Below are 57273 nucleotides of genomic sequence, written 5' to 3' on the forward strand. Positions count from 1 at the left end.
GGGGCGCCCGGTGTTGTCACCGGGCGCCCCACACCTCTTCGTCGCCCCGCCTACTCCTGCGCGCGGTCCGTCGGCTGGCCCGGGTCCTCCGGGGGCTCGATCGTCGGCGGGGTGAAGGGCGGAGGCGTCGGCGTCGTGGTCGTCGGCTCCTCGGTCGGGGGCTCGGTGGTGGGCGCCTCGGTCGTCGGCTCCTCGGTCGGGGGCTCGGTGGTGGGCGCCTCGGTCGTCGGCTCCTCGGTCGGCGTGTCCGACGGCGTCGGGGTGGAGGACGACGGCGACGGGGGCGGCTTGACGGCCGCTCCCTGGCTGGTCTCCAGGTCGAACCTGCTGGTCTTCTCCATCACGCCGAAGGTGTAAGCCGACCAGATCTGCGCCGGGAAGCCACCGCCGTTGACCCGGTCCTCGCCGCCCGCGCCGTACATCTCGACCTGCGGGTGCGGGGGCTTGTCGTCCTCGCCGAACAGGCCGACCGCGGTGACCAGGTCGGGGGTGTAGCCGGCGAACCACGCCGACTTGTTGTTGTCGGAGGTGCCCGTCTTGCCGGCCACCTGCTGGCCGCCGCGCAGCGGATGGTCCCGCACGGCCACGCGGGCCGTGCCGTCGTCGACCACGCCGGTCAGGACCGAGGTCACGGTGTCGGCGGCCTCACGGCTGATGACCTGCTCGCCGACCGCCTCCGGGACGGTGACGGTGCGGTCGAGGTGCTCCGCCGACTTCAGGATCGTCGGGGTGGTCTTCTTGCCGTGGTTGTCGAGGGTGGCGTAGACACCGGCCATGTCCAGCGGGCTCGCACCCATCGAGCCCAGGGTCTGGGCGGGCACCGCCTCCAGCTTCTCGACGTCCATGCCGAGCTCGCCGGCGGTCTCCATCACCTTCTCCATCCCGATGTCGACGCCCATCTGCGCGAAGACGGAGTTGACGGACTTGTTCATGGCCGTCTGGACGGTGACGTCGTCGTAGTCGACGTCGCCCTGGTTCTCCGGGGCGAACCCGACCTTCCTGCCGTTCTCCTCGACGGGACGCTTGCTGGTGCCGTCGTAGACGGTGTTGGCCGTGATCGGCTCGCCGTCCTGGGTCTCGGCCTGCTCCTCGACGGCGGCGGCCAGGATCACCGGCTTGAAGGTGGAGGCGGGCTGGTAGTCGGCGCGGGTGGCGTTGTTCGTGTAGTGCTTGAGGTAGTCCACCCCGCCGTACATCGCCACGACCGCGCCCGTCTTCGGATCCACGGACACCGCGCCGGCCTGGACGTCGGCGTCGACCTCGCGTTCCTTCGGGTCCAGCTTGTCGGTGAGCTGGGTCTTGACCGCCTTCTCCAGCGCCGCCTGCTTCTTCTTGTCGATGTTGAGCGTGATGGTCCAGCCGCCGAGATCCACCAGGGCGTCGGCCTGCTTGGCGTCCTCGACGGCGCCCTCGGCGACCAGCTGCTTCTTCAGGGCGCTGTTGGCCGCCTCCACCAGGTAGCCGGTCTGGCCCGCCATGCCCGGGCTGCCCTTGGGGGCCTCCGGCACCGGGAACTCCATGCCGGACCGCTCGGAGCCGTCCAGCCAGCCCTGCCCGACCATGTTGTCCAGTACGTAGTTCCAGCGGTTCTTGACCAGCTTCTTGCCGGTCTCCGAGGCGACCGCCCAGTCGTACTGGCTCGGTGCCTGGAGGAGCGCGGCGAGGTAGGCGCCCTGCTCGACCGTGAGCTCCTCGCTGTCGACGCCGTAGTAGGCCTGAGCGGCGGCCTGGACACCGTAGGCGCCCCGACCGTAGTAGCTGGTGTTCATGTAGCCGGCGAGGATGTAGTCCTTGGACTTCTCCTGGTCCAGCTTCAGGGAGATGACGAGTTCCTTGAGCTTGCGGGAGACCGTCTGGTCCTGGGTCAGGTAGTAGTTCTTCACGTACTGCTGGGTGATCGTCGAACCGCCCTGCGCGCCCTTGCCGGAGAGGGTGTTCAGCACACCGCGCGCGGTGCCCTTGAGGTCGACGCCGGCGTCCTTGTAGAACGTCTTGTTCTCGGCGGCGACGAAGGCCCGCTGGACCGGCTTGGGAACCTGCGCCAGCTCGACGACCTCACGGTTGACCTTGCCGTCGCGGGCCATGATCGAGCCGTCGCTGTACTTGTAGACGTTGCTCTGCTCCTGGGCGTCGGCGTTCCCCTCGGGGATGTCGATCACCATGTACAGCACGATGAAGGCGCCCATGCCGAGCAGGCAGAGCCCGAAGAACGTGCCGAGGATCTTCTTCCAGGTGAACAGGCGGCGTATCCGGCCCCGGCCCTGCCCGCCCGACGAACGGCCCCCGGATGCCACACGGTGCCCCCCGCGCTGTCGTGCGCGTCGTTCTTCCGCTCGTCCCATGGGTCCGCTCTGCTCCGCTTCGTTCATGTGTGCGCTACTGCCACACGGGTTCGTCCCTCTGGTCAACTCCGCAAGCTAACACCGGGAGGTATGACAAACGGCCGCCGATCCGGTCTTTACGGACGTGACAATCAGCACCCGCCCCACTGGAACCGACGTGCGAGCGGTGGCCAAGGTTGCCGTGACCCGTTAAAGTGATATCACTTGGATAGGCAGGCGCTAGCAGTGCGAAGACCGTGCGGCGGGCGCCCCGAAAGGCGGGGGATCACCCATGTCCACACAGGACGCGCAGGTCACGGCCGTGGTGCCGGAGATGCCGGCACCACGCGTACGGGAGAAGGCGGCGCACAGCATCGGCGGCGGGCTGGCCCTGATACTCGGACTGACCGGACTGCTGCTCGGCGTCGGACTGGCCGTCAGCGCCACGGCGGTCACCGGGGACGGACCGAAGGCCCTGCTGATCGTCAGCGGCATCCTGATCGCCATGGCCGCGTTCCTCGCGATGTGCGGGCTGAACATGGTGGCGCCGGGCGAGGCCCGCGTAGTCCAGCTCTTCGGGCGGTACCGGGGCACGATCCGGCAGGACGGCCTGCGTTGGGTGAACCCCTTCACCTCACGTACCAAGATCTCGACCCGCGTACGCAACCACGAGACCGCGGTCCTCAAGGTGAACGACGCCTACGGCAACCCCATCGAGCTCGCCTCGGTCGTGGTGTGGCGGGTGGAGGACACCGCGCAGGCCACCTTCGAGGTGGACGACTACGTCGAGTTCGTCTCCACCCAGACCGAGGCCGCCGTCCGGCACATCGCCATCGAGTACCCCTACGACGCCCACGAGGAGGGCGGCCTCTCGCTGCGCGGCAACGCCGAGGAGATCACCGAGAAGCTCGCGGTCGAGCTGCGCGCCCGGGTGGAGGCGGCCGGCGTCGAGATCATCGAGTCCCGCTTCACCCACCTCGCCTACGCGCCGGAGATCGCCTCGGCGATGCTCCAGCGGCAGCAGGCGGGCGCGGTCGTGGCGGCCCGGCAGCTGATCGTGGAGGGCGCCGTGGGCATGGTCGAGACGGCGCTGGCCCGGATCACCGAGCACGACATCGTGGAACTGGACCCCGAGCGCAAGGCCGCGATGGTGTCCAACCTGATGGTGGTGCTCTGCGGCGACCGCGCCGCGCAGCCGGTCCTCAACACGGGGTCCCTCTACCAGTGACCACCCCCTCCGACCCTCCCGAGGGCAAGGCCCCTCGGCGCAGGCCGCAGCAGCGCAAGCAGGTGCTGCTGCGGCTGGACCCACTGGTGCACGAGGCGCTGGCGCGGTGGGCGAACGACGAGCTGCGCTCGGCCAACGCGCAGATCGAGTTCCTGCTGCGCCGCGCCCTCGCGGAGGCGGGCCGCCTCCCCGGCGAGGCGGGCCCCCTCCCCCGCCGAGGCCGTCCACCGACCCGGCCCCCCGGCGACCCGCCCAAGTCCGGGTGACACCCCGCCCGGGTCCGGCACCCACGGCACTCCGGTGACAGAACCGTGACAATGGGCCCCCACCTGGGCTTCCGCACCCTCCCCGGCGCTCTGCACGCGCGACGTATACACGGAGCGTATACACCGTGTGTAGAGTCCTCCGCATGTCCATCGGTCACACCCTCCTCGGGCTCCTGGAGTCCGGCCCCCGCCACGGTTACGACCTGAAGCGGGCCTTCGACGCGACGTTCGGTCACGACCGGCCGCTGCACTACGGCCAGGTCTACTCGACGATGTCCCGCCTGCTGAAGAACGGACTCGTCGAAGTCGACGGCATCGAGGCCGGCGACGGCCCCGAGCGCAAGCGGTACGCGATCACCGAGGCCGGCGTCACCGACGTCGCGCGCTGGCTCGCCACACCGGAGAAGCCGGAGCCGTACCTCCAGTCGACGCTCTACACCAAGGTGGTCCTCGCGCTGCTCACCAGCCGCGACGCCGCCGACATCCTCGACACGCAGCGTTCCGCGCATCTGCGCGGCATGCGCGTCCTCACCGAGCGCAAACGCCAGGGCGATCTGGCCGACCAGCTCATCTGCGACCACGCCCTTTTCCATCTCGAGGCCGATCTGCGCTGGCTGGAGCTCACCGCGGCGCGCCTCGACAAGCTCCGTGAGGCGGTCACCCGATGACGATCCCCGCCGGATCCCTGCTCGTCGCCCGGGACCTGCGCAAGGCGTACGGCCCGACCACCGCGCTGGACGGCGCCGCGTTCTCCATCCACCCCGGCGAGGTCGTCGCCGTGATGGGCCCCTCCGGGTCGGGCAAGTCGACCCTGCTGCACTGCCTCGCCGGGATCGTCACCCCCGACTCCGGCTCCATCACGTACGACGGGCGCGAACTGACCGCGATGAACGACTCCGAGCGCAGCAGGCTCAGGCGCTCGGAGTTCGGCTTCGTCTTCCAGTTCGGCCAACTCGTGCCGGAGCTGACCTGCGTGGAGAACGTCGCCCTGCCGATGCGGCTGAACGGCACGCCCCGCAAGGAGGCCGAGCGGGCCTCCCTGTCCTGGCTCGAGCGCCTCGAGGTGGACGACGTGCGCAGGAAGCGGCCCGGTGAGGTCTCCGGCGGGCAGGGCCAGCGGGTCGCCGTGGCCAGGTCGCTGGTCACCGGCCCGCGGGTGCTGTTCGCCGACGAGCCGACCGGCGCGCTGGACTCGCTCAACGGCGAGCGCGTGATGGAACTGCTCACCGACGCCGCGCGCTCCACCAACGCCGCCGTCGTCCTCGTCACCCACGAGGCACGGGTCGCCGCGTACTCCGACCGCGAGATCGTCGTGCGCGACGGGAAGTCCCGGGACATGGAGCACGCCGTATGAGCGGGACGCACTCCGGCGGGACGGAGGGGCGACCGCCCGCTGCCCGCAACGGGTCGAAGGTCCGGGCCGTGGCCCGGGACCTGGGCATGGGCCTGCGGTTCGCCCTGGCCGGCGGACGTGAGGGATGGGTCCGGGCCCTGCTCACCGGCGTCGGCGTCGGCCTCGGGGTGGCACTGCTGCTGCTCACCGCCGCGCTGCCCGGTGTACTGACGGAGCGGGACCGGCGGGAGGAGGCCCGGCTCGACTGGCCGTTCAGCGGGGAGGTCCTGCCCGAGGCCGACGACACGCTGCTCGTCGCGCGCACCGACACCTACTTCCGCGACCAGCACATCCGCGGCCGGCTGATGGAGCCGGAAGGCCCGAAGGCCCCCCTGCCTCCGGGTCTGAGCGACTTCCCCGCGGTCGGCGAGATGATCGTCTCCCCCGCCCTGAAGGACCTGCTCGCGTCGGACGACACGGGCCTGCTGCGTGAGCGGCTGCCGTACGACATCACGGGGACGATCGGCGAGCAGGGGCTCGTCGGTTCGCAGGAACTCGCCTACTACGCGGGCGGCACGGAACTCGCCGGAGAGATCAACTCGTCGGCGGTGCGCCTCGACTTCTTCGGCACCCCTGACGGGCAGGTCTCCGAGGAGGAGAACGACCCGGTGCTCATGCTCCTGGTCCTGGTCGTCTTCGTGGTGCTGCTGACGCCGGTCGCCGTGTTCATCGCGACCGCCGTGCGGTTCGGCGGGGAACGGCGCGACCGCAGGCTGGCGGCGCTGCGGTTGATCGGTTCCGATGCCTCGGCCACCCGGCGGATCGCGGCGGGCGAGGCGCTCGCCGGGTCGCTGCTCGGACTGGCCCTCGGCACGGTCTTCTTCCTGTTCGGACGGGAGGTCGCCGCCTCCTTCGAGGTGTTCGGCGTCAGCGTGTTCCCGAGCTATCTGAACCCCTCGCCGCTGCTGGCACTGCTGGTCGCGGTGGCGGTTCCGGCCGCCGCGGTGCTGGTGACGCTGCTCGCGCTGCGCGGGGTCGTCATCGAACCGCTGGGCGTGGTCCGCACGGCACGACCGGCCCGACGCCGGCTGTGGTGGCGGCTGCTGCTGCCGCTGGCCGGAACCGCGATGCTCTACCCCATGGTCGGACAGGGCCGCGAGAACGGGGAGTTCAACGAGTACCTGGTCGCCGGTGGCGTCCTGCTGCTGCTCATCGGGGTCACCGCGCTGCTGCCGTGGATCGTGGAGACCGTCGTCCTCCGGCTCGGCGGGGGCAGCCTGTCGTGGCAACTGGCGGTACGCCGGCTTCAGCTCAGCAGCGGCATGGCGGCCCGGACGGTCAACGGGATCGCGGTGGCGGTGGCCGGCGCGATCGCGCTCCAGATGCTGTTCGTCGGCGTCGAGGGCGACTACACCGAGGACACCGGGCTCGACGTGGCGCTGGCCCAGGCGCAGGTGAGACTGCCGGACGGCCAGGAAATCGCCCCCGCCGCCGAGAAGTTGTCGGACACCAAGGGGGTGAGCAAGGTCTACGCGGTGTCCTACGGCTACGTCGCCGACCGGCCCTGGGGACAGGAGCCGGGCGAAACCGCCGCCGTGACCGTCGCCGACTGCGTGACCCTGCGCACGGTGGCGGAACTCCCTTCGTGCGGTGACGGCGACGTGTTCGCAGTGGCGGGCCCCGAGTTCGACACCGGCACCGCTGCGCTGAACCGGCCGGGCCGGGAACTCCACTTCGAGGTGTCCGACCCCTCGACCGCCTCCGGCTACAGCGAGGACGTCCGCTGGACGGTCCCCACGGGTGTCAAGCAGGCCCGGTCCGTTCCTGACCCCGCGGGCAATGAGCGCGGTGGCTTCCTGCTGACCCCGGGCGCGGTGACGGCCGGGGTGACGGACGCGCTCTCCGGCGAGCTCTACCTCGCGGTCGACGACTCGGTGCCGTACGCCATGGAGCATGTCCGCAACACGGCCGCCGCGATCGACCCGTTGACGGACATGTTCACGTGGACCGCCACCAAGCGTTCCGATACCTACGAATCCATCCGTACCGGCCTGTTCGTCGGCGCCGTCTGCGTCCTGGTGCTGATCGGGGCGAGCCTGCTGGTCTCCCAGCTGGAGCAGTTGCGCGAACGCCGCAAACTGCTGTCGGCGCTGGTCGCCTTCGGCACCCGGCGGCGCACCCTGAGCCTGTCGGTGCTGTGGCAGACGGCCGTCCCGATCGGCCTGGGGCTGACGCTGGCCGCGACGGTGGGCGTCGCGCTGGGTGCGGTCCTGCTGCGGATGGCCGGGACCTCGGTACGGGTGGACTGGGCGAGCCTGTTCCAGATGACCGGCATCGGTGCGGGCGTCGTCCTGGCGGTGACCCTGCTGAGCCTGCCGCCCCTGCTGCGCATGATGCGCCCGGACGGCCTCCGCACGGAGTGACCCGGTCCGCCCCGCCCCGCACCACGGGGCGGGGCGGGCGCGGTGGTCAGGCGGCATCCGGGACGATCCGTACCGGCAGGTCCGCCATCGCCTCCCGGAGGGCCGCCGCCAGTTCCTCGTACTCCGCGGTGCGGGCCGCGCCCGTGCGCATGGCGAGGGCGATACGGCGGGAGGGGGCCGGGTCGGTGAAGCACGCGGTGCGCAGGCGGCCGGCGCGGCTGGTCTCGACCTCGACGGCGGTACGGGGCAGCAGGGTCACGCCGAGGCCCCCCGCCACCAGTTGCACCAGCGTGGACAGTCCCGCCGCCGTCGTGGTGGCCGCGACCCCGGCGCGGCCCGCCTCGCGGCAGATGTCGAGGGCCTGGTCGCGCAGGCAGTGCCCCTCGTCGAGCAGGAGCAGGTTCAGCTCGCGCAGGACCGCACGGGGAAGCCGCACCCGACCGCCGAGCGGGTGGTCCGGCGGTGTGACGAGCACGAAGTCCTCGTCGAACAGCGGCATCTCGGTCACGCCCGGCGTCCCGTACGAATACCCCCGCCCGGACCCGCTCGCAGCCGGGGAAGCCTCCGCTGCCGGGGCCGACACGGCGAGGAGCAGCAGATCCAGCCGACCGACGGCCAACCCCTCCAGCAGGCTCGCGGTCTGCTCCTCGTACACCTGGAGGTCGAGGTGCGGATAGCGGACGCGGACCTGCCGCAGGACGGTGGGCAGCAGATACGGCGCCACCGTCGGGATCACCCCGAGCCGGAACACCCCGGTGAACGGTGCACGCAGCGCCTCCGCCTCCTCGATCAGCGCCTCGACGTCCTCCAGCACCGCCTTGGCCCGCACCGAGAGGCGCTCACCGGCGGGCGAGAGCAGCACCTTGCGCGTCGTACGCTCCACGAGGGTGACACCCAGCGTCTCCTCCAGTGCCGACACGGCCCCCGACAGCGCGGGCTGACTCATCCCGATGGCCGCGGCGGCGTCCCGGAAATGCAGATGCTCGGCCACCGCGGAGAACGCGCGCAGCTGCGCCAGGCTGGGCTGCCGTCTACGCCGATTACCCACGGTCACTCATAGGTTCCTCCGATCAACCTGACCGATTGTAGCTATTTCACTAATCAATGCACCCTGTGCCAACATCAATCACGTCCAACCCATGGGAAAACCCTGCAATCCGGGTGTTTCCTCGCTGCAAGGAGAGCCTGTGCTCACTGTTGGTGACAAGTTCCCCGAGTTCGAACTGACGGCCTGTGTCTCGCTGGAGAAGGGCAAGGAGTTCGACACGATCAACCACAAGACCTACGAGGGCAAGTGGAAGATCATCTTTGCGTGGCCCAAGGACTTCACCTTCGTGTGCCCGACCGAGATCGCTGCCTTCGGCAAGCTGAACGACGAGTTCGCCGACCGTGACGCCCAGATCCTCGGCTTCTCCGGTGACTCGGAGTTCGTCCACCACGCCTGGCGCAAGGACCACGACGACCTGCGTGACCTGCCGTTCCCGATGATGGCGGACTCCAAGCACGAGCTGATGCGCGACCTCGGCATCGAGGGCGAGGACGGTTTCGCCAAGCGCGCCGTGTTCATCGTGGACCAGAACAACGAGATCCAGTTCACCATGGTGACCGCCGGCTCCGTCGGCCGTAACCCCAAGGAGGTCCTGCGGGTCCTGGACGCCCTGCAGACCGACGAGCTCTGCCCGTGCAACTGGTCCAAGGGCGACGAGACCCTGGACCCGGTCGCACTGCTGGCCGGGGAGTGACCTGACATGTCGCTCGACTCCCTCAAGTCCCGCCTCCCGGACTACGCCAAGGACCTGAAGCTCAACCTGGGCTCGGTCATCGGCAACTCCGACCTTCCCGCCCAGCAACTGTGGGGCACGGTGCTGTCGACCGCGATCGCCTCGCGCTCGGCCATCGTGCTGCGCGAGCTGGAGCCCGAGGCGAAGGCGAACCTGTCGCCCGAGGCGTACACGGCGGCGAAGGCCGCCGCCGCGGTGATGGCGATGAACAACGTCTTCTACCGCACCCGTCACCTGCTGTCGGACGACGAGTACGGCACGCTGCGCGCCGGCCTGCGGATGAACGTCATCGGCAACCCGGGCGTCGACAAGGTCGACTTCGAGTTCTGGTCGTTCGCGGTGTCCGCGATCAACGGCTGCGGACAGTGCCTCGACTCCCACGAGCAGGTCCTGCGCAAGGCCGGCGTCGAACGCGAGGTCATCCAGGAGGCGTTCAAGATCGCCGCGGTGGTCCAGGCCGTCGCCGCCACGCTGGACGCGGAGGCGGTTCTCTCGGAGTAACTCCGTAACTCCGCGGACCCTCCCTCCTCATCCGCAGCGGGCCCGATCACCACGACGGTGACCGGGCCCGCTGTCGTGCACCACCGCCGTGCCCCTCCCGCACTACCCCCGCGTGTCCTCCGGCAGAACCGGCCCCGGCGGGGCCGGCGGCTCCGGCGGGGCCGGGGGCACCTCCGTTACCGGGGGCTCCGGCGGCCCGTGGTGGCTCATGGCCGCCGAAACCGCCGTGGCGCCCCGGGGCTCGGGGGCGAGACGTACGGGCGCCTCCCGCGAGTACGCGCGCAGATAGCCCACGACGGTGTTCGTCACCGCGACCAGCGGTACGGCGACCACCGCACCGCCGATCCCGGCCACCATCCCGCCGGTCGCGACCGCCAGCACCACCGCGAGCGGATGGACGCGCACCGCGCGGCCCAGGATGAACGGCTGGAGGATGTGGCCCTCGATCTGCTGCACCGCCAGGACCACCACCAGCGTCATGACCGCCGTGAACACGCCCTGGGTGACCAGCGCGACGACGACGGCCAGCGCCCCCGACACCACTGCGCCGACGAGCGGGATGAAGGCGAACAGGAAGATGAAGACGGCGAGCGGCACCGCCATCGGCACGTCCAGGAAGTAGATGCCGAGGCCGATGAAGATCGCGTCGATCAGCGCCACTATCACCGTGCCGCGCACATACGCCGTCAGCGTCCGCCACGCGGCCGGCCCCGCACCGGCGACACCCGGGCGGGCGGCGGCGGGCACCAGCTTCAGCGTCCACTCCCAGATGCGCTTGCCGTCGTAGAGCAGGAACAGCGTCGAGAAGACCGCGAGCAGGATGCCGGTGAGCGCCTCGACGACGACGGTCACGCCCTCCAGGCCCGCCGAGGTGATCTGCTCGGTGTTGGCGCCGACCGCCTCACGCAGGTTCTTGGCGATCTCGTTGATCTGCTTGTCGGTGACGTGGAAGGGACTGTTGAGCAGCCAGTTGCGCAGCTCGTCGATGCCGTCCTGGATCTGGTCGGAGAGGTGGTCGATGTTCTCCATGACCTGCCAGGTCACGAACCAGCCGATGAGGCCGATGACGACGAACCCGAACAGCGCGGTCAGCGCCGTGGCCGGGCCGCGCGGCAGCCCGAGCTGCCGCAGCCAGGCCACCGTCGGCTGCAGCAGCGCCGTGATCAGCAGCGCGGAGACGAAGGCCAGCACCACCAGTTGGACGGCGCCGATGACCCGCATGAGCACCCAGACCGTGCCCGCGAGCACCAGCAGGCGCCAGCCGGCCTCGGCGGCGACCCGCACGCCCCACGGCACGGCCTGGGCGGGGTCCGGGCGGGAGGATATGACATGAGCCGGAACAGAGGCGTGCCCGGAATCGGCTGCGGGGACGTGGCCGCCCGGCAGCTCGGGGGCACTGTCGGCGGGTGCGGCGGCCGGTTCGGTCGGCTCGATCGCCTCGGCGTGCTCCGGAGCGTCCCGGCTCTCCCGTTCCATCTCGGCGCGGCGCTCTTCCAAGCGCCTGCTCACTTCGGTCAGTCGGGCTCCGACCCGGCCGAGCCATCCTGGCACTCGTGACATGAACCGTCCCCTGCCCCCGTTCCGCACCACCACTCCCCCTGGAGTCGTCGCTCCGACCGTACATGGCGAAAGCCCCACACCTTGAGGACGGTGTGGGGCTCTGCCGAGGTTGAGCGGGACCGCGGGACGGTGGGTACGGCACGGTCCGGGAAGCCTAGTACCAGTGGTTGGCCTGCCAGAACGACCAGGCGCCGCAGGGGCTGCCGTAGCGCTCGTTCATGTAGCCGAGGCCCCACTTGATCTGGGTGGCCGGGTTGGTCTGCCAGTCGGCGCCGGCCGAGGCCATCTTGGAGCCCGGCAGCGCCTGGACGAGGCCGTAGGCACCGGAGGAGGGGTTCATGGCCTTGTAGTTCCAGGTGGACTCGCGCTGCACGATGTTGCTGAAGCACTGGAACTGGTCGCCCGGAATCATCTGCCGGGCCATCGCCTGGACCTGGGAGACGGTGTACGAGCTCTGGACCGCGAAGTCGGAGGCGGAGGCGGACGCCGTCTTGGCGCGGCTGGCGGCCTTCTCGGCCTCCGCGCGCTCCTTGGCCTCCTTCGCGGCCTGGGCTTCCTTGGCCGCCTGCTCGGCGGCTTCCTTCTTCTTGGCGATCGCGGTCTCGGCGGCGGCCTTGCGGGCTGCCTCCTCCGCGTCCTTCTTGGCACTCGTGTCCGCGGCGATGGCCATGGTTTCGGCCTGCTGCGTCAGGGATGCGGTCTGCACCTGGGCCTGCTGGCCCGCGGGGATGTCCGCGAGCAGCGTGGTGCCGGCTGCCGTCGCCTCGAGGTCGTCGTTGGTCTGCGCGGTACTGCCCGACGCAACACCGACGACGCTTCCGACAGCGGTGACCGCCGTGGCCGAGGCCACTGCGAATCCCCGGACCGAAATCCGGCTCACACGGTTTCCTTCCAGCATCGACCGCTTCGGTGACCCTCGCGGACGCAATCGTGCCCCTGGCACTGGCCTCCCCAACTCGGGTCACGGAAGGCACGGGCCCGGTGGGCAACTCCCGAACGGGAGCGCCACGTGGTGCTCGGGCGGCATACGACGACGCTATGCAGTTGGCGCTGGTGCCTGTGTGGCGCCTCACCGCTGGGGGTGAGGCTGTGTCGCATGCGGGGCCTGACAGGAGTGAGACTCTGCCGTAATCCGGAGGCGCGAGGCAATTCCATCACGCGTGTGAAAGCTCACATCTCGTTTGTCCCTGGAGATTCCCGGAAAGCCGCACGCACGCCGACGCCGCCCGGCTAGGCTCTTCGCCTTTCCGGACGGCGCCAACTGCCGTGCTGTCGAACCCCGTTCGGAGACAGGACCAAAAAGGACCCACCTGACCCACAGGGCCCTTCGAAGGACTCTCCCGGCCTATCGCCCCAATGGGCCGGATAGGCCTCGACATGCCCGATAGAACCCGGACGGCCCATCAGGGTCGGATCAGGTTCATATCAGGAGTGGACGTGTCAGAGCTGCCCGTCCTCCAGCATTTCGGTCACGAGGGCGGCGATCTGGGACCTCTCGGACCGGTTCAGGGTCACGTGCGCGAAGAGCGGATGCCCCTTCAGCTTCTCGACGACGGCGACCACACCGTCGTACCGGCCCACCCGGAGGTTGTCCCGCTGGGCGACGTCGTGGGTCAGGACGACCCGCGAGTTGGCGCCGATTCGGGACAGAACGGTCAGCAGTACGTTCCGTTCCAGTGACTGCGCCTCGTCGACGATCACGAACGCGTCGTGCAGCGAGCGGCCCCGGATGTGGGTGAGCGGCAGGACCTCCAGCATGCCGCGCGCGGTGACCTCCTCGATGACCTCACGACTGGTGACCGCCGACAGCGTGTCGAAGACGGCCTGCGCCCAGGGGCTCATCTTCTCGGCCTCGCTGCCGGGCAGATAGCCGAGCTCCTGCCCGCCCACCGCGTACAGCGGACGGAAGACCATCACCTTCTGGTGCTGTCGGCGCTCCAGCACCGCCTCCAGGCCCGCGCACAGCGCCAGCGCCGACTTGCCGGTGCCGGCCCGGCCGCCCAGGGACAGGATCCCCACGTCCGGGTCGAGCAGCAGGTCGAGCGCGATCCGCTGCTCGGCGCTCCGGCCCTTGATGCCGAACGCCTCCCGGTCGCCGCGCACCAGACGGACATCGCCCTCGGGCGTGACCCGGCCGAGCGCCTTGCCGCGCTCGGACTGGATGGTCAGCCCCGTGTGCACGGGCAGGTCGGCCGCTTCGGGCACGTGGATGTGCCCCTCCTCGAAGAGGACGTCCACCTGCTCGGCGGGCAGGTTCAGTTCGGACATCCCGGTCCAGCCGGAGGCGTCCGTGACGGCGAGCTCCGCACGGTACTCCTCGGCGAGGAGGCCCACGGAGGACGCCTTGATCCTGAGCGGGAGGTCCTTCGACACCACGGTGACGTCGAACCCCTCGGCCTGCAGGTTGCGGGCGACCGCGAGGATGCGGGAGTCGTTGTCCCCCAGGCGGTAGCCACTGGGCAGCACGCCGGGGTCCGAGTGGTTGAGCTCGACACGCAGGGTTCCGCCGAGGTCCCCGATCGGAAGGGGGGCGTCGAGGCGGCCGTACCTCACCCGGTAGTCGTCGAGCAGGCGCAGCGCCTGCCGGGCGAAGTATCCGAGTTCGGGATGGTTCCGCTTGGCCTCCAACTCCGTCACCACGACGACGGGAAGCACGACCTCGTGCTCGTCGAAGCGGCTCAGGGCGTTGGGGTCGGCCAGCAGAACGCTGGTGTCGATGACGTAGGTGCGCCGGTCGGGCTTGTGGCGCTGTGTGCTGGTCACCACGGAAGGACGTACCCCCTCGGAAGAGGTCGGGGAGCGACGGAGCGGAGCTGGACCGGTTGACGGCGCCGATGCACGGGCCGAGAACCGGCCCTCCGCTGCTTCGTCCGTGCCGTGACCGCACGGTCGGGCTGGTGCAAAGGGCCTCCCGGGCGGACGACCCCGGGCCGCCCGCTGAGATCCGACACCCGTGGTTCGGGCGTCGACCTGTCTGAGTTATGCCCTCGAACAATCGCCGTCATGCCAGACCGTACGACGGCGCCCCGATGAACTCCCCGTTACGCGGGGACGGCCTCAGCCGCCGAAACGCCGGTGACGAGCGGCGTAGTCACGCAGGGCCCGCAGGAAGTCGACCTTGCGGAAGGCCGGCCAGAAGACCTCGCAGAAGTAGTACTCCGCGTGAGCGGTCTGCCAGAGCATGAATCCGGACAGCCGCTGTTCGCCACTCGTACGGATGACGAGGTCCGGGTCGGGCTGGGCCTTGGTGTAGAGGTGACGCCCGATCATGTCGATGTCGACGGCCTCGGCGAGCTCCTCCATCGAGGTGCCCTTCTCGTGGGCCTCGAGCATCATGGAGCGCACCGCGTCGGCGATCTCCTGGCGACCGCCGTACCCGATGGCGACGTTGACCACTATGCCGTCGACCTGCGCGGTGGCCTCCTCGGCCTCCTTGAGCGTGGTCTGCATCCCGGACGGCAGCAGGTCGGGCGTGCCGACATGGTGCACCTGCCAGCGGCCGTCGGTGCCGAGAGCGCGTACGACGTCCTCGATGATGCCGAGGAGCGGGACGAGTTCTTCCTCCGGCCGGTCGAAGTTGTCCGTCGACAGCAGCCAGAGCGTGACGACCTTGACGTCGGTCTCGGTGCACCAGCCGAGGAACTCCCCGATCTTGTCCGCGCCGGCCCGGTGGCCGTGGACGGTGCTGGAACCGGAAGCCTTCGCCCAACGGCGGTTGCCATCCATGATGACGCCGATGTGCTTGGGCACCTGAGCGGGGTCCAGATGGCCTTCCACCCGGCGCGCGTACAGCCTGACCAGCAGGCCGCGCAGCTTGTCGCGCAGGTTCACGTGATCGTCAGCCCCTCCGTACGGATCGGACAGGAGCGGCACCCGCCGCGATCCACGGCATGCGGCACGCTCTCGGCCGCGGGCGAATCCTGTCCCTCTGGCGGCCCCCGGACGCGAAGCCTACCCCCGCGGGGGGAGGGCCCAGAAAAACGGGCCGGTCCGTGGGGGGGATACGGACCGGCCCGAGGGGGGGTTTCCACCATAACCCTTCGTAAGTGATGCTGCGCGCATCGGCGGGCCACAACTACTCTCCGGAACCACCCGACGACGCCCCGACGCCTACGGAATCCCACATTCCAGGCACTTCGATGACCGAAACAAGGCCGTTCCCTCCAGGAGAAAACAGGCAATACACGGACATCGCACCCGGCGTGGCGCGACCCACCCGCGACCGGCCCCCACCACACCAACCCTTCCAGCCGTCCCCCCGACGGGTGACCCCAGCAGGAAAGCCCACTTGACCCCGTCCTGCCGCCGGGACGACGAGACGACGGGACGACAGGGCGACGGACTGAAGAGAACGGACTGAAGAACGGCCCCCGATCGAAGCGACGGAGGCGATGAAAGTGATGGAGGGACAGCGCAGCCCCCTCCACCGCGCACCCCTCCCACGCAGCTTTGCTCACGCGAATCGCAGCGACATGAACACAACCCGACCAACGGCCTAGAACCGAACCACACGGCGATCGAGGAGAAACCGCCTACGACACCGTCGCCCCCACCCGCGGCGCCACTTCCTGTGCCGCGAACCGCACGAACCCCTCCGGGTCCGGCTCGTCCCCCGTCGGCTGGAGGACCACGGAGTCGGCCCCCGCCTCGGCCAGCCGCTGGACCGCCTCGGCGACGGCGCCGGCCTCCCCGGCCACACCGAGACCGGGTTCGGAGCCGACGCCTTCGGCGATCAGCTCGGCCCGGAGCCGCTCGTGGGCGCCGGGCCCGGTGGCGGTGAGAAGGTGGACGACGACTTTGTGCCGCCCGGCCCCCCGCCCTGCCGCCACCCGCCCCTCCTCTATGAGCCGCCGGGCACGCCGCACACCCTCGGGTGAGGTGGACGCGGTAAGGACAGTGCCCTCGGCGACCTCACCGGTGAGCCGCAGGGTACGCGGCCCGGTGGCCCCGGCCAGCACGTCGACGGCCCCCTCGGGCGGCCAGTCGAGGGCGACGTCGTCGAGCCTGACGTACCGCCCCTCCATGGTGAGCCGCTCCCCGCGCAACAGGGCCCGCAGCGCCACGAGATGCTCCCGCAGGAGCGTCACCGGCGACTCGACCCGCGCCCCGACCTGCCCCATCCAGTCCTGCACCCCGTGCCCGACACCGAGCACGGCTCGCCCGGGGAACATCCGGTGCAGGGTGGCGGCCTCCATGGCGGTGACGGCGACGTTCCGCAACGGCACGGGGAGCAGCCCGACCCCGATCCGCACCCGCTCCGTCCAGGCCAGCGCGGCAGCAGCCGTGGAGATCCCGCCCTCCCGGAAACAGTCCTCCCACAACCACAACTCACCCAGCCCGGAATCCTCCGCACGACGAACAACGGCCCGAAGCCGCTCAGGAGCCAACTGCGGCCGGAACACAGCACCAAGTGTGGTCATGGGGCTGTACCTACCCGGCGGGCCCCAGCCGCCCACACCCGGCCGGCCCCCTCTCCCCTCTACGGCCTTTCAAAGCTGACGCTCTCGGCGATCACCCGCAGAATCGCCCGGTACTCCGCGCGCCGGGCCGGAGCCGTGGTGGTGAGCGTGAGCACGGCGAGCCGTCGGCAGTCCGGGTGCGGCAGATGGGCATGCATCTGAAGCAGCGGACGCCGCGGCAGACCACTCCCGCTTGCCGGTGTGGAACCCACCTCGCTGAACGAAGCAGGTCCGGCGGCCAACTCGACGAACTCGACCTGCACATGCCCACCATCGGACGCCACGGCACGCGCCGCCGTGACACCCCTGGGCGCGGGGGCGGTCTCCCGCCAGGAAACCGTGAAGAGCGAAAACAACAACTCGCCCGCCCCACCGACATCATCCCGATGCAACCCCACAGAACAGTGCACCGTACCGACTTCCCGAAGGGCAGCCAGAAGCTGCTGACCAGCAGCAAAGGCCGCAATGAACTGCTGGCGAGCAGCCTCGTCAGGAGCAGCGTCGACCAACGGGGCGGCCGCGGCCCGCAAACTGTCCCCCGCCGGGGAATCCGGCTCGGGGAGCAGCGCGTCCAAGGACAGCGGGAGGAAACCCGCTGGTTCGACGAACCACAACTCGGCGAGAGGGTCCGCGGTCGAGGCATCGAGAATGACTGTGGGTGCGCTCAAGTTTCAGCCCCTTCGCTCCCCTTGACACCTGAGCCGGCAGGAGGGGACGCGTCTACGTACCGCGCTCCGGCACGACGGGCACGTTCAAGGTCAGCCGGGTCCGCACCCTCCCAACTCCTGCGCGGGGCACGCCCGTCATAAGCCGACGGTTGATAGAGAAAATGCAGGCGTTTCGGCGTCTTCCCATCCTTGGAGGACACGGCCACGACACCCAGGAACCGCGGATCGCCCGCAAACCACAGAGGCTCCAGTTGCGCCTTGAGCGCAGGCTTCGTACGCGGCCCACCGATGCGCCGCAACCACCAGAACGCCCGATGATGCTTGACGAACGTCATGGGGATCTCTACCCCTTCGCCACCCACAGGATCGGGAAACCCAATCCAGATCCCAGAATTCTCCGCATCCGGATGATCATCAATTCCTCGCGCCAATTCATGATAGATCCGCCATGGATATTCACGGAGAACCCTCAAGATATTAAGTATGACCAGAAACCCTCGAATCTGAATCACCACTCGATAAAGTCCGTAGGGGAAATAGGGCATGAGAACCCAAAAAATCCAGTCCGAGCCGTGCGCGGAGATTCCCAGAAGGATCACCCAGGCTCCAGCCCAACCGAACAACTCGATGACATTTATGACCAGACTCATCAACCATGATCGGCGGGTGGATGGTGCATCCCAAGCAGGGGAGTGACCGCTCGTTTCCATCTGCGCCCTTTTCACCATAGAAACGTCAGAAAAGATGACGTGCGAGGCCATAGATCGTCCCGGAGTCCAGAAGGAGGCGGGAGCCATCGATACCAGCTACAGCGCCATTCTTTACTCCATCGTGATCTGCGTCCACCAGCTTGCTGTGGAGGCCGAGACCGGCAGTACCGATACCAACAACACCTGCCGTCCCCTCCACAACCTTGGCTGAAGTCTCGGGATTTCTGCTACCTCGCACAGCCCGGGCCACCAGCGAGTTCCCGAGGTCAGCCACAGCCCTTGACTCTTCCATGGTCTTCGCCCCGACCAGCGCTACTTGATCGCCGAGAGTGACCGCTGTCGTGCTGCTCAGGGCAGCTCGGATTCCGGTGTATCCGCCCTTGCCTACTGCCCCGATCCCCGGTAGAGATCCCACAAAATCAGCGCCGACCGACACCGCATTACTCCAGAAGTCGGCATCCAGCTCACCATTCCGGATTCCGTCCCACAGAGACATTCGCACTTCAGGGTCGGCAAGCCGCAGCGTGAAGGCAGTCAGACTGACCGCCGAGGACGTGAGCATGAGAATCGCCACTGTGGCCAGACTCCACCCCAGAGGACCGGAGAGAAGGAGAGCCGCGACAGCAATGAGGCCCGCCGCGAAACTGAGGATGTCCGGCAGGTTGTCCGTCAGCCAGTCGAGTGCCTTGTCGAACATGCCTGGCTCATGAGGGGCCAGCTTCCTCGTCGCATCACGGATCTTCTGCGCACGGTGTCCGGCCTGACACTCATGTTCCTCGGCCAGCCTCTTCGCCTTGCCGATGACCTTGTCGAGTTCAGCCTGCGCCTCTTCGACTTCGGCGTTGGCGCGGGCCAGTGCCCGCTGTGCCGCACCATCCCCGGTCCCCTTCTTCTCAAGGTCGGGGTGGTCCTCCGCCTCGACAGCACGCCCCTTCGCCCGGTCCACCGCGGCCTGCGCCTCTTCGGCATCGCTCTCCAGTCGCTTCGCACGCCGCTGAAAGTCGTCCAACTCCTTTTCCCAGGAACTCAGTTGCTTGGTCGCCTTACGAATGGACCGGGCTGCGTTCCTCAGGTTCAGTGGCAACGGACCGTCGTCGAGCTGTTCGCGGAAGGCGACGGCGGCGTCGCCCTTCCAATAGCTGCCGTCCAGCAACTTGGTGACCAGTCCGTGGGCGTCCTCGAGGACTTTCGCGCAACCACTCAGCTTCTTGTGCAGTCCGCGAATGGTCTCGGTGTCCCCCGGTACGGGGTTGAACCCCAGGTGTGGATAGTCGGGGTACGGGATGCGGGGCGCCGACTTGAGCCCCTGGGGTTTCCCGAGGTCGGCCCTCGACTTCGGATCGAGAGCCGCGCCGGTGTCGTCGATCTGGGTGACGGTCACGGGCGGCCACCCCCGCCCTCGCCGGCTCGGGCCCGTTGAAGCGCGGCTTCCAGGGCCTTGTCGACTTCGAGGTAGCTGTCCTTGCTCTTGCCGATGATCTCGGCGAGGTCCTCGGTCTGTTTGCCGATCTCCTCGGCTCCGTACTTCCAGTCGTCCTGGAAGTGCTCGCAGGCCCGGTCGAGATCGTCCGTACCGAGCCCGGTGACGGTCGCGTCCGCGAGCGCCTGCCGCACACCCCGCAGCGAACTCGACGACTTGCGCAGCGACTTCATGAACCGCCCGAGTTCATCCCCGTCAACGACCAACCGCGGCTCAGCCATGGGCTCGTCCCGTCTCCCGTTCCACCTGCACCAACGGGAGGAACGAGAAGCCCCGACTTTCGTAGCGCTCCCGCAGAACAGGGCCCTCGTTAGGAGGAGCGCGTTTCGGACAACAGAGGCAGAGGAGCGCGTTCAGCGGTTGATGGCTTGGATCTCCTGGACGACGACGTCCTGGGTGGCTCCGAAGCTCCCGTCGGGAAGGTCGCCGCCCGCGCCGCCGGTGCCCGTCCACTCGATCTTCCAGGTGACCGTCGCCTGGAGCGGGAAGGTGCCGTCGCCCGAGGAACGCAGGTACTTCACACCGCAGGGCGGGGTCTGCTCCGCCTTGCCCTTGGCGTAGGGCTCACCGATGCGGCCGCCGTTGATCTCGCAGACGCCGGAAGCCGGGAACGTCTCGGCGTCGGGCGTGCCCGGCTCGATCTCCAGCGAGACCGGTTCCGCCGTGGCCGTTGCCTCGATACCGATCACCGGTACCGACGCGGTGACCGAGACCGGCTTGAACTCCGCTCCGTCCAGCCACGCCCACGTCGGAAGGTTCACCTTGGCCGCCTCGGCCGGAGCCAGCGTCACCTCTGTCCCGGGGACCCGGATCTCGGAGTAGGCAAGTTCCGCCAGGATCTCCGGAGTGACGGCGTTCTCGATGTCAGCCGGCGGCGGGTCGCCCTGGTCCACCCAGAAGTAGTCCTCGTCACAGGAGTCCCAGCCCGGCGGATAGCTCTTGTTGACGTAGGAGCCCCACCAGTAACCCTTGCCGGACTTGTCCTTGTTGAAGTCCTTTTCGGGCTCGTCCGGGTTGAGGTATTTCTTGCGCTGCTCGGCGTCCCACTCATGCCCCGTCGATCCGGCTTCCCAGATCGGCTCCAGGTGGTTCTGCAACTGCTCCGGCGTGTACTTGGGGGCATACCAGCAAGGAGGCGGCGTCCATGACGTGGACGCCCTCAGTGCTCCCGCGGAACCACCGCTCCCGTTCTTCGAACGGTCGAACACGACACCACCGACAGTGACCGAAACAGTTCCGTTGTCGCTGGTGTCAGCGCGTTGTTCCGTCTCACCTCGAGTGCCGTTCCCCCCACGGCCGCCGGCATACGCCGCAGGCGCCACCAGCATGGGAACAGAGATAAGTGCGGCAAGAGTCGCGATCCTTACTGCTTTCCCTACGGCTGGCACTCCTTGCTCCCCCGGTTCGACGCGACGTCGGTGGTCTGCCAGACGCCTTCAGCATTCTTTTCGAGCTTGGTGTTGTAGAGGACGTAACTGTCCGCCGTCGTTGGCGTGTCCTCGACCTTCCCGGTCTTCTTGTGCTTGATGAACGACTTACTCTCGTCGGAGCAGTAGGTGACGTATGCGCTATTTGCTCCAGAGAGGCTCACTTTGTAGTCAAAGTACCGGGTCTCACCGACCCAGGTATCGTTCTTCTTGATGTATCCGAGCACATAGGTGATCGAGCCGCTCAGAGCCTTCTCTGTGTTGTAGAAGCCGAGCGCCTTGGTGTCCGTGCTGCCTGCGAAGATCGCTTCGTCGACAGAGTTGACGCTCAACACACTGTCAGCGAGGACCTCGTCCTTCACTGCGTCCCCAGTCTTCTCATACTCGAAGACATTCTTGGCGTCCGAGGGAAACTCGATCTTTGGACGGCCTGCGGAGTCTGAAGCACTCGAGCTCGGTGAGGCCGACTTCTCATCGCCCGTGTCAGCGCCCGCGATCGCGTCGCTGTCCTTGGTGGGGCTCTCGTCGCTGCCGCACGCGGAGAGCGTCAGGGCCGCGGTGGCGGTCAGCGCGAGCGCTGCGAGCAGGGTAGGGCGGCGGTTCACGGTCGACTCCCGGTGAGGCGAGACTTCTCTCGAGCGAACCAACGCTATCCAGCGAGGCATGACGGCACCAGTGAGAAAGGTGACGACTCGCCGGGCGTATCCGGCCAAATCCCGTGCCGTCCACTTCACTTGGAACGTTTCCGTTGCGCCCGCCGCCACTGCGGCGCCCCGCCTCGCCGCGGACCTGGACGCGACCGTCGAGAGCCCGACCGGGACCGCCCAGACCCTGGCCGCCCTTACGACCCGACTCCGCAGGGGACGAGGAGCCTCTTTTCCGGCGGATCGTGTCGGTCGGAGCCCTGGGTCACAGCCCGCAGGAGCCGCGGTCGAGGTGGAAGTACCGGGCGTTGGCCCAGCGGCACAGCCCGACACCGACGGCGACACCGACGATGGTGACCAGGGCGGGCAGGTATCCGCTGGCGACCTGGATGATCGGGATTGCCGGGCAGCCACCCGAGATCGCCCAGCCCGTACCGAACAGCACCGCGCCGGGAACCACACCGGCGTGGATGCGCCCCGGGGAACGGCGGACCCGCAGCAGAGCGAACACGCACACGATGATTCCGACGGCACCCGCGAAGGAGAAGAACATGCGCAGGTCCTGGAAGGTGAACATGCGGTTCAGCTCGGCGTAGTCCCCGAAGCCGATGTTGGTGACGGTGTAACCGAGGGCCAGTCCGGTGATGATGTTGGCCAGCAGGATCGTTCCCCGGGTACGCATCAGATCACCTTCCACAAGAGGAACGACACCGCGACGGCGGTACCGAAGAAGACAGCGGTCGCCACGATGCTGACCGGGCGCAGGCGGCCGCAGCCGCTGAGTCCGTGACCGGAGCTGCACCCGCCGGCCAGTCGGGTGCCGAAGCCGACCAGCACGCCGCCCAGGAACAACAGGCCGATCATGGCAGCCGAGTTGGCGGTGACCAGGTCCTTGAAACCCGGGCCCATGTCGAAGCGGAGCTGGAACCTCCCGGAGGTGACCGCGGCGATCAGTCCGCCGAGGAAGATCGACACCAGCAGGGCAGCCTGGGTGACCAGCGGGACCGGACGCAGGCTCGCGGCCGACGGGCTCTCACTCGGCGTCGGTTCGTTGTCCGACTCGAACGGCTGCGGTTTCCCGTACGCAACCGGCGGCGAGGTGGTCACGCCGGAGCCGGGGCCGGGACCAGGGCGGGTACCGAAGTGCTCCGCGGTGGCTGCGGCGAGCGCGTCGGCGAGAGCTTGATCGTCGGCGAACTCCTCGTCCATCCGTTCGATGCGGCGTTCGCTGCGCCAGTGCAACACGCGGTCCCACGCCGACGACACCCCGAGAGACCGATCGGTCAGGAGGGTGTAGGTGATGGTGACCAGAGCAAGTCCGACAGCGCCTGCCCACCAGGGCCAGTAGGTACTCATGCGGGGCCTCTCATCCAGTCGGCGAGTCGAGCCCACCAGCCGCGCTTCGAGCGGGAGGCTCTCCGCGTGTGCCGAGCGACGTGCTCTGGTGGGTGGGGCGTCTGTGTGAGTGGGGACGGTTGGTGGTGCAGTACGGGGGCCGGCGGGGGTACCGGTTCGAACGGGGGCACGTTCTCCGGCGCCGGCGGCGGGGTCTGCCGGGGCACCTGGCTCGGGTTGGCCACGTCGGACCCGTTCGCGTCGGCCACGGGTTCGAGATGCCGCGCGCGGGCTCCGTTGGGCAGCAGGCTGATGGGCACGGGCTCGCCGGTGAGTGCCAACTGGTAGCGCGCACAGTCGTGCCACTGGCCGTCGCTGTCACAGTAGTAGTCGCGCCAACCTTGCAAGCTCGCCCTGAGGAGAGGGAAAAGGGGACATCCTGCGGCGTGCGAGCAACTCACGTCGCTCCCTCCTGACCGGCGCACACCGCCCGTTCGGGGTGGGCGGTTGCCGTTCTCGGTCTTTGTCCTGGCTGCGCTTGGTCGACGATCTCAAAGAGTCCAGAATGTAGGCACAGCGCCATACTTCGACTTTCCGTCACCACGTTCAGGCGTGATGCAACCACTGTTCCGGTATCCCGAGCAACTTCAGGAGGCTTTTCCCGCAGACCAGTTGACAGCACGCGGTGAGTTGCGCCAAGCGACGAATATGCCCGTCCGTCTCCCTTGTCCGGACATTCGAGGGGGCACCGGCGAGGCCACTTGGATCACGATTCGACCTGGCAGCCGCACTACCGCCGAATTAATTCCGCCACTCATGGAGAGGCTGCAAACGCTGGAGCCATTTGTGACGCGCGTGTGGATGTCTCAGATCGAAAATGAAGATGTTGTCGAAGGGGAGTCATGTGCCAACGTACTGTCTGTCGGTCGTGCCGGAAGGTGACCTACGAGGGCTGCGGAAGACATGCGGAGCAGGTGCTCGCGGGCGTGCCCACGACCCAGCGGTGCGTGTGTGAGTCTGCGGGGCGCACGAGGACGCGCACGGCCGAGGCGATGTCTCGATCGGGGCCGGCGCCGAGCCGGCCGGGGGGCGGCCGGTGGGCCCGGCTCGTCGACTGGGTGAAGCGCCCGGCGTGAGGCGACAGCCGGAAGACGTCGAGCGGGAGTCGAGTGAGGTCATCGGCCACCGCAATCGTCCGGGCGGCCCTGGCCGCCCTCCCCCGTCCTGCCAACCGCACAGGAGCTGACTTCCGGGGCCTGGCGGGGTTAGGTTCGGCGTGGACGGTCGATCGCTCGGTGGTGGGGTGAAGGGGTGGGTCGCTGATGGCGCGCCGGCATGACGGGCGTGGGGAGTTGGTCATCCCCGGCGACGACGACCGGCCTGCTGTGCGCGTGCCGCTGGAGATCGCCGGCTCCTATCGAGCGCGTACCAAGGGCCTGTTGGGGCGGGACGACCTCGACGGTGCGCTGCTCCTCTCCCCCGCCAACAGCATCCACACCTTCCGTATGCGCATGCCCATCGACGTCGCCTACCTCGACCGGCGTCTCCGCGTCATCGCCGTGCGCACCATGCCGCCGGGGCGACTCGGGCTGCCGAGAGTCCGGGCGCGGTATGTCGTCGAGGCCGAGGCGGGGATGATGGCGGGGTGGGGGTTGCGCGTCGGAGTGCGAGTGACGGTGGTGACGGACGCCGTCGGTGGTGGCGGTGACGGTGACGGCGGGCGCCTCTAGGACTGCCCGGTCACGTACGCCCGCATCCCCTCCCTGGGGAGGACCGCCCACATACGGATCCCTCCGCCCGGCTCCCTCGCGTCCCCGAAACCCCAGTCGCCGGAGCACGCCTTGACCACGCAGGCGAGCACCCGCAGCGCGGCCCGTCTCCGGGCGTCGCAGGCCGCGGCCAGCCGGGGGTGCGTGTGGCGGGGATGGGCGTCGTACTGGAAATCAAGGCGGGCAAGGCGGACCACTTGCTGTGAGCCGCAAGGCACCGAGTCATCGAAGTGGGGCGTCTGGTACCCGTCAGGTCCCCTCTGGGTCGGGGTGCGGTCCCGCCGGAAAGGCCGGCCCTTCGAGTCCGAGCTGCGATGGTGTCCCCGCGGGTGGCATAAGGGGTCTGCAGGTGGCGTCGAAGGTCGGGGCCGGTGGTGCTGCTCGGTGGGCGGTGTTCCGCGACCGCCCGGTGGGACGGTGGCCTCGGTGCGGCGATGCCGGGACACTCGCCCAGGCCTCGGGGGTGACACACCGTTCCAAAGGCGTGAGCACTTTGGCTGCCGCTGTCCTGATGCCGCTCGTTTGAGCGCTTGAGTGACACATGTCCGTCGACTGCTCACGGTTTTCGGCAAGGCAGCCGTCTCCGGCCCCACGGCCTCGGGGCCGCGGAGATTCCCTGCACCACCCGGCGGGGCACCATTTGAGCTGCCCCCGAGCAGGACCCGGGGGTGTGTTCCAGACGGGCCCCAGGTCGTCAGCTCTCCGTGCGGGGAAAGGAGATCTCGACCCTGCGGTTCTTCTTGCGGCCGGCCTCGGTGGAGTTGTCGGCGATCGGGTACTGCTCGCCGTAGCCGCGTACCTCGTAGGTGACGTTGGGGTCGTTCAGCTCCTGGCCCAGGATGGTGTGAACGGCGTTCGCGCGTTCGCGGGACAGGACGTCGCCGTGGGCCGAGGAGCCCAGGTCGTCCGTGAAGCCGAAGACGCGGATCTTCGTGGCGTTCTGCTTCTTGATCTCTTCGGCGATCGTGCCGATACGGGCCTTCGCCTGCGCGCTGAGCTTCGCGCTGTCCTTGCCGAACAGCACCTCGGCCTGCAGCGCGAACGTCACCTCCGTGTTGGTGTCCTCGCGGCGCTCGTCACCGCTCTGTTCCTCGACGACCTGCTTGATGTCGAGGACCTTCGGTTCGGCGAGGGTGGCGCCGTCGGGGAGCTTCAGGTCCGGGTCGTTCGGGTCGAGTTCGACCGGGGCGGAGGCGGTGGCTTCGGTGCCCGGTGGGACGCTGGGACCGTCGGCGGCGGCAGCGCCGGTGGCGTTGTAGAGGCTGGTGGCGATGAGGACGGTGGTAATGGTGATTGCCGAGGAGAACCTTGGCCGCACCGTGCTCAGGTGATTAAGTGTCATGGCCTGCCTCACCCAGAGATCTGGATGGTGTCGCTGGCGAACGTCGGTAGTTGGAAGGTGACTTCGGAAGCGTCTGCGGGCGGTGCGGGGAACTGCATGAAGACGGAGAGGCTCTCGCCGGCCTTGATTGCCGAGAAACCCGTTGTCGTCAGCGGGCGGCCGTCGGTGTCGCGCAGCACGTAGTAGCGCTTCTTGCTCTTCGAGTCGACCAGAGTGGCGCCACCGAGCGACCGGCCGTTTCGCACGATCTCGGTTTCGTTGCCGCTCAACGCAGCGGGCACTGTGATGCTCTTGGCACCGTCGTTCTTCAGCATCGCGTTCACAGTGACGAAGCCGCCCGCGTCACGTTCCGCAGAGGTGACCTGAAGAATCAGACCATTCGACCCCCTCAGCTCGGCAATGGGATCGTTCGCCTTTTCCTCCTGTGCACTCGGAGCGGGCCCGTTGCCCTTGGAAGCGGAAGCCGTGGCCGCCGTCCCCTCGTCATCGCCCTCGCCCCCACCGCAGCCGACCACTCCGAGGGCCAGTCCGGCCGCAACAGTCAGCGCGACCATCCCCCTCTGGGCCTTCGTTGTGAACCAAATGCTCATGCCTCTGCTTCCTTAGTCACTCGTCGTTCGTTGGTCAGTCGGCCAGGTGGACATCGAAAAGGTCCTCGGGCTGCGGGAGGAGTTCCACTGGGCCTTCGGGATCCAGTTCCCACTCGATGCCCTTACAGGTGAGCAGAGGAAGGGTGTCATCGGGAGCATCCTCGGCCAGAGGATCGAAGGTGCAGCGAGGATCGATCACCGCAGTGGCTGTTTCCTTCGACTTCATGTTCTCGGTGCCGGGCACAATGGATTCCCCCACGGTCTCGGTCGTCTCGACCTCGACCGTGTAGCCCAGGAGTCCGTCCAGACCACACCCCAGAACGGTCGCGTCGTTCTGTGCCGCAAGCTGGTGCGCGCGCCAGCAAGACTCGTCGAGCCCTTCCGCACTGCCGTCGAAGATCGCCTGCCACTTGGTCGGATCCAGAAGATCCTCGATCCACGCACCCGCGAGTTGGTCACGTCTGTCCTGAGCCGCCGCGAGTGCGGCCGCGTCCGCGGCTGTCTGAGCACCGTTCCTGTTGGCCGCTGCCTGCCCGATCGCCAAATACGCGAACGCGAGAAAGAGCAGGCCTCCCACCACCGTGATGTAAATAGGGAAAGCCTGCCCTGCGTCGCCGTGTTTGCGGGATTGCATCAGCCTCCAGTGATCTCGGCGATTTTCGTCGTGATCGCGTCGAAGATCGTCTGGCCGATACTCGTCCCCGTGATCGCCAGCACGATTGCCACCACCACCGCGATGATGCCCAGGTACTCCACCGCCGTCTGACCCCTGTCGTTGCGGGTGGTGTGGGAGTGGAGGTAAGTGATCGTGGTGTTGATCCAGCTGCTCATGGTGTTCCCCTCCGGCTGACGCGGTTGCGGCTTGCTTCAGGGTGCCGCAGTCGATGTCAGCAACGTACGGCGAATTTTTCAGTTCGCCAGAGGGCCCCAGGGCCCATTTCCGGGCCCAGTTGCCGGTCCGCCGCTTTGCCTTCTCTGCTGTCACCGCAGGTCACCCCAGTCCTCGCGCCGAGTCCGGGGCCGTGCCGAGCCACTTCGCGGCGGCTTCGGAACGGCTGGTGCTGTGGAGCTTCGCGAAGATGCGGTTGATGTGGTTCTTGACCGTCTTCTCGCTGATGAAACAGGTGGCGGCGATCTGCTGGTTGTTCATCCCGGATGCGATGTGGTCCATGATCTCCGCCTCCCTGGTGCTCAGTTGGAACCTCGACCTGTCGGGAGCGGCCGGACGACCGCTTGTCCACCCGGAAGAAGACTGTCCCACATACGGTTGCAGTTGCGAAAGGTTTTGTGAAGAAATGGCTGAGGGAGACGACTGGATCTGCATCAGTTCGCCTGGCCGTGTGGGGGGTTGGGGTTTCGTATACGGAAGCTCGACTACAGAATCTGCGTATGCAGTCGCATCCATCCCGGCGTCTCCCAGGCCGTCGGGCAACGGTGGGCCCGGGGGCGCCTTGCGGAGCTGGGCCAGCAGCGCCCCGGCCGGTGTCGGGGTGAAGTGGGCTCGGCCCTGCCCGATGTCCCGCACGGCTGTGACCAGTTCGTCCGCCGTGAACTCGCCGTGGACCAGGTATCCGCCCGCTCCTCTGCGCAGCGCTTCCTGGACGACCTCCGATTCTCCGCTGTACGTCAGCATCATGACCGGGGCGATGCGTGCCAGGTAGGGCAGTGCCGTGATGCCGTCCATGCCCGGCATGCGGACGTCGAGGAGGATGACGTCGGGGTGGTGGTCCCGGGCGGCCCGGCATGCCTCGCTGCCGTCTGACGCCTGCGCCACGACCGTCAGTTCCTCGTGGACGGAGAGCAGGGCGGTCAGGCCCGCGCGGACCACCGGGTTGTCGTCGGCGACGAGGATCCGGAGGGCGGTGGGCGAAGGGGTCTTCGGGGAAGGGCCCGGCAGGGTTCTCATGGGGGTGTCGTCCTCGTTGTCGCAGGGGTGACCGGTGGCGTCGTGGCCGGCAGGGGGAGTTCCAGGCGGACTTCCGTGCCCCGGGGGCGGGTGCCGCGACCGATGCGGATGCGGGCGCCGACCGAGGCCGCGCGCTCGACCATGCCGACCAGGCCGAAGTGGCCTTCCCGGCGGAGTTGTTCGAGGTCCGTGCCTGGGGGCAGGCCGCGGCCGTCGTCGTGGACGCTGATGCGGAGCAGGTCGCCGTGGACGCCCGCGCTCACGTCGACGCGGGTCGGCGCCGCGTGACGGTGGGCGTTCTCCATCGCCTCTTCGACGATGGTGAGGAGTTGGCGTGCCACCGCCGGTGGGACGGCGGACGGGTGGTCGCCTGTTCGGCGGAATGCCGTGGGGAGGCCGGTGCGGGTGCTGAAGGTGCGGGTTTGCGTCGCCAGTTCGGCCAGTACGTCCGTGTCCTTCTCCGGCTCCGTGCCGGCGGACGGGTCGGGCTCGCGGCGCAGGTCGGCGAGGAGTTCGCGGGACTCGGCGGCGGCGCGACGGGCCGAGCGGGCGACGAGTTCCGCCTGTCGGCGCACCAGCGCCGCGTTCATGTGTCCGGCGCTCGCGGAGGCGGCGAGGCCGTCGGCGGCCAGGGCGACGCCGTACAGGGTCTTGGCGACGGAGTCGTGCATCTCGCGGGCCAGACGCGCGCGTTCCTCGTTGACCGCCTCCGTGGCGGCCAGGCGGGCCCGGACCTCCGTCAGGGCCCGGGTGGCCGTACCGAAGCGGAGCATGAGGCCGCGGAGGCTGGAGCCGACCGCGCCCGCGAGCACACACGTACCGGGCAGGAACAGGGTCTCCGTGAGGCCCGCGCGCGAGTCCGCCAGGGTCGCGTAGACCAGGAGCAGGATCAGGCCCTGGAGGGAGGCGAAGACGGCCGCTCCGCGCCAGCCGTAGACCAGGCCGGCGAGGAGCGGGGTGCAGACGCTGACGTAGGCGAGGAGGCTGTCGGGGCCCGCGGAGATGAGGATCAGGGCGCCGAAGAGGGTGTCCGCGGCCAGAAGGGTGGGATGGCGCAGGAGGAGGGGGCCGAAGCGTTCCCAGTCCCGGAAGAGGACGTAGGACGCCATGAAGGTGACCACCACGGCGATGCCGACCAGGCGGGTGCCCCAGCCCGGCCCCGCGTTGAGGAGGGCTGCGGGGGCGGCCAGCGCGGTCATCGCCAGCCGGAAGCCGAACACCTGCCGGCACAGGGCCTGGAGGGCGTTGATCTGGATGTCGATGTCCGGTGCGAGTGCGGGTGCGGGTGCGGCGGCCGTCCCGCCCCGGTCCATGACGGAACGGCCGCTGTCGTCCGCGGGGGGCACCCGGACGTGCGGCGCGCCCGCCCGGGGCACGGTGTTCTCGGGCCGCCGCGTGCGGCGCCGCAGCGCCTTGCGCGCTGGACGCTCCGTACGTTCCCCGGTCGTCGTCATGGCAGCACCGCGCCCCCGTCCTACTCGCCCGTGATCGAGCCGAAGTCGGTGCCGGAGCCCAGGATCAGGCCCGCGCCGAGGAGGATCATCGTGGCCGGGACCATGAACGTGGTGATCATCATGGTGGCCTTGGGGACGGCGCGGGCGGCCTTGCGACGGGCGTTCTGCGCGTCCGTGCGGCGCATGTCCTTGGCGAGGGCGACCAGGGTCTCCACGATGGGCGCGCCCAGTTCCTCGCCCTGTTGCAACGCGGTGACGAACATGGCGACCTGCTCGGAGTCGTTGCGGCGGCGCAGTTCCGCGAAGGCCTGGCGGCGGCTCATGCCGAGGTCCATCTGGCGGAGGGTGATGCGCAGTTCGTCCGCCCACGGGCCCTCGTACCTGGTGGCGACCCGGTCCAGGGCCTGGCGGAAGCCGAGGCCCGCGCTGACGACGACGGCGAGGACGTCCAGGAAGTCCGGCAGCGTCCGCTCGATGACGTCACGGCGGATCCGGATCGCCGACCAGATGCCGACCTCCGTCCAGAACGCCCCGAAGGCGAGCAGCAGGAGCGCGACGAAAAACTGCCCGCGCAGGAGGAAGACCAGGAAGCCGAGTCCGCCGAGGAAGCCGTAGACCGCGCGGCGGGCGGCGTAGCGGTCGATGGTGAGGCCGCCGGGGTTGCCCGCCAGGTCGATCTTGCGGCGGTACCTGGCGACCCGCTGGGGGCCCATGACGCGCAGGACGGCCGGGGCGTAGCGCATGCCCATGCGGTCGACGAGCGAGTCCACCGCGCCGGTGCGGGTGGCGCCGACCTCCAGGGCGAGGACCAGGTCGGCGGGGAGTTTCGCCTCGGCGCGGTACATGCGGACGCCGGCGAAGACGCCCCAGACGGCGATGGCCATGGCCAGTGCGAGCAGAAGTCCCATGTCAGTCGTTCCCTCCTTGTCCCTCAGAGTCCCTCAGACGTCGATGCGGGACAGGCGGCGGATGAGGACGAAGCCGACGGCGTAGAGGCCGAAGGCGACGATCACGGCGCCCTGGCCGACCGGGGAGCCGGTCATGCGCTCCAGTGCGCCGTCCTTCACCCCGTTCATCAGGAACAACGAGCCGACCCCCAGGACGGGAACGGCGTACGACGTCATGCTGACCTGGGAGAGCTGGGTGCGGACCTCGCGCCGGGTCTCCTTGCGTTCCTCCAGGGTGTCGGTGAGGTTCCGCAGGGCGCCGACCACCTGGCCGCCTGCCCGGTTGGACAGCACCAGGGTGGTGACCAGGACGACCAGTTCGCGGGAGGGGAGCCGTTCGGCGAGTTCGCCGAGGGCGTCGTCCATCGAAGCGCCGAGGGCCAACTGGTTGTCGACCTTGGCCAGTTCCTCGCCGGCCGGTGCCTCCAGCTCCTCCGCCGCCATGCCGATCGCCGTACGAAGGGCCAGGCCGGCCTGGGTGGCGTTGGCGAGGATGCGGGCCAGTTCGGGGAGTTGGTTGATGAACCTCTCGATCCGTTTCTGGCGTTGCCAGTGGAGGAACTGGAACGCCAGCCAGATGCCCAGGATCCCGGCCGGCGGGCCGAAGAACGGGGCGAGGACGGCCTGGCCGGTGAGGTAGAGGCCCAGGACCAGGGCGAGCACGCAGACGAAGAACTCCCCCGGGGTGATGTTCAGGCCGGTCGCCACCAGGCGCAGTTCCAGTTTCCTGCCGAACGCGGTGCGGCGCAGTCGGCGGTCCAGGGTGGGGAAGTGGCGTCCGCGTCCGCCGCCCGGGACCCGGCCGGTGGCCGACAGCCGGTCCACCAGCGCCTGCCTCTGCGCCCTGCCCGCGGCGTACATGTGTACGCCGACGACCGCGAGGACGCAGGTCAGCAGCGCGATGCCGGTGGTCAGCGTGATCAGGTTCTGCAGCTCCATGGCGGCGGTCCTACCTGGCTTCTCGGGTGGTCAGCTGGTCGAGGGAGCGGGCGATGCCGAAGGCCTGCGGGACGGGCTGACCCGCCATGTAGAGGCGTTCGGCGGTGCGGCGCGGGAGCGGGTGGTGCTCGTACGCGCCGTGGACGCGGCCGTCGGAGGCCATCGGCCGGGCGTTGAAGCGGGCGACGGTGGCCAGCCGGTACGGTTCCCCGCCGTGGCTCTCCAGCAGGGCGATCTCGGTGATGCGGCGGGCTCCGTCGGCGAAGCGGGTCAGCTGGACGAGGACGTCGACGGCGCTGTTGATCTGGTCGTGCAGCGCGGCGAAGGGGATCTCCACGTCCGACATGGAGGCCAGGGTCTGGAGCCGCATCAGGGCGTCCTCCGCGCTGTTGGCGTGGACGGTGGCGAGGGAGCCGTCGTGGCCGGTGGACATCGCCTGGAGCATGTCGAGGGACTCGCCGCCGCGGACCTCGCCGACGACGATGCGGTCGGGGCGCATGCGCAGCGAGTTGCGCACCAGGTCGCGAATGGTGATGCGGCCCTTCCCCTCGACGTTCGGCGGGCGGGCCTCCAGGCGGACGACGTGCGGCTGCTGGAGCTGGAGTTCGGCGGAGTCCTCGATGGTGATGATGCGTTCGCCCTCGGGGATCAGTCCGGAGAGGGCGTTGAGGAGGGTCGTCTTGCCGGTGCCGGTCGCGCCCGACACGATCACGTTGAAGCGTGCCTGCACCAGGCCCGCCAGCAGGTACAGCATGTGCTCGTCGAGGGAGCCGAGGCCGATCAGCTCGTGCAGGGTGAAGGAGCGCGGGAAGCGGCGGATGGTGAGGGTGGCGCCGGTCAGGGACAGCGGCGGGATGATGACGTTGACGCGTTCGCCGGAGGGCAGACGCGCGTCGACCATCGGATTCGACTCGTCCACACGACGGTTGACCGTCGAGACGATGCGCTCGATGGTCTGCATCAGCTGGTCGTGGGAGGCGAAGCGCATCGGCAGCTGCTCGACCCGTCCGCCGCGCTCGACGAAGATCGCGTCGGGGCCGTTGACCATGATCTCCGTGACGGAGGCGTCCTCCAGGAGCGGCTCCAGGATGCCGAGGCCGAGCGCCTCGTCGACGACCCTGCGGATCAGCTGGGAGCGCTCCACGGTCGACAGGACCGGGCCCTCGCGGCTGATGATGTGCCCGAGCACCCGCTCCAGTCTCGCGCGGCGCTCGGCGGCGGCCAGTGAACTCATCTCCGCGAGGTCGATCTCCTCGAGGAGCTTGGCCCGGTAGGAGGCGACCAGATGGCCGTCCTCACCCCGGTTCCCCTTCTCCTCGGGGAGGTTGATACGTGCCCGCAGGCTCATGAGTCCGGTACTCCTCGTTCGTGGTGCCTGGTGCCTCGGTCGGTGGTCAGTGGTCAGCGGTCGGTGGTCAGTGGTCCATGGGCATCGTGGCGGTCTTCCGGGCCTGGCCGAAGTCCCAGCCCGGCACGATCGACGGAATGCCGATCGTGGCCGTGACGGTGACCTCCTCGCCGCCTTCCGCCGCCCCGCAGGCGGTGTCGCCGGCCAGCCAGCCGCTCACCGCGACCGTGCAGGCGCCCTGGGCGGACTGGCCGAGCGAGGCGCTACGGGCTCCCGCCCGGGCTGCGGTACCGGCCTGCTGCGCGGTGTACGCGATGAGGCCGAGCTGTACGCCGGCCAAGGCGACGATGACGAGGATCGGCAGGAAGCCCAGATACTCGATCGCCACCTGGCCACGGTCCCGGCCCCGGCCGGGATCCCGACGCCGTCGGAGCCCGCCCCGCCTGTTGTCGTACGGCATCTCAGTCCCCCACCTCCTCCTCCACCGCGCCCGCGTGGCCCTTCACCTCGAAGGGGAAGTCGGCGGCGCCCGGGAAGAGGACGGGGACTCGCAGCGTCACGTCGGCGGTGACATAGCCGCCCCCGGTCCCGCAGTTCACCGTCGCCGCTCCCTCCCAGGCGCCGGGCAGCTTGTCCAGCCCCGCCGCCTGACAGGCGCCCTGGCGTGCGCCCGGATCCGCCGCCGTGCCCGCCCGTACGGCCTCGTCCGCAGCATTCCCCGCGAGGGTGAACGTGTATCCCACGAGTACGAGTTGCCACAGCACCACCAGCGTCACGAGGATCGTCGGGACCATGCCGAGGAACTCGATGGTGACCTGGCCCCGGTCCCCGCCCCGGACGGCGTGCTTCTCCTCCCCCTTCACCTCATCCACCTCATCCCCCCTCATCCCCCTCCGTCCTTGCGCCGTCGGATGCTCACGGCTCCCCGGTCGCCGCGCAGCCGGTCACCGCGCAGCCGTCCGGTCCTGTGGGCGCCCTCGGTGGGTTTGACCAGGCCGAGTTCTCCGGCCAGACCCCACAGGGCCTGTTTCACCGTGCTCTTGCTCTCCAGTTCGTGGACCCGGCCCGCGTCGACGACCCCCTGCAGTTCCTTGAAGTGGGCCGGGATCACGGTGGCCGCGACCGCGGTGCCGGTGATCTTCTGGATGAGCGGGGGCTGGATCTCCGTGCTCCGGGTGTGGCGGTTGACGACGACCGTGGTCTCCTCCGCCTTGCGGATCTGCAGCCGGTCCCACATCCGCACCGTCCGTTTGGCGCCCCGGACGGATACCACGTCGGGGGTGGTGACCAGGAGCGCCGTGTCGGCGGTCTCGACGGCCGCCGCGCCGGCTCCGCCGAGCTGGGCCCCGGTGTCGATGACGACGACCTCGTAGCGGGAGCGCAGGGCGCCGACGATGTGGCGGGCGGCGCGGTCGGTGACGTCCTCACCGCGTTCGCCCTCGCCGGGGGCGAGGAGCAGGGTGAGGCCGGTGTCGTGGCGGAAGACGGCGTCGGCCAGGACGCGCGGGGAGATGTCGCTGATCGTCGCGAGGTCCACGACGGACCGGCGGAACTGGACGTCCAGGAAGGAGGCGACGTCGCCGGTCTGGAGGTCCATGTCGACCAGGGCGGTACTGCGTCCGGACGCCTGGGCGGCGAGGGCGAGTTGGATCGCCGTCAGGGTGGTGCCCACACCGCCCTTGGCGCCGCTGACGGTGACGACCGTGCCGCCGACGCCGGTGAACACGTCTCCGCCGGAGCCCAGATGGCGGCGTACGCCGGACGACCACTGGGCGACCGCGTGGACGCGGCTGGCGAGTTCCTCGTAGCTGAGCGGCAGGGCGACCAGGCCGCGGGCGCCGTAGTCCATGGCGGCCTGGAAGAGGCCGGGGCTCGCGTCGGAGGTGACCAGGATGACGCCGACGGCGGGGAAGCGCAGGGCCACTTCGCGGATCAGTTCCAGCGCGGGGACCGGGCCGATCCGCTCGTGCACGACCACGACCTCGGGCAGCTCGTCGACCGACTCGGCGGCCAGGCGCGCGAGGGTGTCGACGAGCTGGGTGGAGTCGACCACCGGGGGCACCGGTTCGGCGTCCGGGAGCTGGCTGAGCAGTGTGGTGATGGACCGGACGGCGTCCGCGTCCCCGACTGCCGGGAGGATCCTCGTGGGCATGCGGGCCTCTCACTTGTCCTTCGCGAGTTCGTACGTACGGTCCTGCTCGGGGACCGTGGTGTCGCCGCCGGGTGCGACGAGCGCGAGCCTGACCCGCTGGGCGAACGACTCGGCGTAGGTGATGCGCTGGGCGTCGATGGCGGACAGCGCGAAAGTGATCGGGACGGCGTCCGTGGGCTGTCGGCCGCGGTCGCCCTCGTCGGGTTCGAGGGCGGTGATCCGGCCGACGTCGAGGACCTTGGCGTTGGTCACGATGATCTTGGACTGGGCGGGTGCGCCCTCGTGCTCCCCCTCGAAGGTGGCGTAGACGTTGACCGACGAGCCCGGTGTGATCTTGCCGGCGACGCCGGTGGCCGCGTCGATCATGATGGCGACCTCCTGCTGCCCGGGTTGCAGGGCGGGCTGGTTCACGATCATGTCGCTCTGCAGCAGGGAGCCCTCGCGCAGTGTGGTGACGGCGATCTTGCCCCGGATGTCGCCGAGATCGGTGACCGCGTTCTCCGACAGCCAGCGCTCGGGCATCTCGATCTTCTCGAACTGGCCCGCACTGAGCGGCGCGTAGGGCGCCACGTCGGATTTCAGCCGGTATGCGGTGACTTCGGGGCCGACCTTGGACTCCACGTCGTCGATGACGGAGAGCACGCCGGCGAAGGCGGCGAGGGCGCACAGGATCGACAGGAGCAGGAGTATCACGCCGCGGCGCTGACGGGAGTTCATAGACCGTGCAACCTCATTGGGGGGTGTGGGCCGAGCGGATTCGATGGAGGGCGGGCGGGGGGTCCGGCCGCCGGGTCAGGTGCGGCGGGCGAGGGCTCTGCGGCCGTCGTGGACGGGTACGGATGGCGGTGTGGCCGAACAGAACACGCACCGGTCACCGATGACGTCGATGCCGCACCAGTGACAGGTGCCGCGCCGCACGGAGGTGACCAGCTGGTAGAGGACGGACAGGTCGGGCAGATAGCTGCAGAACTCGATCACCTTGCCGGTCCCCCACCAGCCCGGGGACTCGGCCGGAAGCGGTGCCTCGCGCAGCCCCTGCACCTTCCAGGACGGCGCCAGGGTGCCGGTGACCCAGTCGGACTGGAGCTGCCCCTTGGCGACGAGCATCCAGGTACCGAACTCCGGCCCGTCCAGGGCTGTTTCGGGACCGAGACGGACGAGTTGCGGCTGGGGATGCGCGAGTACGGCGAACTGGCTGCCGGGCACCCAGGACTTGGCGTGCTGTTTCAGGTTCACGGGGATCCGGTCGAGCCGGGCGACGGAGCCCAGCAGAGCCCCGGAGTGGAGGTAGTGGACCAGCAGCCGGCCGGCCGAGGCGAGCACGCCGGGGCTGAGGTCGCAGGAGCCCAGTTGCCGCAACTGGCGGGCCAGTACGGCCACCGCGAGCGGCGGCAGGTTGGGGGTGAAGAGCGCGATCCGGTCGCTCTCCAGCAGGGAGCGCAGGGTGTGCAGCCGCCGCAGGACGGCGACGGGTGTCGCCTTGGAGCAGACGACGATGACGTGCCCGTGCTGCTCGACGAGTGACTGGAGGTCGGTCAAAGCCTGTTCGAGCGGCAGGGCGCCGATGTCCCGCAACACCACGGCGGGCAGGGTTCGTTCGTCCTGCGGTGGCAGTGCCAGGTCGGCACCGGTCACGGCAATGGCAGTTGGCACGCGCGGCTCCCCGTTCTCCCCATGCCCGTCGGCCCGCCGGGGGTTACTCCGGCACACCCTGATGGCTTCGCTGCGTGACTATGCGAGCACTGTAACCACGGCTCTGTGGCCGGAGAACAGCGTTTGCCCACCTCGTGAGCAACGGATGGTGCACAAGTTGCTCCAAAACGGGGCAGGTTGAGCATCTCGTCGGTCTCGATACGGCCTACGGGGTGGAGATCCCGTGCACCGCCTTGACGCCGACCCCCGCCCCCGGGGCCTACCGGCGAGTCGGGTCGCCGGCGGACCGGAGGCAACCCCGCTCCCCTGAATTGGTCTGGACCCATTGACAAGGCGATTGGTCTGGACCACGTTGTTGCTTCAACGACGGCCACCGTCACCCCCACGTCCTTCCCCCCTCTCCTTTCTCCCCCTCTTCCCCTCCTTCCCCCCTTCTCCCCCACCGGAGGCTTCAGTGGACCGCGCACCGGCTACGAAAGAACGCAGAAGAAGAGGCAACGGCCGCCTCTGGGCGGGCGCCCTCGTCTCCGCCCTGGCTCTCACCCTCCCCCTCGCGGGCGCGGGCCAGGCGGTCGCGGCGGACGTCAACAACGTCAAGAACGCCGGCTTCGAGGCGGGCCTGAGCAACTGGACCTGCTCGGCGAACAGCGGGACGACCGTCTCGTCCCCCGTGCACGGCGGCACGGCCGCGCTCAAGGCCACGCCGTCCGGACAGGACAACGCCCGCTGCACGCAGACCGTCGCGGTGCGGCCCGACTCCACGTACTCCCTGAGCTCCTGGGTGCGGGGCGGCTACGCCTACCTGGGCGTGACCGGCACCGGCACGACGGACGTCTCGACCTGGACCCCGGACTCCAGCAGCTGGAAGCAGCTGACGACGAGCTTCCGGACCGGCTCCGCGACCACCTCGGTGACCGTCTACACCCACGGCTGGTACGGGCAGCAGGCCTACTACGCGGACGACCTGTCGGTCTTCGGCCCCGACGGGGGCGGGGGCGGTGACCCGCAGCCCACGGTCCCGGCCACGCCGGGCGGCCTCAGCGTCTCCGGTACGACGTCCTCGTCGGTGTCGCTGGTGTGGAACGCGGTGTCGGGCGCGACCGGTTACACCGTCTACCGCGACGGTACGAAGGTGACGGCGGTGTCGGGCACGTCGGCGACGGTGACCGGCCTCGCGGCCTCGACGTCGTACTCCTTCCAGGTGGCCGCCACCAACGCGGCGGGCGAGTCGACGAAGTCGACGGCGGTGACGGTCCGGACGAGGGAGAACGCCGGCGGCGGAGGCGGTGGTCTGCCCAAGCACGCGGTGACCGGCTACTGGCAGAACTTCAACAACGGCGCGGCGGTGCAGCGCATCTCGGACGTCCCGGCCCAGTACGACATCATCGCGATCGCCTTCGCGGACGCGACGGGCACGCCCGGAGCGGTCACCTTCAACCTGGACACGGCCGGCCTGAACGGCTACACCGTCGACCGGTTCAAGGCGGACGTGCGGGCCAAGCAGGCGGCCGGCAAGAAGGTCGTCATCTCGGTGGGCGGCGAACTGGGCACCGTGTCGGTGAACAACCCCACCTCCGCGACGAACTTCGCGAACTCCGTGTACGCCGTGATGCAGGAGTACGGCTTCGACGGCGTCGACATCGACCTGGAGAACGGCCTCGACGCGACCTACATGACGCAGGCGCTGCGGTCGCTGTCCGCGAAGGCGGGCCCGGACATGATCCTGACGATGGCCCCGCAGACCATCGACATGCAGTCCACGTCCAACGCCTACTTCCAGACCGCGCTGAACGTGAAGGACATCCTCACAGTCGTCAACATGCAGTACTACAACAGCGGTTCGATGCTGGGCTGCGACGGCAAGGTCTACAGCCAGGGCTCGGTGGACTTCCTGACCGCGCTGGCCTGCATCCAGCTGGAGGGCGGCCTCGACCCGTCCCAGGTGGGCCTCGGCCTCCCGGCCTCCACCCGCGGCGCGGGCAGCGGCTACGTCTCCCCGGCCGTGGTGAACAACGCCCTGGACTGCCTGACACGGGGCACCGACTGCGGCTCCTTCAAGCCCTCCAGGACCTACCCGGGCCTGCGCGGCGCCATGACCTGGTCCACCAACTGGGACGCCACCGCCGGCAACGCCTGGTCCAACGCGGTCGGCCCCCACGTCCACGCCCTGCCGTGACCTCCAGCCGATACGGCGCCGCCCCCGCCCACGTCACCGTGGGCGGGGGCGGCGCACTGACCACGGTCAGGCGACGGGGACAGCCGTCTGCTCACGCCGTGCGGCCCGCGCCTGCTCGTACGGCGCGTCGAGCTCCTCGGTGGAGAGCCCGGCCGTCTCGCGCATGAAGTAGACCGCGGTACCCGAGACGATGGCCACGACGACGCCGAACCCCGCCACGGGCAGCCAACCCAGCGGTCCGTCCCAGAGCAGGGCGGTGGCGATCAGCGGTGCGAATCCGGCGATCACATTGCCCAGCTGGTTGCCCATCGCCATGCCGGAGTAGCGGACCGGGGCTGCGAACTGCTCGGCGTAGAAGGCCGGCCACACGCCCTCACGGCAGGCGTAGAGCAGCGCCATGAACACGATCGTCATGACGGCGATGCCCAAAACGTTGCCGGTCGAGACGATCCACAGGTAGGGGACGATCGTCACCCCGCAGCCGATCGCGGCGGTGAGCGTCACCGGTCGCCGGCCGAACCGGTCGGACAGGTGAGCCGCGGCAGGTGACGTGAACATCATCAGGGCGACCGCCACCGCGCTGATGATCAGCATCGTCGACCGCTCCACGCCGACCTCCTGCGTCGCGTAGGCCAGGACGAACACCGTCGACAGTGACTGCATCATGGCCAGCATCGTCGCGCCCGCGACGCGCACGACCGCTCCGGGCTGGTAGCGCAGCACGTCCTTCGCCGGCAGGCTGCGCACCTCCTCGTCCTCGGCTATCTCCTGGAAGACCGGGGTCTCCTCCAGGCGCGTACGCACCAGGTAGGCGATCAGGACGACGACCGCCGACAGCCAGAAGGGCACCCGCCATCCCCAGCTGTACAGCGCCTCGTCCGGCAGTGCCGCGACCGGAATGAACACCAGGGTCGCCAGCACGTTGCCCGCCGCGATGCCCACCGAGAGGAAGCTGCTGAAGAAGCCGCGGCGTTCGTTCGAGGAGTGCTCGACGGTCAGCGTCGCCGCGCCGGCCGATTCCGCCCCGGCCGAGAAGCCCTGGAGCAGCCGCAGAAGCGTCAGCCCGATCGGGGCCAGGACTCCGATGGAGTCGTAGCTGGGCAGGCAGCCGATCAGGAAGGAGCTCACGCCCATGAGAACCAGGCACCCGAGCAACGCCTGCTTGCGGCCGATCCTGTCACCGAAGTGACCGAACACCAGGCCGCCGAGCGGTCGTGCGACGTATCCCACGCCGAACGTCGCGAACGAGGCGATCAGGCCGACAGCCGGGCTCACGTCGGGGAAGAACAGGTGGTTGAAGACCAGCGCGGCCGCGGCGCCGTAGATGAAGAAGTCGTAGTACTCGAGCGTGCTGCCCAACAGTGACGCCATCGCGGCCTTGCGTGGTGTCTTCTGTCTCTGCGTGACCTGCTCCATGGTTCTTGCCGTCCTTGCGTCGTGCACGAGGCTCTCGTGTCAGGGCGGGAAGCGTGACGGACGCCTGCCGCTCCGTCGCGCTGGAACGGCATTCCAACATGAAAAGCAGTTCGATACAAGATAAAGTTGGAACGACATCGCATATGGATACGGCAATCCAGGTTTCAGTGGCAGGATGGGCCGCAAGCCGGCGGCACCTCCAGCAAGAACCCTCGCTGAGAAAGGGAAACGACTCATGGCTCCTGCGCTCGCGCGCGGCCTCGGCATCCTCGAAGTCCTCGCCGGTGTCGAGAAAGGCCTGCAGCTGCACCAGATCGCCGACTCGCTCGGCATACCTCGCAGTGCGGCTCACCGGCTGCTCGCCGAGCTCAGCGACGCCGGCTACGTACGCCAGGACGGCGCGCTCGGCAACTACGTGCTGAGCCTCAAGCTGGTCTCCCTGGGCCTGAAGCACCTTGCGGTCAACGACCTGGTCGGCCTGTCCCGACCCGTACTCGAACAACTTGCCAGTGACACCGCCGAGCTCGTCCGCCTGGCCGTCATCGACCATGAGGACATGGTCTGGGTCGCCGCCTACCAGGGCGCACGCTCCGGGCTGCGCTACGACCCCGACTCGGGCAGCACCGTCACGCTCAGCTGCTCGGCCACCGGTTTCGCCTGGATGGCGCACGTTCCCGAGGAGATCGCGCTGCAGAAGATCCTGCGCCAGGGAATCATCAGCCGGGAGGACGGCGGGCCCCGCGCACCCCAGACGATCGACGAGATCCGCGCCGAGCTCACGAAGACCCGCGAGAACGGCTTCGCCATCGCCATCGACACCTACTCCCTGGGTGTCGGAACCGTGGCCGCACCCGTCTTCGTCGCCGGTGAGGTCGCCGGGGTGATCAACATCACCGCCCCGACGCCACGGCTGACCGAGGAACGGCTGGCGCAGCTCGCGCCGCGCCTGCTCCAGACCACGGCCGAGGTCACGAAGATCCTGGAAGCCGCCGAAGGGCGTCTGCAGACCGTCGCCCGCGCCTGAGGGCGGAGGGATACGGGACCGCGTACGTGCCGGGCAGCAGCGGAGTGTGCGGCCCGGCACGACAGGAACCGGCGGAAGACGGCGTGCAGTCGCCACGTGGCCGGCAACGGCACCGCCGTCCCTCAGCCGGTGGACCGGGGCCGGGTCTCGCCGAAGAAGTCGAGCATCGGCTCCAGTTGGGCCGCGAGCATGTGGCGGCCCTCGTGCGTCGCGTGACCCAACCGGTCAGCGTGCTCCAACCACGCGGTGCGCGTCGGGTCCATCACGATGTCCGCGACCACCGCGCCCGGTGCCAGCGAGGTACGGCTCAGATCCAACGGCAGCGGGTCGTCCGGTGACAGGCCCAGGGGGGTGGCGTTGACCACCAGATCACACGCGTGGCCGTCGACACGGTCGAGGACCTGGACCTCGGTGCCCGCAGCACCCAGCAACGAGGCCACCGCCGCACGGCGGTCCGCGTCGATCTCCCCGATCCGCACCTCGGCGCCCTGCGCGTGCAGGGCGAAGGCGATGGCGACGCCGGCGCCTCCGCCGCCGATGATGTCGACCCGCGGATGATCGGGCAGCCGGTGCCGGGCACGCAGCCCCGCGACGAACCCCAGTCCGTCGACGTTGTCCCCGTGCCAGCCGCCGCGCTCGGTACGGCGCACGACGTTGACGCTGCCGCACGCCTCGGCCGCCGGCCCGAGACTGTCGCACATCCCGGCGACGTTCACCTTGTGCGGCACCGTGACGACGATCCCGGTCACCTGCTCGGTCCCGGACAGGCCGGCCATGACGTCGGACAGGCTGTCCGCACGACAACGTGTCATGACCATCAACGAGTTCAGGCCGACCTCACGCGCCCGGTCGTTGAACAGGTCGGGCAGTTTGGCCTGCTTGATCGGATCGCCGAGCAACACGAAGAGCTTCATCGCGCGGCAGCCTCCAAGGCTATGTGTGAGGCCGCGAGGCGGCCGAAGATCAGGCCCTTGCTCAGCGCCGTGCCGGTCACGTACGCCTTGCCGTGAAACCCGCCGACGACCTCGCCCGCGGCGTACAGCCCGGGCACGGCCGCCCCGGAACCGGTCAGCACCCGGCCGACGGCGTCGACGGCCACGCCGCAGTACGTCGACGTCATCAACGTCTTCGCGGGGTAGGCGTAGAACGGAGCCCTGGTGACGGGCACGAGACGCCCCACCCCGTTGCACAGTCCGGTGCGGCCGAAGGCGTCCGAGCGGTCGCCGACCACCACCGCGTTGTACTCGTGCACCGTGCGCTCCAACTGTGCCGCGTCGATGCCCGCCGCCTCGGCGAGCTCCCGCAACGAGTCGGCCCGGTGCACGTGCCCCTTGCGCTCGAGAGCGTCGATGTCCGAGAGGGGAACCCCCGGCTGGGACTGCGCACGTACGTCCGCGTCGAACACCTGGAACGCGATCTGCCGGGGCTGTTCCAGGCACGCGGCGCCCAGCGTCTTGTACGAGGCCGACTCGTCCACGAAGCGCCGGCCCTCGGCGTTCACGATGACGGCGCCCATGTAGAACGCGGTCAGCAGTTCGTGCTCCTCGATGGTCGTCTCGGGATGAGACCCGAACGTGCCCGAGACGTACTCCATGTCACGCAGGGCCGCTCCTCGAGCGGCGGCGAAGCGCAGGCCGTCGCCGGTGTTGCCCAGGCCCCCGTACGGCATCGCGTCGACCTGCCGCGGAGCGTACCGGCCGATGATCTCCGGGGAGCGGGTGAAACCGCCTGTCCCCAGCAGGACACCGCGGGCGTGCACGCTCCGCCGCGTGCCACCGTCCAGCTCGACCACGACACCCGCGACGGTCCCTCCGTCGTCGATGAGGTCCACCACGCGCGCACCGGTGCGCAGGACCGCGGTGGACGCGGCCTCGACACGAGCGAGCAGGGCGGCCAGCACGCTCTCGATCGGCGCGTGGTGCGAGCGGGGGACGCTCTGTCCGGAACTGAGCTTGACCACGTCGAACTCCAGCCCCAGCCCGCGCATCCAGTCGTAGGCGTCGTGCTGCTCGCGCGCGTACGCCTCCAGCAGCGCCGGATCAGCGACCCCGCCGGAGGCGGCGAGCATGTCCGCCACGAAGGTGGAGTCGTGGTCGACGATGCCGCGCCGCTGCTGCTCGTCGGTGCCCGAGAAGGCGAACCATCCGCCGCTCATCGCGGTCGTGCCGCCGATCTCCGGCTGCTTCTCCAGCAGGACGGCACGCACCTGGTGCTCGGCACACCACGCCGCGGCCGCGAGACCGGTGATGCCGGCCCCGACGATGACGACGTCCACCTGGGACGGCACCACGCCTCGGTCGTGGCTCATGACGCCACCTCGACCCGAGCACCCTCGGCGGCCGGACGACGGACCGCACGCACCCGTGAAGACCCGGACAACCGCCTCACCGCCCGTGCACGTTCGTGACGTCGGCGAAGACGGGGGCGCGCTTCTCCAGGAACGAGGCCACGCCCTCCACGCCCTCCTGCCCGCTGAACGTCTCGTCGATGAGCACGGAGAGCGCCTCACGGACCACCGGCAGCGACTCGGTCAGCATCGTGTGGTTGGCGAACTTCTTGCTCAACGCGGTGGCCCGCGGGGCGTTGCGCGCGATCGTGGCGGCGACCTCCCCGCCCACGCGCTCCAGGTCGTCCGGCGCGACGACGCGGGTGATGAGACCCGCCTCGAGGGCCTCCTGCGCGCTGACGGGTTCGCCCGTCAGCGCCAGGTACTGCGTCATGCGTCGGCTGGTCGTGTAGCTGGCCGACCCCAGGAAGACGGTGGCCCACAGGCCGATGCTCGTTTCCGGAAGGCGGAAGACAGCGGCGTCACTGGCGACGACGACGTCGCAGAACTGGAGGAGTTCCATGCCGGCGCCGAGCGCCATGCCCTGGACCTCCGCCACGATCGGCAGCCTGCTGCCGGCCATCGCCGTGATCGTCGGAACCATCAGGTCCAGGAAGTAGGCGCGTGTCTGCGCCCGCGTGGTGAAGGCGTTCGTCTCCTTGATGTCGTTGCCCGCACAGAAGGCGCGCCCCTGCGAGCGGAGCAGCACCACGCGGATCGACGGGTCGTCCTCGGCCGTGCGCAGCTCGCGCAGCAGGTCTGTCCACGCCTCGCTGTTCATGGCGTTGAGCTTTTCCGGTCGATCGAGGGTGAGGATCCGGATCGGTCCGTCGGTCTCAGACTTCACGGCTGTCCTTTCGGGTGAAGAGCTCGGCCGCCATGGGCGACACGTCGTCGAGCACAGGAGTGAAGGGGCAGTGGTCCAGCACGTCGGCCTGTACGTCGACACCGGGTGCGACCTCGCGCAGAGCCCAACCCTGCGGGGTCAGCTGGAAGACGGCGCGTTCGGTGACGATGTGCACGTCCTGGCCCCGCTTGACCGCCTGCTCGCCGCTGAAGGTGATCTGGTCGACGTCACGGACGAACTTGTCGACGGAGCCTTCGCGGGCGATGCCCAGCGTTCCGTCGCCGATGTCGGGCCTGAAGCCGGCGGCGGTCAACGAGCCGCAGAAGACCACGCGACGGGCGTTCTGAGCGATGTCGATGAACCCGCCGGCCCCCATCACCTCGCCGTTGTAGAGCGACACGTTGACGTTGCCGTGCCGGTCGGCCTGCGCGAAGCCCAGGAAGGTGACGTCGAGCATGCCGCCCTGGTACAGGTCGATGATGTTCGTCATCGTCAGCAGGGCGTCGTAGTTGCTCGACGCGCCGAACGTCATGCCGAGCGACGTGACCCCGCCGATGACCCCGTGTTCGTTCGTCATCGTGATCCGCTCGCTCATGCCGGTCTCCTGCAGCACGGACGCCACGCCGTCGGGCACCCCGACACCGAGGTTCACCACATCGCCCGGCTGGACGAAGCGGGCCGCCCGCTCGGCGATGATCCGCCGCCACCCGTGCGGCAACTCGGGGAACTCGTCGATGCGCACGTCGCCGGCGAAGGCGTCGTTGCGCTCCGCCACATAGGTCTGCCACTGCTCCGGGTACTCCACGACCGCGCCGACGAGCGCCCCGGGGATGTGCACGCGCTTGGGATGGAAGCGCTCGGACGCGACCTCCTTGACCTGCACGAAGGTACGCCCCGGACCGGGCCGGGTCGCGCCGCCCCGGTAGCCGGCCATGCTGATCTCCAGCGTGTCGAGGTACGACGGTTCGTCGTCGTACACCACGTTGCCCAGCACGTCGGCCCGGCTTCCTCGTACGAAGGCGAAATCGATGGGGATCGCCCGGTAGAAGAGGTACTCCTGCCCGTCGATCTCCATCACCTCGACGAGGCTGTCCTTGGAGACCGAGTTCAGGCTGCCTCCGCCGAGCCGCGGATCGACGAACGTGCCGAGGCCGGTCTTGGTCAACAGCCCGGGCCGGCCGGCAGCGGTGTCGCGGAAGAGCTGACTCAGCACACCGAGCGGAAGGTTGTAGGCCTCGACCTGGTTGTCGCGGATCATCCTGCCGACGGCGGGACTGTTGCCCATGTGGCCACCGATGAACTTGGCGACCAGGCCGGGCTTGGCCAGGTGGCTCATGCCTCGCAGCGCCTTGTCGCCCACGCCCACGCTGTGCACGATCGTCAGATCGCGCGGGCTCCCCTCGGCCTCGAAGCGGGCCGCCAGAGCCGTGATCAGCGCGTCCGGCTCGAGCACCCCGCCCCCGCCTCCCGAGATCGCGAGCGTCGCGCCATCGGTGATCTCACGCACTGCTGCGGCCGCGCTGATCGACACGCCACCCACTGCGACGTCCTCCACTGAAGTCACCTGCCCTCTTCCCTCCCGCCGCCGTTGGCCGGAAGTGGCCACAAAGTAACACGGCTGGAATGGCATTCCAAGAAGGAACATAATTTCAATCAGAGCACTCAGACCTGGGCCACCTGGGCCTTTCGCCGACAGCCGTCCGGCGATGCGGGCATGGGGCGGCGCCCCCTGCCGAAGTGCTCACGCCTTTCAGCAACTTGCCCTGGAGGGCGGGCCACCTTGACGGCAGGGGCGGGGCACTCCTCCCGTCCGGCAGGGGCGGGGAGAACGAACAGGCGTCGGCGGCCTCGGGAGCCGAGGTCACCACCGCCGCCCAGGGCACTCCGGCGCCCGTCTCCGGTGAGGAACTCATCCGCACGTTGAAGGAACCCCTCCCCGACGGGGAGTTCAGCGGGGAGCAGGGGCGCGGGACCGAGTGTGGACCGTCGACACCATGCGGGCCGACGGCATGCGCGTGGTGATCAGCGCCTTCAACGCCGGTGCTCAGCAAGAGGACGCCCACGCGCGACGCCCCCGCACTGAGCATGGAGGAACTCCGGGCGATCGCCCTCAGCCCGCGGTGGGACGGCCTGATCTGACCTGACCGCTAGAAGAACTCCGACCAGGGCTGGTCCCAGACCTGTTTGACGCACAGGACCAGGAAGAGGAGGCCCGCGATGGCGAGCATGGTGTTGCTGAGGGGACCGTTGCGCCATTCGCGGGGAGTGCGGGCGGAGTTGAGGAGCCAGACCAGGGTGAGGGCGAGGAAGGGCATGAAGGCGGCGCCGAGGACGCCGTAGATGATGATCAGGCGGAAGGGCTGGCCTTCGAACAGCAGGATCATGGGTGGGAAGGTCAGCCACAGCAGGTAGGCGCGGAACGGCCAGGACTTCTCCGGGCCGCCGGAGGCGATGGCCTCGCCCGTCGACGGCTTCGCCTTCTTCCGGCCGCGGGCCACGAAGTCGGCGAACATCAGGCTCACCCCGTGCCACACGCCGATCAGTGACGTGAACGAGGTGGCGAAGAAGCCGATCAGGAAGAACTTGGCCGTCGTGGCACCGTACTTGTCCTCCAGGATGTCGCTCAGCTGGATCAGGCCCCTGTCGCCGCCGGCGATCGCGACACCGGCGGAGTTCAGGAGTTCGGCGCCGACGACGAGCATCGCGACCACGAAGATGCCGGTGGTGAGGTAGGCGACGCGGTTGTCCAGCCGCATCACCTTCATCCAGCCGGAGTCGGTCCAGCCCTTGGCGTTGATCCAGTAGCCGTACGCGGCCAGCGTGATCGTGCCGCCCACGCCGCCGATCAGGCCGAGGGTGTAGAGGACCGAATCGTCCGCGTCGGGCAGGACCGGGAGCAGCCCGGCGAAGGCGTCGCCCAGGTTCGGGACCACCCTGACCGCCAGGTAGACCGTCACCGCGAACATGACGCCCACCAGGACCGTCATGACCTTCTCGAAGACCGCGTACCGGTTGAACCAGACGAAGGCCAGGCCCACCAGGGCGCAGGCGATGCCCCACCACTCGAGGTCCATCACGTCCGGGAAGAGGGCCTGCAGGGGCAGGGCGCTCGACGACATCGCCGCCGCGCCGTAGACGAAGCCCCAGATGACCACGTAGACGCCGAAGAAGTACGTCGTCCAACGGCCGAGGCTCGCCCAGCCGTCGAACAGGGTGCGGCCGGTGGCCAGGTGCCAGCGGCCCGCGGCCTCGGCGAGGGAGATCTTCACCAGGCAGCCGATCACCGCCGCCCACAGGAGGGTGTAGCCGAAGCTGCTGCCGGCGATGAGGGTGGCGACCAGGTCGCCGGCGCCCACCCCGGTCGCGGCGACGACGATGCCGGGGCCGATGTGGCGCCAACCGGACTTGCGGGGCTGGGGGGCGGGGCCGTGGAGTGGCGCCCCGGTGTCCTGGATGTTTCCCGTGTTTCCCGTGGTGTCCGCCATGAGGGCAAGAAAGCCGATGGAGGCCGGTCGGACAAGGGGGCGTGCGGGGATCTTCACCGGATGCACCTGGTCGGGTGGTCGAATGGTCGAATGATCGACCGACATGACGCTATTGACCTGATCATGTCATGCGCGCAGGATTGCGGCACCGTACACCGCACCAGGCACGTCGCCATGGACAACCCCACCTCCCACAAGGAGACTTCATGCGACTTCGCACACGCGGCAGACGCTCCGCCGTGCTCGCCGCACTCCTCGCCCTCGCCCTCGCCGCGCCCGTGTCGATGACGGCCACTCAGGCCGACGCCGACAGCGCGGAGCCGGCGGCGGCCTCGGCCGACGACATCCGCCAGTACGAGATCCATCAGCGCACGACTCCCGTGACCCGTACGGAGATCCAGCGGGCCGGGGTCACCGTGGACGAGGCCGACGAGGAGACGGTGGTCGTCTCCGGCCGCGCCGACCAGATCCGCACCCTGCGTCGGCAGGGGTACGAGGTCACGCCGTTGGGCGCCGCTCCCGACCGCTCGACCGCCGCCGACGGTCTGCGGCTGTTCGACTTCCCCTCGGCCGACTCCCGCTACCACAACTACGCCGAGATGAACGCGGAGATCGACCAGCGGCTGGCGGCGTACCCGAACATCATGAGCAAGCGGGTGATCGGCCGCTCCTACCAGGGCCGGGACATCGTCGCCATCAAGATCAGCGACAACGTGACGACGGACGAGAACGAGCCCGAGGTCCTGTTCACCCACCACCAGCACGCGCGTGAGCACCTGACCGTCGAGATGGCGCTGTACCTGCTGCGCGAACTCGGCGCGGGATACGGCAGCGACTCGCGGATCACCAACATGGTCAACAGCCGGGAGATCTGGATCATCCCGGACCTCAACCCGGACGGCGGCGAGTACGACATCGCCACCGGCTCCTACCGCTCCTGGCGCAAGAACCGGCAGCCCAACTCCGGTTCGTCGTACGTCGGCACCGACCTGAACCGCAACTGGAACTACCGCTGGGGCTGCTGCGGCGGCTCCTCCGGCTCCACGTCCTCCGAGACCTACCGGGGTTCGGCTCCCGAGTCCGCGCCCGAGGTGAAGGTCGTCGCCGACTTCGTGCGCAGCCGGGTCGTGGGCGGAGTGCAGCAGATCAAGGCAGGCGTCGACTTCCACACGTACAGCGAGCTGGTGCTGTGGCCGTTCGGCTACACCTACTCCGACACCACGACCGGGATGACGGCCGACGACCAGGCCGCCTTCCGGACGGTCGGTCAGAAGATGGCCGCGAGCAACGGCTACACGCCGCAGCAGTCCAGCGATCTGTACATCACGGACGGGTCGATCGACGACTACCTGTGGGGCACGCACAAGATCTTCGGCTACACCTTCGAGATGTATCCGAGGTCCTCGTCGGGCGGCGGCTTCTACCCGCCCGACGAGGTCATCGAGCGGGAGACGTCCCGGAACCGGGACGCCGTCCTGCAACTCCTGGAGAACGCGGACTGCATGTACCGCTCCATCGGCAAGGAGGCACAGTACTGCCGTTAGCGGCACCGCCGCCCGGCGCGAGGAGCCGTCGCGGTGCTAGGACTTGTCCTCCTTCGCCTTCGCGTCGGCCTTCGCGTCGGCGTCCGGCTCGGACTTCCCGGCGTCGGCGTCGGTTTCCGCGTCGGCGTCTGCTTCCGCGTCGGGCGAGTCCGTGTCGGACGTGTCCGCCTCGGACGTCTCGGGGCCGGCGGCCTCGGAGTCGGAGGTCTCCGGTTCCGGTGCCTCGTCGTCGAAGTAGGCGTCCAGGACCGCGTCCAGCTCCGTGTCCCACTCGGCGAAGCGGCTTCGGGACGCGGCCTCGATCTCCAGCGGGTACCAGCGGCTGTCCGTGGTGTGGACGGTGACCGTGTAGCGCTTGCCGAAGCGGGCGGTCTCCGTCTCCACCGCGCCGATCTCGTCCCAGCGGAAATGGCACTCCTGGTCGTCCAGTCGGAGCCATACGCCACCGTGGTCGGCGACGATCCTGGCGCGGCGGTCGGACGCCTCGAAGGCGGGGCCGTCGGGGACGGGCTCCTCCTCGGAGGCGTCGGACTCGCCGGAGGCGTCCGAGGCACCGGAGGCGTCCGAGGCGTCGGCGGCCTCGGACTTCTCCGGTGAGGTCCTCTCCTCGGACTCCGCCGCCGTGTCCGCGTCCGCCTGCTCCGACGCCGCCTTCGAGTCCTCCGGCTCCACCTCGCCCTTCACGTCCGCCTTGCGGCCGGACGCGGGGGCGGTGAGCCCGGGGATGAAGGCCGGGTCGAATCCGGCGCCTTCCAGGGGCTGGCTGCTCGAACCTATGCGCTGCTCCACACCGGAGGAGTATGGTCGACGATCCTGTGCGGGACACAGCCAGCCCCTGTTTTCGTTATCAGACGCCTACATGGGACCCACCGTTCGCACCAATCGGAAGATGATCCGACAGGACGCGCGGGCCGGATTCAGCGGGCCGGGTCAGACGGCCAGACTGAGCGCCGCCGCGACCACGAAGCCGGCCACCGACAGGACGCTCTCCAGCACCGTCCACGTCTTCAGCGTGTCCCGCTCGCTGATGCCGAAGTACTTGGCGACCATCCAGAACCCGCCGTCGTTGACGTGCGAGGCGAAGATGGAGCCCGCCGAGATGGCCATGATGACGAGGGCCACGAACGCCTGGGAGTAGTCCCCCTCGGACAGCAGCGGGGCCACGATGCCCGCCGTCGTGACGATCGCCACCGTCGCCGAGCCCTGCGCGACCCGGAGCACCACGGAGATCAGGTACGACAGGACGATCACCGGCAGCCCGACGTCGTTGAACGTGTCGGACAGCGCCTGGGCGACCCCGCTCCCCTTGAGGACCGCGCCGAAGACACCGCCGGCGCCGACGACCAGCAGGATGTTGCCGACCGGCTTCAGCGAGGACGTCGAGACGGTCTCCAGGGACTTGCGGGACCAGCCGCGCCGGATGCCGAGCAGGCAGTACGCCATGAACAGGGCGATGGTGAGCGCGACGAACGGGTGGCCGAAGAACTCGACGACCGAGCGCAGCGTCGACTCCTCCAGGGCGATCGAGGAGAAGGTCGCGGCGAGGATCAGCAGGAGCGGCGTGCCGATGATGCCGAGGACCGTGCCGAGCGGCACCGGCGTCTCGCGCGGCTCGACGCCGGCGGCACGCTGCTCGTCGATGACGGCCTGCTTGGACTCCTCGGCGGCCTCGACCATGTCCTGCGGTACGGCGACGAAGATCCGCTTGCCGATCCAGGCGGAGTAGACCCAGGCGGCGACGACGGCCGGGATGCCGGTGACGACACCCATGAGGATGACCCAGCCGAGGTCGACGCCGAGCAGTCCGGCGGCGGCCACCGGGCCGGGGTGCGGGGGCAGGAAGGCGTGGGTGACGGACAGGCCCGCGAGCAGCGGCAGGCAGTAGAGCAGGATCGACTTGCCGGAGCGCTTGGCGGCGGCGTACACGATCGGCGCGAGGACGAAGATGCCGACGTCGAAGAAGACCGGGACACCGAAGATCAGACCGGTGAGGCCCATGGCGAGCGGGGCCCGCTTCTCGCCGAACACGCCGAGCAGCCGCGAGGCCAGCACCTCGGCGCCGCCGCTGACCTCGAGGATCGCGCCGAGCATGGTGCCGAGGCCGATGATGATCGCGACATGGCCGAGGATGCCGCCCATCCCGGACTCGATGGTGGACACCGCGTCCGAGCGCTGGACCGTGCCGAAGAGTTCGGTGACCGACAGGCCGGCCATCAGGCCGACGGCTATGGAGACGCCGAGCAGCGCGACGAAGGGCTGTACCCGCGCCTTGATGATCAGGAAGAGGAGCAGTGCGATGCCGAGGGCGGCGACGGTCAGCAGACCGGCGGTGCCGTCGATCAGCAGGAGCAGCCCTCCGGTGTGCGGGGGTGCCTCGGCCGCGGCGTCGGCGGCGAGCGAGAAGGGCGGTGGGGACAGTCGGGACATTCGGGGGTCCTCTGCTGGAATACACGAAGCTTTTGGGCAGGGGGGATCGCGGCACGGCGTCCCGGGGGTGGTGGACGCCGTGCCGTGACACACGAGGTGTGAGGGGGTTACGGAAAAAAAAGGGGAGCGCGCGTCAGCCCAGTACGGCCAGCGCGTCGATCTCGATGAGGAGCCCCGCGGGCAGGCCGACGTAGACGGTCGTGCGCGCGGCGGGCGGCTGGGTGAGGCCCTGCTCCTCGAAGTAGGTGTTGTAGATCTGGTTCATCTCGGCGAAGTGGTCCACGTCGGTGAGGTAGACGCGGATCATCATCACGTCGTCCCAGGTCGCGCCGCCCTCTTCGAGGATCGCCTTGACGTTGGCGAGGGTCTGGAGGGTCTGCTCGCGCAGGGTGGGGCCGGCGGGCGTGGGCGCCTTGCCCTCCTCGGCGGGGAGGAACCCGACCTGGCCGGCGACCTGGAGGATGTTGCCCTTCCGCACGCCGTGGGAGAACTTCGCGGGCGGGGTGGTGTGGGTCTTCGGGGTGAGCGCGATCTTGTCGGTCATACGGTTTCCCTGTCGGATCGGTGCACGGGCGTCCTGCCGGAGTACTCGCCGCTGATCGCGTCCGCGGTGCGGCGGACCAGCGGGAGCAGGGTGAGGAGTTCGTCGGCGGTGACGACGACGTTCGGCGCGGAGACCGACATCGCGGCGATCACCCGGCCGTCGGCGCCGCGGATCGGCGCGGCGACGCAGTTGATGGACTCCTCGTGGCCGCCGAGGTCGGTGGCCCAGCCCTGTTCGCGCACCTTCTCCAACTCCCGCAGGAAAGCGGCCGGGTTGGGTGTCGAACGGGACGTGTACATGGGGTAGTCGAGCTGCTCCGCGAGGGCGCGGCGCTCGGGCTCGGGCAGGTCGGCGAGGAGCAGCTTGGCCACGGCGGCGACGGTGATCGCGACGGGCTTGCCGATCCGCGAGTACATGCGCACCGGGTAGCGGCTCTCCACCTTGTCGATGTAGAGGACCTCGTTCTCCTCGTACACGGCGAGGTGCACGGTGTGGCCGCACCGCTCGTTGAGGCGGACGAGGTGGGGATGGGCGATCTCCCGGACGTCGAGGTTCTCCATCGCCTCCTGGGCGAGGGCGAAGAGGCGGGCTCCGAGCCGGTAGCGCTGGTCGGACTGGCGGTAGACGAGTCCGTGCTCGTGCAGGGTGCGCAGCAGCCGCAGCGCCGTGGACTTGTGCACGCCCAGGCGGTCGGCGACCTGCCCGAGGTCGGCGGGGCCCTCGGCGAGCAGCGGCAGGATGCTCAGCGCACGGTCGACGGTCTGGCTCATGGGGTACGTCCCTCCTCCTCGGCCCGGTCCGCGTGGCCCGCGTCCGGGTGCGCGCCCGCGGTGTCGGTCTCGGTCCAACCGGGGCCCAGACGCAGTCTCCCCCACGCCGGGTCGTCCAGGGCGGCCAGCCGGTCGGCCAGGTCGCGGGCGGGGGGTGCGGCGAGGTCGCCGGAGGTGGTGAGGGCGGCGGCGGCCGCGAGGTGGCCGTGCCGGAGCCGGTCCCGTACGGGCAGGGCGCGCAGGGTGGCGGAGAGGAACCCGGCGGCGAAGGCGTCGCCCGCGCCGACGGCGGCCACGACGTCCACGTCGAGGGACGGGGCGAAGACCGCGGCGCCGGCGCTGGTCCCGTCCGGGCCGTAGGCCGTCGCGCCGCGGCCGCCCTGCTTGACGACCAGGACCTCCGGTTCCGGCAGCGCCTCCCGTACGGCGGCGGCGTCCCGCAGGCCCCAGGCCTCGCGTGCCTCGTCCTCACCCACGAAGACGATGTCGGCGCCGCGGGCCAGTTCGAGCAGTACCTCGGGGCCGTGGGCGGCGCTGTCGCGCCACAGTCCCGGCCGGTGGTTGACGTCGAAGGAGACGAGCGGGCGGCCGGGGCGGCGGGCGGTCAGCTCCCGCAGGAGGTCCAGGCAGCCGGCGGAGAGCGCGGCGGTGATGCCGGACAGGTGCAGGACGCGGGCGGCGCGGGCGGCGGCCAGGTCGACGGTGTGGGGGGTCATCGCGGAGGCGGCGGAGCCGGCCCGGTAGTAGGCGACCTCGTGGGCGTCGGTGGCGCGGTCGCCGGCGGTGCGGAAGTAGACGCCGGTGGGGCGGTGCGGGTCGCGCCGGACGTACGACACGTCGACGCCGTACTCCCCGATGGTCCGGACGAGGTGGTCGCCGAAGCCGTCCTGGCCGACCGCGCTGATCCAGCGTGCCGGGTGCCCGGCCGCCGCGAGCACGCACGCGGTGTTGGACTCCGCGCCGCCGATGGCCCGTTCGAAGGAGGGCACGTCGGCGAGGGGGCCCGGCCGGGAGGGCAGGAACGTCACCATGGACTCGCCCAGCGCGACGACGTCGACGACCTCCACGACGTCGGGGGCGGTGCGGGGTCCGGTGGCGGTCACGATGGCGGGGCTCCTCGGCGTGGCGTGGCGGGGTCGGGCGGGCGGGGGCGGTGGCGGGCGTCCGCGGCAGCCGGCGTGGGGCGGCTGCGCGGGGCGGCTGCGTGGGCGGTTGCGGTGGTGGCGGGGACGCGTTTCCGTTGACCCCGCGTGGCCGAGATGTTAGACAGCCGTAAGCGACATACGCAACGGGTGTTGCAGAGAGTGCAACACGCCAGATCAGGGAGGCTCTGATGGTCCTCGACCCCGGCTCCGACAGCTACCGGCACCTCACCGAGGAACGCGTCGACCACCGTTTCAAGGGCCTCCCGCCGGACGCCGCCGGGCTGACCGTCGGCGAGCTGGCCGCCCAGCGCCGCAACCTGTTCACCGGCGGTTTCACCACCCCGGTGCTCGCGCTGTCCGCCGAGCGCCTGGAGCACAACCTGAAGCTGATGGAGACGTACGCGGCCCGGCACGGCCTCGCCTTCGCCCCGCACGGCAAGACCTCCATGGCCCCGCAGCTCTTCCGGCGCCAGATCGAGCACGGCGCCTGGGGCATCACGCTCGCGGTGCCGCACCAGGCGCGGGTGGCGCGGACGTTCGGTGTCCAGCGGATCTTCCTGGCCAACGAGGTGGTGGACACGGCGGCCCTGCACTGGGTCTCCGGTGAGCTGGACGCCGACCCGGACTTCCGCTTCGTCTGCTACGTCGACTCCGTGCGCGGCGTCGAGCTGATGGACACCGCGCTGGCCGGGTCCGCCCGCCCGGTGGACGTGGTGATCGAGCTGGCCGCCGGCGAGGGTGCCCGGACCGGGGTGCGCACGGAGGCGGAGTGCGCCGCCGTCGCCGACGCGGTGGCGGGCGCGCGCGGTCTGCGGCTGGTCGGGGTCGCCGGGTACGAGGGCGAGGTGCCGGACGCCGACCCGGAGCGGGTGCGGGCGTGGCTGCGGCGGCTGGTGGCCCTGGCGGTGGACTTCGACAAGGCGGGCCGGTTCGCGGGCCTGGACGGGATCGTGGTGAGCGCGGGTGGCAGCGCCTGGTTCGACGCGGTGGCCGACGTCTTCGCCGAGATCCCCGAACTCTCCTCCCCCGTACTGAAGTTGCTGCGCTCGGGTGCGTACGTCTCGCACGACGACGGGCACTACAGCGCGGTGACGCCGTTCAACCGGGTACCGGAGGAGGGCGCGCTGGAACCCGCGTTCCGGCTGTGGACGCAGATCGTGTCCCGCCCGTCCGCCGACCAGGCCTTCGCCAACGCCGGCAAGCGGGACGCGGCCTACGACCTCGACCTGCCGTTCGCCCAGGTGATCCGCCGGGACGGCGCCGAGCGCCCGGCGACCGGCGTCTCGGTGGTCTCCCTCTCCGACCAGCACGCCTGGCTGCGCACCACCCCGGAGACCGACCTGGAGGTCGGCGACTGGCTGGGGCTCGGGCTGTCGCACCCGTGCACCTCGTTCGACAAGTGGGTACTCATTCCCGTGGCGGAGGCGGACGGCACGGTGGTCGACTACATCCGCACGTTCTTCTAGGAGGGCCGCGGCATGGAAGAACTCGTCATCCGGGACGCCGATGTCGTGGACGGCTCCGGCGACCACGCCTACCGCGCGGACGTGGTCGTCGACGGCGGCCGGATCGTCTCGATCGTGAAGGAGGCGGCGGCAGCGGGCTGTCAGCGCCCGAAGGCCCGCCGCGAACTGGACGCCGAGGGGCTGGTCCTGGCTCCCGGCTTCATCGACATGCACGCGCACAGCGATCTGGCGCTGCTGCGCGACCCCGACCACAGCGCCAAGGCGGCGCAGGGTGTCACCCTCGAAGTACTGGGCCAGGACGGCCTGTCGTACGCACCGGTCGACGACCGCACGCTCGGCGAGGTGCGCTCGGCCATCGCCGGCTGGAACGGCGGCGGGGACGACATCGACTTCGACTGGCGGTCGGTGGGCGAGTACCTGGACCGGCTCGACGCGGGCATCGCGGTCAACGCCGCGTACCTGATCCCGCAGGGCACGGTCCGCGCGCTCGCCGTCGGCTGGGAGGACCGGGAGGCGACGCCCCGGGAGCTGGACCGGATGCGGCAGTTGGTCGCGGAGGGCATGGAGCAGGGCGCGGTCGGCATGTCGTCGGGACTGACGTACACGCCCGGCATGTACGCCAAGAAGGCCGAACTCACCGAGCTGTGCCGGGTGGTGGCGCGGTACGGCGGCTACTACTGCCCGCACCACCGCTCCTACGGCGCGGGCGCGCTCGAGGCGTACGAGGAGATGGTGGCGCTCACCCGGGAGGCGGGCTGCGCGCTGCACCTGGCGCACGCGACGATGAACTTCGGCGTGAACAAGGGCAGGGCGCCCGAGCTGCTGGCGCTGCTGGACGAGGCGCTGGCCGCCGGCGCCGACATCAGC

Annotated in this window: 53 protein-coding genes and 1 pseudogene (1 of these 54 only partly in view); 13 read left to right on the forward strand and 41 right to left on the reverse strand. The window is 69.5% G+C overall.

Going from position 1 to position 57273, the window contains the following annotated elements; translation table 11 throughout:
- Positions 1–50: 50 nt before the first annotated feature.
- Entirely contained in the window at positions 51–2342 is a 2292-nt protein-coding gene (locus AB0I73_RS12280) for a transglycosylase domain-containing protein (protein WP_363036415.1), read from the reverse strand.
- 271 nt (positions 2343–2613) lie between these two features.
- On the opposite strand from AB0I73_RS12280, the gene AB0I73_RS12285 reads away from it, so the two are divergent.
- The 5 genes from AB0I73_RS12285 to AB0I73_RS12305 all read left to right on the forward strand — a co-directional run bounded on the left by AB0I73_RS12285 (position 2614) and on the right by AB0I73_RS12305 (position 7571).
- Entirely contained in the window at positions 2614–3549 is a 936-nt protein-coding gene (locus AB0I73_RS12285; RefSeq protein ID WP_363036416.1) for an SPFH domain-containing protein, read from the forward strand.
- Positions 3546–3815, forward strand: a complete 270-nt coding sequence (locus tag AB0I73_RS12290) for a hypothetical protein (protein ID WP_363036418.1) — start codon at positions 3546–3548, stop codon at positions 3813–3815. Before AB0I73_RS12285 ends, AB0I73_RS12290 begins: the two co-directional genes overlap by 4 nt.
- A gap of 143 nt (positions 3816–3958) precedes the next feature.
- Entirely contained in the window at positions 3959–4483 is a 525-nt protein-coding gene (locus AB0I73_RS12295) for a PadR family transcriptional regulator (protein ID WP_279334159.1), read from the forward strand.
- Entirely contained in the window at positions 4480–5169 is a 690-nt protein-coding gene (locus AB0I73_RS12300; RefSeq protein WP_363036420.1) for an ABC transporter ATP-binding protein, read from the forward strand. Before AB0I73_RS12295 ends, AB0I73_RS12300 begins: the two co-directional genes overlap by 4 nt.
- A gap of 86 nt (positions 5170–5255) precedes the next feature.
- Positions 5256–7571, forward strand: coding sequence for an FtsX-like permease family protein (locus AB0I73_RS12305; protein ID WP_363036601.1), 2316 nt, complete (start codon positions 5256–5258; stop codon positions 7569–7571).
- Positions 7572–7617: 46 nt separating this feature from the next.
- Here AB0I73_RS12305 and AB0I73_RS12310 read toward each other — a convergent pair whose 3' ends face one another.
- Entirely contained in the window at positions 7618–8625 is a 1008-nt protein-coding gene (locus tag AB0I73_RS12310; RefSeq protein WP_363036422.1) for a LysR substrate-binding domain-containing protein, read from the reverse strand.
- 133 nt (positions 8626–8758) lie between these two features.
- Here AB0I73_RS12310 and AB0I73_RS12315 point away from each other — a divergent pair, with 133 nt between their 5' ends.
- The gene (locus tag AB0I73_RS12315; RefSeq protein ID WP_109376779.1) at positions 8759–9313 is read left to right on the forward strand and encodes a peroxiredoxin; all 555 of its coding nucleotides are present in this window, start codon (positions 8759–8761) and stop codon (positions 9311–9313) included.
- Between the two features lie 6 nt (positions 9314–9319).
- Positions 9320–9853 (forward strand): alkyl hydroperoxide reductase, encoded by a 534-nt coding sequence (locus tag AB0I73_RS12320; RefSeq protein WP_363036425.1) that lies wholly within the window; start codon positions 9320–9322, stop codon positions 9851–9853.
- Between the two features lie 102 nt (positions 9854–9955).
- Here the strand turns inward: AB0I73_RS12320 and AB0I73_RS12325 are convergent, their stop codons facing one another.
- The 13 genes from AB0I73_RS12325 to AB0I73_RS12385 form a co-directional block, all read right to left on the reverse strand.
- The gene (locus tag AB0I73_RS12325) at positions 9956–11413 is read right to left on the reverse strand and encodes an AI-2E family transporter (protein WP_363036427.1); all 1458 of its coding nucleotides are present in this window, start codon (positions 11411–11413) and stop codon (positions 9956–9958) included.
- Between the two features lie 154 nt (positions 11414–11567).
- On the reverse strand, positions 11568–12293 hold the full coding sequence (locus tag AB0I73_RS12330) for a transglycosylase SLT domain-containing protein (protein WP_363036429.1): 726 nt from the start codon (positions 12291–12293) through the stop codon (positions 11568–11570).
- A gap of 560 nt (positions 12294–12853) precedes the next feature.
- Positions 12854–14179 carry a PhoH family protein gene (locus AB0I73_RS12335; RefSeq protein ID WP_109376775.1) on the reverse strand — a complete coding sequence of 442 codons (1326 nt, stop codon included), beginning with the start codon at positions 14177–14179 and terminating at the stop codon, positions 12854–12856.
- A 291-nt stretch (positions 14180–14470) separates the two neighbouring features.
- Positions 14471–15244: an isoprenyl transferase gene (locus AB0I73_RS12340; protein WP_363036431.1), complete on the reverse strand. Its 774-nt coding sequence runs from the start codon at positions 15242–15244 to the stop codon at positions 14471–14473.
- A 701-nt stretch (positions 15245–15945) separates the two neighbouring features.
- Positions 15946–16833, reverse strand: coding sequence for an LLM class flavin-dependent oxidoreductase (locus AB0I73_RS12345; protein ID WP_363036433.1), 888 nt, complete (start codon positions 16831–16833; stop codon positions 15946–15948).
- Between the two features lie 59 nt (positions 16834–16892).
- Positions 16893–17540: a hypothetical protein gene (locus AB0I73_RS12350; protein WP_363036435.1), complete on the reverse strand. Its 648-nt coding sequence runs from the start codon at positions 17538–17540 to the stop codon at positions 16893–16895.
- Positions 17537–18301, reverse strand: coding sequence for a hypothetical protein (locus tag AB0I73_RS12355; protein WP_363036437.1), 765 nt, complete (start codon positions 18299–18301; stop codon positions 17537–17539). The genes AB0I73_RS12350 and AB0I73_RS12355 overlap by 4 nt, the downstream gene beginning before the upstream one ends.
- The gene (locus tag AB0I73_RS12360) at positions 18276–19631 is read right to left on the reverse strand and encodes a hypothetical protein (RefSeq protein ID WP_363036439.1); all 1356 of its coding nucleotides are present in this window, start codon (positions 19629–19631) and stop codon (positions 18276–18278) included. The genes AB0I73_RS12355 and AB0I73_RS12360 overlap by 26 nt, the downstream gene beginning before the upstream one ends.
- Entirely contained in the window at positions 19628–19951 is a 324-nt protein-coding gene (locus AB0I73_RS12365; protein WP_363036441.1) for a hypothetical protein, read from the reverse strand. Before AB0I73_RS12365 ends, AB0I73_RS12360 begins: the two co-directional genes overlap by 4 nt.
- A gap of 132 nt (positions 19952–20083) precedes the next feature.
- The gene (locus tag AB0I73_RS12370; protein ID WP_363036443.1) at positions 20084–21058 is read right to left on the reverse strand and encodes a hypothetical protein; all 975 of its coding nucleotides are present in this window, start codon (positions 21056–21058) and stop codon (positions 20084–20086) included.
- Positions 21059–21105: 47 nt separating this feature from the next.
- A complete protein-coding gene (locus tag AB0I73_RS12375) occupies positions 21106–21762 on the reverse strand; it encodes a hypothetical protein (protein WP_363036445.1) in 657 nt (218 codons plus the stop codon).
- A 304-nt stretch (positions 21763–22066) separates the two neighbouring features.
- The gene (locus AB0I73_RS12380; RefSeq protein ID WP_363036447.1) at positions 22067–22483 is read right to left on the reverse strand and encodes a YeeE/YedE thiosulfate transporter family protein; all 417 of its coding nucleotides are present in this window, start codon (positions 22481–22483) and stop codon (positions 22067–22069) included.
- Positions 22483–23157, reverse strand: a complete 675-nt coding sequence (locus AB0I73_RS12385) for a YeeE/YedE thiosulfate transporter family protein (protein ID WP_363036449.1) — start codon at positions 23155–23157, stop codon at positions 22483–22485. Before AB0I73_RS12385 ends, AB0I73_RS12380 begins: the two co-directional genes overlap by 1 nt.
- Positions 23158–24458: 1301 nt before the next feature.
- Here AB0I73_RS12385 and AB0I73_RS12390 point away from each other — a divergent pair.
- A complete protein-coding gene (locus AB0I73_RS12390) occupies positions 24459–24866 on the forward strand; it encodes a DUF192 domain-containing protein (protein ID WP_363036451.1) in 408 nt (135 codons plus the stop codon).
- Here AB0I73_RS12390 and AB0I73_RS12395 read toward each other — a convergent pair.
- The 15 genes and pseudogenes from AB0I73_RS12395 to AB0I73_RS12465 form a co-directional block, all read right to left on the reverse strand.
- Positions 24863–25072, reverse strand: a pseudogene (locus AB0I73_RS12395) (ATP-binding protein); the annotation flags it as partial. The gene AB0I73_RS12390 and the pseudogene AB0I73_RS12395 overlap by 4 nt on opposite strands.
- A gap of 527 nt (positions 25073–25599) precedes the next feature.
- Complete coding sequence (locus AB0I73_RS12400) at positions 25600–26247, reverse strand: OmpA family protein (RefSeq protein ID WP_363036453.1); 648 nt, start codon at positions 26245–26247, stop codon at positions 25600–25602.
- An 8-nt stretch (positions 26248–26255) separates the two neighbouring features.
- Positions 26256–26837: a hypothetical protein gene (locus AB0I73_RS12405; RefSeq protein ID WP_363036455.1), complete on the reverse strand. Its 582-nt coding sequence runs from the start codon at positions 26835–26837 to the stop codon at positions 26256–26258.
- A 34-nt stretch (positions 26838–26871) separates the two neighbouring features.
- Positions 26872–27471 (reverse strand): pilus assembly protein TadG-related protein, encoded by a 600-nt coding sequence (locus tag AB0I73_RS12410; protein WP_363036457.1) that lies wholly within the window; start codon positions 27469–27471, stop codon positions 26872–26874.
- Positions 27471–27668, reverse strand: a complete 198-nt coding sequence (locus AB0I73_RS12415) for a hypothetical protein (RefSeq protein ID WP_363036459.1) — start codon at positions 27666–27668, stop codon at positions 27471–27473. The genes AB0I73_RS12410 and AB0I73_RS12415 overlap by 1 nt, the downstream gene beginning before the upstream one ends.
- Positions 27669–27828: 160 nt before the next feature.
- Positions 27829–28743 (reverse strand): response regulator transcription factor, encoded by a 915-nt coding sequence (locus tag AB0I73_RS12420; RefSeq protein WP_363036461.1) that lies wholly within the window; start codon positions 28741–28743, stop codon positions 27829–27831.
- Positions 28740–30197 carry an ATP-binding protein gene (locus AB0I73_RS12425; RefSeq protein WP_363036463.1) on the reverse strand — a complete coding sequence of 486 codons (1458 nt, stop codon included), beginning with the start codon at positions 30195–30197 and terminating at the stop codon, positions 28740–28742. The genes AB0I73_RS12420 and AB0I73_RS12425 overlap by 4 nt, the downstream gene beginning before the upstream one ends.
- Before the next feature lie 20 nt (positions 30198–30217).
- Positions 30218–31105, reverse strand: coding sequence for a DUF5936 domain-containing protein (locus AB0I73_RS12430; RefSeq protein ID WP_363036465.1), 888 nt, complete (start codon positions 31103–31105; stop codon positions 30218–30220).
- Positions 31106–31138: 33 nt separating this feature from the next.
- Positions 31139–32083, reverse strand: a complete 945-nt coding sequence (locus AB0I73_RS12435) for a type II secretion system F family protein (RefSeq protein ID WP_363036467.1) — start codon at positions 32081–32083, stop codon at positions 31139–31141.
- Between the two features lie 10 nt (positions 32084–32093).
- Positions 32094–33431 (reverse strand): CpaF family protein, encoded by a 1338-nt coding sequence (locus AB0I73_RS12440; RefSeq protein ID WP_363036469.1) that lies wholly within the window; start codon positions 33429–33431, stop codon positions 32094–32096.
- Between the two features lie 67 nt (positions 33432–33498).
- Positions 33499–33891 (reverse strand): TadE/TadG family type IV pilus assembly protein, encoded by a 393-nt coding sequence (locus AB0I73_RS12445; protein WP_363036471.1) that lies wholly within the window; start codon positions 33889–33891, stop codon positions 33499–33501.
- A gap of 1 nt (position 33892) precedes the next feature.
- Positions 33893–34225, reverse strand: coding sequence for a pilus assembly protein (locus AB0I73_RS12450; protein ID WP_363036603.1), 333 nt, complete (start codon positions 34223–34225; stop codon positions 33893–33895).
- Between the two features lie 89 nt (positions 34226–34314).
- The gene (locus tag AB0I73_RS12455; RefSeq protein WP_363036473.1) at positions 34315–35583 is read right to left on the reverse strand and encodes an AAA family ATPase; all 1269 of its coding nucleotides are present in this window, start codon (positions 35581–35583) and stop codon (positions 34315–34317) included.
- 9 nt (positions 35584–35592) lie between these two features.
- Positions 35593–36300, reverse strand: a complete 708-nt coding sequence (gene cpaB, locus AB0I73_RS12460) for a Flp pilus assembly protein CpaB (protein ID WP_363036475.1) — start codon at positions 36298–36300, stop codon at positions 35593–35595.
- 75 nt (positions 36301–36375) lie between these two features.
- Positions 36376–37218: a hypothetical protein gene (locus AB0I73_RS12465; RefSeq protein WP_363036604.1), complete on the reverse strand. Its 843-nt coding sequence runs from the start codon at positions 37216–37218 to the stop codon at positions 36376–36378.
- A 550-nt stretch (positions 37219–37768) separates the two neighbouring features.
- Here AB0I73_RS12465 and AB0I73_RS12470 point away from each other — a divergent pair.
- Entirely contained in the window at positions 37769–39412 is a 1644-nt protein-coding gene (locus AB0I73_RS12470) for a glycoside hydrolase family 18 protein (RefSeq protein ID WP_363036606.1), read from the forward strand.
- Between the two features lie 66 nt (positions 39413–39478).
- Here the strand turns inward: AB0I73_RS12470 and AB0I73_RS12475 are convergent, their stop codons facing one another.
- Positions 39479–40828 carry an MFS transporter gene (locus AB0I73_RS12475; RefSeq protein WP_363036477.1) on the reverse strand — a complete coding sequence of 450 codons (1350 nt, stop codon included), beginning with the start codon at positions 40826–40828 and terminating at the stop codon, positions 39479–39481.
- A 235-nt stretch (positions 40829–41063) separates the two neighbouring features.
- Between AB0I73_RS12475 and AB0I73_RS12480 the strand changes: the two genes are divergently transcribed.
- Positions 41064–41852: an IclR family transcriptional regulator gene (locus AB0I73_RS12480; RefSeq protein WP_363036479.1), complete on the forward strand. Its 789-nt coding sequence runs from the start codon at positions 41064–41066 to the stop codon at positions 41850–41852.
- Positions 41853–41974: 122 nt separating this feature from the next.
- Here AB0I73_RS12480 and AB0I73_RS12485 read toward each other — a convergent pair whose 3' ends face one another.
- From AB0I73_RS12485 to AB0I73_RS12505, 5 genes are all read right to left on the reverse strand, one after another.
- Positions 41975–42766, reverse strand: coding sequence for a shikimate dehydrogenase (locus AB0I73_RS12485; protein WP_363036481.1), 792 nt, complete (start codon positions 42764–42766; stop codon positions 41975–41977).
- Complete coding sequence (locus AB0I73_RS12490; RefSeq protein WP_363036483.1) at positions 42763–44160, reverse strand: FAD-dependent oxidoreductase; 1398 nt, start codon at positions 44158–44160, stop codon at positions 42763–42765. Before AB0I73_RS12490 ends, AB0I73_RS12485 begins: the two co-directional genes overlap by 4 nt.
- A 76-nt stretch (positions 44161–44236) precedes the next feature.
- Entirely contained in the window at positions 44237–45025 is a 789-nt protein-coding gene (locus AB0I73_RS12495) for an enoyl-CoA hydratase/isomerase family protein (RefSeq protein ID WP_363036485.1), read from the reverse strand.
- Positions 45015–46589 (reverse strand): CoA-transferase, encoded by a 1575-nt coding sequence (locus AB0I73_RS12500; RefSeq protein ID WP_363036487.1) that lies wholly within the window; start codon positions 46587–46589, stop codon positions 45015–45017. The genes AB0I73_RS12495 and AB0I73_RS12500 overlap by 11 nt, the downstream gene beginning before the upstream one ends.
- A gap of 583 nt (positions 46590–47172) precedes the next feature.
- A complete protein-coding gene (locus tag AB0I73_RS12505) occupies positions 47173–48510 on the reverse strand; it encodes an Nramp family divalent metal transporter (RefSeq protein WP_363036489.1) in 1338 nt (445 codons plus the stop codon).
- Positions 48511–48716: 206 nt separating this feature from the next.
- Between AB0I73_RS12505 and AB0I73_RS12510 the strand changes: the two genes are divergently transcribed.
- Positions 48717–50054 (forward strand): M14 family metallopeptidase, encoded by a 1338-nt coding sequence (locus AB0I73_RS12510; protein ID WP_363036491.1) that lies wholly within the window; start codon positions 48717–48719, stop codon positions 50052–50054.
- Between the two features lie 36 nt (positions 50055–50090).
- On the opposite strand, the gene AB0I73_RS12515 is transcribed toward AB0I73_RS12510, so the two are convergent.
- The 5 genes from AB0I73_RS12515 to AB0I73_RS12535 form a co-directional block, all read right to left on the reverse strand.
- Positions 50091–50843, reverse strand: coding sequence for a hypothetical protein (locus tag AB0I73_RS12515; RefSeq protein WP_363036493.1), 753 nt, complete (start codon positions 50841–50843; stop codon positions 50091–50093).
- Between the two features lie 141 nt (positions 50844–50984).
- Positions 50985–52481: a gluconate:H+ symporter gene (locus tag AB0I73_RS12520; protein WP_363036495.1), complete on the reverse strand. Its 1497-nt coding sequence runs from the start codon at positions 52479–52481 to the stop codon at positions 50985–50987.
- A 133-nt stretch (positions 52482–52614) separates the two neighbouring features.
- Positions 52615–53025 (reverse strand): RidA family protein, encoded by a 411-nt coding sequence (locus AB0I73_RS12525; protein WP_363036497.1) that lies wholly within the window; start codon positions 53023–53025, stop codon positions 52615–52617.
- Positions 53022–53795 carry an IclR family transcriptional regulator gene (locus AB0I73_RS12530; RefSeq protein WP_363036499.1) on the reverse strand — a complete coding sequence of 258 codons (774 nt, stop codon included), beginning with the start codon at positions 53793–53795 and terminating at the stop codon, positions 53022–53024. Before AB0I73_RS12530 ends, AB0I73_RS12525 begins: the two co-directional genes overlap by 4 nt.
- On the reverse strand, positions 53792–54898 hold the full coding sequence (locus AB0I73_RS12535; RefSeq protein ID WP_363036501.1) for a sugar kinase: 1107 nt from the start codon (positions 54896–54898) through the stop codon (positions 53792–53794). Before AB0I73_RS12535 ends, AB0I73_RS12530 begins: the two co-directional genes overlap by 4 nt.
- A gap of 230 nt (positions 54899–55128) precedes the next feature.
- Between AB0I73_RS12535 and AB0I73_RS12540 the strand changes: the two genes are divergently transcribed.
- On the forward strand, positions 55129–56406 hold the full coding sequence (locus AB0I73_RS12540) for an amino acid deaminase (RefSeq protein ID WP_363036503.1): 1278 nt from the start codon (positions 55129–55131) through the stop codon (positions 56404–56406).
- Between the two features lie 12 nt (positions 56407–56418).
- Positions 56419–57273: the 5' portion of a D-aminoacylase gene (locus AB0I73_RS12545; RefSeq protein ID WP_363036505.1), read on the forward strand. 756 nt of this gene lie beyond the right edge of the window; 855 of the gene's 1611 nt are visible here — the first part of the coding sequence; it begins with the start codon at positions 56419–56421; the stop codon falls past the right edge of the window.

It is taken from the genome of Streptomyces sp. NPDC050388 (assembly GCF_040655635.1).
GTDB lineage: Bacteria > Actinomycetota > Actinomycetes > Streptomycetales > Streptomycetaceae > Streptomyces.

Coding starts and splice junctions, on each gene's coding strand:
- AB0I73_RS12280 (WP_363036415.1), bottom strand. CDS start 2,342: ATGGGACGAGCGGAAGAACGACGCGCACGACAGCGCGGGGGGCACCGT.
- AB0I73_RS12285 (WP_363036416.1), top strand. CDS start 2,614: ATGTCCACACAGGACGCGCAGGTCACGGCCGTGGTGCCGGAGATGCCG.
- AB0I73_RS12295 (WP_279334159.1), top strand. CDS start 3,959: ATGTCCATCGGTCACACCCTCCTCGGGCTCCTGGAGTCCGGCCCCCGC.
- AB0I73_RS12300 (WP_363036420.1), top strand. CDS start 4,480: ATGACGATCCCCGCCGGATCCCTGCTCGTCGCCCGGGACCTGCGCAAG.
- AB0I73_RS12305 (WP_363036601.1), top strand. CDS start 5,256: ATGGGCCTGCGGTTCGCCCTGGCCGGCGGACGTGAGGGATGGGTCCGG.
- AB0I73_RS12320 (WP_363036425.1), top strand. CDS start 9,320: ATGTCGCTCGACTCCCTCAAGTCCCGCCTCCCGGACTACGCCAAGGAC.
- AB0I73_RS12325 (WP_363036427.1), bottom strand. CDS start 11,413: ATGTCACGAGTGCCAGGATGGCTCGGCCGGGTCGGAGCCCGACTGACC.
- AB0I73_RS12345 (WP_363036433.1), bottom strand. CDS start 16,833: ATGACCACACTTGGTGCTGTGTTCCGGCCGCAGTTGGCTCCTGAGCGG.
- AB0I73_RS12355 (WP_363036437.1), bottom strand. CDS start 18,301: ATGGCCTCGCACGTCATCTTTTCTGACGTTTCTATGGTGAAAAGGGCG.
- AB0I73_RS12365 (WP_363036441.1), bottom strand. CDS start 19,951: ATGGCTGAGCCGCGGTTGGTCGTTGACGGGGATGAACTCGGGCGGTTC.
- AB0I73_RS12370 (WP_363036443.1), bottom strand. CDS start 21,058: ATGCTGGTGGCGCCTGCGGCGTATGCCGGCGGCCGTGGGGGGAACGGC.
- AB0I73_RS12380 (WP_363036447.1), bottom strand. CDS start 22,483: ATGCGTACCCGGGGAACGATCCTGCTGGCCAACATCATCACCGGACTG.
- AB0I73_RS12385 (WP_363036449.1), bottom strand. CDS start 23,157: ATGAGTACCTACTGGCCCTGGTGGGCAGGCGCTGTCGGACTTGCTCTG.
- AB0I73_RS12390 (WP_363036451.1), top strand. CDS start 24,459: ATGGCGCGCCGGCATGACGGGCGTGGGGAGTTGGTCATCCCCGGCGAC.
- AB0I73_RS12400 (WP_363036453.1), bottom strand. CDS start 26,247: ATGACACTTAATCACCTGAGCACGGTGCGGCCAAGGTTCTCCTCGGCA.
- AB0I73_RS12405 (WP_363036455.1), bottom strand. CDS start 26,837: ATGAGCATTTGGTTCACAACGAAGGCCCAGAGGGGGATGGTCGCGCTG.
- AB0I73_RS12410 (WP_363036457.1), bottom strand. CDS start 27,471: ATGCAATCCCGCAAACACGGCGACGCAGGGCAGGCTTTCCCTATTTAC.
- AB0I73_RS12415 (WP_363036459.1), bottom strand. CDS start 27,668: ATGAGCAGCTGGATCAACACCACGATCACTTACCTCCACTCCCACACC.
- AB0I73_RS12420 (WP_363036461.1), bottom strand. CDS start 28,743: ATGAGAACCCTGCCGGGCCCTTCCCCGAAGACCCCTTCGCCCACCGCC.
- AB0I73_RS12425 (WP_363036463.1), bottom strand. CDS start 30,197: ATGACGACGACCGGGGAACGTACGGAGCGTCCAGCGCGCAAGGCGCTG.
- AB0I73_RS12430 (WP_363036465.1), bottom strand. CDS start 31,105: ATGGGACTTCTGCTCGCACTGGCCATGGCCATCGCCGTCTGGGGCGTC.
- AB0I73_RS12435 (WP_363036467.1), bottom strand. CDS start 32,083: ATGGAGCTGCAGAACCTGATCACGCTGACCACCGGCATCGCGCTGCTG.
- AB0I73_RS12440 (WP_363036469.1), bottom strand. CDS start 33,431: ATGAGCCTGCGGGCACGTATCAACCTCCCCGAGGAGAAGGGGAACCGG.
- AB0I73_RS12445 (WP_363036471.1), bottom strand. CDS start 33,891: ATGCCGTACGACAACAGGCGGGGCGGGCTCCGACGGCGTCGGGATCCC.
- AB0I73_RS12450 (WP_363036603.1), bottom strand. CDS start 34,225: ATGGTCCCGACGATCCTCGTGACGCTGGTGGTGCTGTGGCAACTCGTA.
- AB0I73_RS12455 (WP_363036473.1), bottom strand. CDS start 35,583: ATGCCCACGAGGATCCTCCCGGCAGTCGGGGACGCGGACGCCGTCCGG.
- cpaB (WP_363036475.1), bottom strand. CDS start 36,300: ATGAACTCCCGTCAGCGCCGCGGCGTGATACTCCTGCTCCTGTCGATC.
- AB0I73_RS12475 (WP_363036477.1), bottom strand. CDS start 40,828: ATGGAGCAGGTCACGCAGAGACAGAAGACACCACGCAAGGCCGCGATG.
- AB0I73_RS12480 (WP_363036479.1), top strand. CDS start 41,064: ATGGCTCCTGCGCTCGCGCGCGGCCTCGGCATCCTCGAAGTCCTCGCC.
- AB0I73_RS12485 (WP_363036481.1), bottom strand. CDS start 42,766: ATGAAGCTCTTCGTGTTGCTCGGCGATCCGATCAAGCAGGCCAAACTG.
- AB0I73_RS12490 (WP_363036483.1), bottom strand. CDS start 44,160: ATGAGCCACGACCGAGGCGTGGTGCCGTCCCAGGTGGACGTCGTCATC.
- AB0I73_RS12505 (WP_363036489.1), bottom strand. CDS start 48,510: ATGGCGGACACCACGGGAAACACGGGAAACATCCAGGACACCGGGGCG.
- AB0I73_RS12510 (WP_363036491.1), top strand. CDS start 48,717: ATGCGACTTCGCACACGCGGCAGACGCTCCGCCGTGCTCGCCGCACTC.
- AB0I73_RS12520 (WP_363036495.1), bottom strand. CDS start 52,481: ATGTCCCGACTGTCCCCACCGCCCTTCTCGCTCGCCGCCGACGCCGCG.
- AB0I73_RS12525 (WP_363036497.1), bottom strand. CDS start 53,025: ATGACCGACAAGATCGCGCTCACCCCGAAGACCCACACCACCCCGCCC.
- AB0I73_RS12530 (WP_363036499.1), bottom strand. CDS start 53,795: ATGAGCCAGACCGTCGACCGTGCGCTGAGCATCCTGCCGCTGCTCGCC.
- AB0I73_RS12540 (WP_363036503.1), top strand. CDS start 55,129: ATGGTCCTCGACCCCGGCTCCGACAGCTACCGGCACCTCACCGAGGAA.